The 57352-nt window shown below is 64.5% G+C and carries 51 protein-coding genes (1 of these 51 cut by a window edge); 26 read left to right on the plus strand and 25 right to left on the minus strand.

Translation table 11 applies throughout. The annotated features are described in order from the left end of the window. The first annotated feature begins 154 nt into the window (after window positions 1–154). From J7573_RS19255 to J7573_RS19290, 8 genes are all read left to right on the plus strand, one after another. Complete coding sequence (locus tag J7573_RS19255) at window positions 155–4165, plus strand: bifunctional nitrate reductase/sulfite reductase flavoprotein subunit alpha (protein WP_294338862.1); 4011 nt, start codon at window positions 155–157, stop codon at window positions 4163–4165. Window positions 4166–4469: 304 nt separating this feature from the next. Further along, on the plus strand, window positions 4470–7019 hold the full coding sequence (gene nirB, locus J7573_RS19260) for a nitrite reductase large subunit NirB (protein WP_294338864.1): 2550 nt from the start codon (window positions 4470–4472) through the stop codon (window positions 7017–7019). Continuing rightward, the gene (nirD, locus tag J7573_RS19265; protein WP_294338865.1) at window positions 7019–7381 is read left to right on the plus strand and encodes a nitrite reductase small subunit NirD; all 363 of its coding nucleotides are present in this window, start codon (window positions 7019–7021) and stop codon (window positions 7379–7381) included. Before nirB ends, nirD begins: the two co-directional genes overlap by 1 nt. Window positions 7382–7504: 123 nt before the next feature. Next, window positions 7505–8437, plus strand: coding sequence for a pca operon transcription factor PcaQ (gene pcaQ, locus J7573_RS19270; protein ID WP_294338867.1), 933 nt, complete (start codon window positions 7505–7507; stop codon window positions 8435–8437). Window positions 8438–8654: 217 nt separating this feature from the next. After that, window positions 8655–9410: an FKBP-type peptidyl-prolyl cis-trans isomerase gene (locus tag J7573_RS19275; protein WP_027918134.1), complete on the plus strand. Its 756-nt coding sequence runs from the start codon at window positions 8655–8657 to the stop codon at window positions 9408–9410. Window positions 9411–9690: 280 nt separating this feature from the next. Continuing rightward, window positions 9691–10131 carry a YkvA family protein gene (locus J7573_RS19280; protein WP_294338869.1) on the plus strand — a complete coding sequence of 147 codons (441 nt, stop codon included), beginning with the start codon at window positions 9691–9693 and terminating at the stop codon, window positions 10129–10131. A gap of 101 nt (window positions 10132–10232) precedes the next feature. After that, window positions 10233–10571 (plus strand): helix-turn-helix transcriptional regulator, encoded by a 339-nt coding sequence (locus tag J7573_RS19285; protein ID WP_294338870.1) that lies wholly within the window; start codon window positions 10233–10235, stop codon window positions 10569–10571. Continuing rightward, window positions 10568–10936 carry a hypothetical protein gene (locus tag J7573_RS19290; RefSeq protein WP_060509068.1) on the plus strand — a complete coding sequence of 123 codons (369 nt, stop codon included), beginning with the start codon at window positions 10568–10570 and terminating at the stop codon, window positions 10934–10936. Before J7573_RS19285 ends, J7573_RS19290 begins: the two co-directional genes overlap by 4 nt. On the opposite strand, the gene J7573_RS19295 is transcribed toward J7573_RS19290, so the two are convergent. Then, window positions 10918–11973 carry an EAL domain-containing protein gene (locus J7573_RS19295; protein ID WP_294338875.1) on the minus strand — a complete coding sequence of 352 codons (1056 nt, stop codon included), beginning with the start codon at window positions 11971–11973 and terminating at the stop codon, window positions 10918–10920. The genes J7573_RS19290 and J7573_RS19295 overlap by 19 nt on opposite strands. A 114-nt stretch (window positions 11974–12087) precedes the next feature. Then, on the minus strand, window positions 12088–14169 hold the full coding sequence (locus tag J7573_RS19300; protein WP_294338878.1) for a carboxy terminal-processing peptidase: 2082 nt from the start codon (window positions 14167–14169) through the stop codon (window positions 12088–12090). Window positions 14170–14312: 143 nt separating this feature from the next. Here J7573_RS19300 and J7573_RS19305 point away from each other — a divergent pair, with 143 nt between their 5' ends. Beyond that, complete coding sequence (locus J7573_RS19305; protein ID WP_294338881.1) at window positions 14313–15275, plus strand: NAD(P)H-quinone oxidoreductase; 963 nt, start codon at window positions 14313–14315, stop codon at window positions 15273–15275. A gap of 122 nt (window positions 15276–15397) precedes the next feature. Here the strand turns inward: J7573_RS19305 and J7573_RS19310 are convergent, their stop codons facing one another. The 6 genes from J7573_RS19310 to J7573_RS19335 form a co-directional block, all read right to left on the minus strand. Then, complete coding sequence (locus J7573_RS19310) at window positions 15398–16051, minus strand: HAD family hydrolase (protein WP_294338882.1); 654 nt, start codon at window positions 16049–16051, stop codon at window positions 15398–15400. 14 nt (window positions 16052–16065) lie between these two features. Beyond that, on the minus strand, window positions 16066–17055 hold the full coding sequence (locus tag J7573_RS19315) for an ABC transporter ATP-binding protein (protein ID WP_294338885.1): 990 nt from the start codon (window positions 17053–17055) through the stop codon (window positions 16066–16068). 1 nt (window position 17056) lies between these two features. Further along, window positions 17057–17851 (minus strand): ABC transporter permease, encoded by a 795-nt coding sequence (locus J7573_RS19320; RefSeq protein WP_294338887.1) that lies wholly within the window; start codon window positions 17849–17851, stop codon window positions 17057–17059. Continuing rightward, complete coding sequence (locus J7573_RS19325; RefSeq protein ID WP_294338889.1) at window positions 17841–18680, minus strand: ABC transporter permease subunit; 840 nt, start codon at window positions 18678–18680, stop codon at window positions 17841–17843. The genes J7573_RS19320 and J7573_RS19325 overlap by 11 nt, the downstream gene beginning before the upstream one ends. After that, entirely contained in the window at window positions 18677–19483 is an 807-nt protein-coding gene (locus J7573_RS19330) for an alkaline phosphatase family protein (RefSeq protein WP_294338891.1), read from the minus strand. The genes J7573_RS19325 and J7573_RS19330 overlap by 4 nt, the downstream gene beginning before the upstream one ends. A gap of 146 nt (window positions 19484–19629) precedes the next feature. Next, entirely contained in the window at window positions 19630–20694 is a 1065-nt protein-coding gene (locus J7573_RS19335) for an ABC transporter substrate-binding protein (protein ID WP_294338894.1), read from the minus strand. 317 nt (window positions 20695–21011) lie between these two features. On the opposite strand from J7573_RS19335, the gene J7573_RS19340 reads away from it, so the two are divergent. Next, a complete protein-coding gene (locus tag J7573_RS19340) occupies window positions 21012–21725 on the plus strand; it encodes a UTRA domain-containing protein (RefSeq protein ID WP_294338896.1) in 714 nt (237 codons plus the stop codon). 100 nt (window positions 21726–21825) lie between these two features. Here the strand turns inward: J7573_RS19340 and J7573_RS19345 are convergent, their stop codons facing one another. From J7573_RS19345 to minC, 7 genes are all read right to left on the minus strand, one after another. After that, window positions 21826–23979 carry a mechanosensitive ion channel family protein gene (locus J7573_RS19345; RefSeq protein ID WP_294338899.1) on the minus strand — a complete coding sequence of 718 codons (2154 nt, stop codon included), beginning with the start codon at window positions 23977–23979 and terminating at the stop codon, window positions 21826–21828. Window positions 23980–24023: 44 nt separating this feature from the next. After that, window positions 24024–24191, minus strand: a complete 168-nt coding sequence (locus tag J7573_RS19350) for a hypothetical protein (protein ID WP_165837385.1) — start codon at window positions 24189–24191, stop codon at window positions 24024–24026. A gap of 203 nt (window positions 24192–24394) precedes the next feature. Further along, entirely contained in the window at window positions 24395–25684 is a 1290-nt protein-coding gene (locus J7573_RS19355; protein WP_294338903.1) for a M18 family aminopeptidase, read from the minus strand. Window positions 25685–25853: 169 nt separating this feature from the next. Continuing rightward, on the minus strand, window positions 25854–26489 hold the full coding sequence (locus J7573_RS19360) for an RluA family pseudouridine synthase (RefSeq protein ID WP_294338906.1): 636 nt from the start codon (window positions 26487–26489) through the stop codon (window positions 25854–25856). An 84-nt stretch (window positions 26490–26573) separates the two neighbouring features. Beyond that, complete coding sequence (gene minE, locus J7573_RS19365) at window positions 26574–26828, minus strand: cell division topological specificity factor MinE (RefSeq protein WP_003252572.1); 255 nt, start codon at window positions 26826–26828, stop codon at window positions 26574–26576. A 3-nt stretch (window positions 26829–26831) separates the two neighbouring features. Continuing rightward, complete coding sequence (gene minD, locus J7573_RS19370) at window positions 26832–27644, minus strand: septum site-determining protein MinD (RefSeq protein ID WP_054893840.1); 813 nt, start codon at window positions 27642–27644, stop codon at window positions 26832–26834. A gap of 99 nt (window positions 27645–27743) precedes the next feature. Beyond that, a complete protein-coding gene (gene minC, locus J7573_RS19375) occupies window positions 27744–28511 on the minus strand; it encodes a septum site-determining protein MinC (protein WP_294338991.1) in 768 nt (255 codons plus the stop codon). A gap of 111 nt (window positions 28512–28622) precedes the next feature. Here minC and J7573_RS19380 point away from each other — a divergent pair, with 111 nt between their 5' ends. After that, window positions 28623–29558, plus strand: a complete 936-nt coding sequence (locus J7573_RS19380) for a lipid A biosynthesis lauroyl acyltransferase (protein WP_159409265.1) — start codon at window positions 28623–28625, stop codon at window positions 29556–29558. Window positions 29559–29686: 128 nt separating this feature from the next. Further along, the gene (locus J7573_RS19385) at window positions 29687–30835 is read left to right on the plus strand and encodes a patatin-like phospholipase family protein (protein WP_294338993.1); all 1149 of its coding nucleotides are present in this window, start codon (window positions 29687–29689) and stop codon (window positions 30833–30835) included. 115 nt (window positions 30836–30950) lie between these two features. Here the strand turns inward: J7573_RS19385 and J7573_RS19390 are convergent, their stop codons facing one another. Both J7573_RS19390 and J7573_RS19395 read right to left on the minus strand, forming a co-directional pair. Further along, the gene (locus J7573_RS19390; RefSeq protein ID WP_294338994.1) at window positions 30951–31778 is read right to left on the minus strand and encodes a VacJ family lipoprotein; all 828 of its coding nucleotides are present in this window, start codon (window positions 31776–31778) and stop codon (window positions 30951–30953) included. Next, window positions 31771–33069: a serine/threonine protein kinase gene (locus J7573_RS19395; RefSeq protein WP_294338996.1), complete on the minus strand. Its 1299-nt coding sequence runs from the start codon at window positions 33067–33069 to the stop codon at window positions 31771–31773. The genes J7573_RS19390 and J7573_RS19395 overlap by 8 nt, the downstream gene beginning before the upstream one ends. A gap of 189 nt (window positions 33070–33258) precedes the next feature. Between J7573_RS19395 and J7573_RS19400 the strand changes: the two genes are divergently transcribed. Then, window positions 33259–33627, plus strand: a complete 369-nt coding sequence (locus J7573_RS19400) for a hypothetical protein (RefSeq protein WP_294338998.1) — start codon at window positions 33259–33261, stop codon at window positions 33625–33627. A 127-nt stretch (window positions 33628–33754) separates the two neighbouring features. On the opposite strand, the gene J7573_RS19405 is transcribed toward J7573_RS19400, so the two are convergent. Continuing rightward, the gene (locus J7573_RS19405; protein ID WP_294339000.1) at window positions 33755–35320 is read right to left on the minus strand and encodes a beta (1-6) glucans synthase; all 1566 of its coding nucleotides are present in this window, start codon (window positions 35318–35320) and stop codon (window positions 33755–33757) included. Between the two features lie 197 nt (window positions 35321–35517). On the opposite strand from J7573_RS19405, the gene J7573_RS19410 reads away from it, so the two are divergent. The 3 genes from J7573_RS19410 to J7573_RS19420 all read left to right on the plus strand — a co-directional run bounded on the left by J7573_RS19410 (window position 35518) and on the right by J7573_RS19420 (window position 38595). Next, on the plus strand, window positions 35518–36378 hold the full coding sequence (locus tag J7573_RS19410) for a glycine betaine ABC transporter substrate-binding protein (RefSeq protein WP_294339002.1): 861 nt from the start codon (window positions 35518–35520) through the stop codon (window positions 36376–36378). A 244-nt stretch (window positions 36379–36622) separates the two neighbouring features. Further along, entirely contained in the window at window positions 36623–36934 is a 312-nt protein-coding gene (locus J7573_RS19415; RefSeq protein WP_110639578.1) for a DUF485 domain-containing protein, read from the plus strand. Beyond that, window positions 36931–38595, plus strand: a complete 1665-nt coding sequence (locus tag J7573_RS19420) for a cation acetate symporter (protein ID WP_294339005.1) — start codon at window positions 36931–36933, stop codon at window positions 38593–38595. Before J7573_RS19415 ends, J7573_RS19420 begins: the two co-directional genes overlap by 4 nt. Window positions 38596–38649: 54 nt before the next feature. Here the strand turns inward: J7573_RS19420 and J7573_RS19425 are convergent, their stop codons facing one another. Further along, the gene (locus J7573_RS19425) at window positions 38650–38802 is read right to left on the minus strand and encodes a DUF3309 family protein (protein ID WP_012271016.1); all 153 of its coding nucleotides are present in this window, start codon (window positions 38800–38802) and stop codon (window positions 38650–38652) included. 312 nt (window positions 38803–39114) lie between these two features. Between J7573_RS19425 and J7573_RS19430 the strand changes: the two genes are divergently transcribed. Further along, window positions 39115–39924: an SDR family oxidoreductase gene (locus tag J7573_RS19430; protein WP_294339033.1), complete on the plus strand. Its 810-nt coding sequence runs from the start codon at window positions 39115–39117 to the stop codon at window positions 39922–39924. 128 nt (window positions 39925–40052) lie between these two features. Beyond that, window positions 40053–40235 carry a carbon storage regulator CsrA gene (gene csrA / locus J7573_RS19435; protein WP_294339036.1) on the plus strand — a complete coding sequence of 61 codons (183 nt, stop codon included), beginning with the start codon at window positions 40053–40055 and terminating at the stop codon, window positions 40233–40235. Between the two features lie 153 nt (window positions 40236–40388). Here the strand turns inward: csrA and J7573_RS19440 are convergent, their stop codons facing one another. From J7573_RS19440 to mnmC, 5 genes are all read right to left on the minus strand, one after another. Next, window positions 40389–40616 (minus strand): YheU family protein, encoded by a 228-nt coding sequence (locus J7573_RS19440; protein WP_003252629.1) that lies wholly within the window; start codon window positions 40614–40616, stop codon window positions 40389–40391. A 55-nt stretch (window positions 40617–40671) separates the two neighbouring features. Beyond that, window positions 40672–41856 (minus strand): osmoprotectant NAGGN system M42 family peptidase, encoded by a 1185-nt coding sequence (locus J7573_RS19445; RefSeq protein ID WP_110639583.1) that lies wholly within the window; start codon window positions 41854–41856, stop codon window positions 40672–40674. Between the two features lie 108 nt (window positions 41857–41964). Beyond that, window positions 41965–43710 carry an N-acetylglutaminylglutamine synthetase gene (ngg, locus tag J7573_RS19450; RefSeq protein WP_294339049.1) on the minus strand — a complete coding sequence of 582 codons (1746 nt, stop codon included), beginning with the start codon at window positions 43708–43710 and terminating at the stop codon, window positions 41965–41967. A 3-nt stretch (window positions 43711–43713) separates the two neighbouring features. After that, window positions 43714–45501, minus strand: a complete 1788-nt coding sequence (locus J7573_RS19455) for an N-acetylglutaminylglutamine amidotransferase (protein ID WP_294339051.1) — start codon at window positions 45499–45501, stop codon at window positions 43714–43716. Between the two features lie 239 nt (window positions 45502–45740). Continuing rightward, complete coding sequence (mnmC, locus tag J7573_RS19460; protein WP_294339053.1) at window positions 45741–47708, minus strand: bifunctional tRNA (5-methylaminomethyl-2-thiouridine)(34)-methyltransferase MnmD/FAD-dependent 5-carboxymethylaminomethyl-2-thiouridine(34) oxidoreductase MnmC; 1968 nt, start codon at window positions 47706–47708, stop codon at window positions 45741–45743. Window positions 47709–47814: 106 nt separating this feature from the next. On the opposite strand from mnmC, the gene pap reads away from it, so the two are divergent. Then, window positions 47815–49308, plus strand: a complete 1494-nt coding sequence (pap, locus tag J7573_RS19465; RefSeq protein ID WP_294339056.1) for a polyphosphate:AMP phosphotransferase — start codon at window positions 47815–47817, stop codon at window positions 49306–49308. Window positions 49309–49425: 117 nt separating this feature from the next. Beyond that, entirely contained in the window at window positions 49426–50379 is a 954-nt protein-coding gene (locus J7573_RS19470; protein WP_294339058.1) for a DMT family transporter, read from the plus strand. Window positions 50380–50505: 126 nt separating this feature from the next. Here the strand turns inward: J7573_RS19470 and J7573_RS19475 are convergent, their stop codons facing one another. After that, a complete protein-coding gene (locus J7573_RS19475) occupies window positions 50506–51900 on the minus strand; it encodes a class II fumarate hydratase (RefSeq protein WP_294339060.1) in 1395 nt (464 codons plus the stop codon). Between the two features lie 154 nt (window positions 51901–52054). Between J7573_RS19475 and J7573_RS19480 the strand changes: the two genes are divergently transcribed. The 6 genes from J7573_RS19480 to J7573_RS19505 form a co-directional block, all read left to right on the plus strand. Then, window positions 52055–52579 (plus strand): DUF2059 domain-containing protein, encoded by a 525-nt coding sequence (locus tag J7573_RS19480; protein ID WP_294339063.1) that lies wholly within the window; start codon window positions 52055–52057, stop codon window positions 52577–52579. Window positions 52580–52589: 10 nt separating this feature from the next. Continuing rightward, window positions 52590–52886 carry a BolA family protein gene (locus J7573_RS19485; protein WP_294339064.1) on the plus strand — a complete coding sequence of 99 codons (297 nt, stop codon included), beginning with the start codon at window positions 52590–52592 and terminating at the stop codon, window positions 52884–52886. A gap of 219 nt (window positions 52887–53105) precedes the next feature. Beyond that, entirely contained in the window at window positions 53106–54038 is a 933-nt protein-coding gene (locus tag J7573_RS19490; protein WP_294339066.1) for a rhodanese-related sulfurtransferase, read from the plus strand. 3 nt (window positions 54039–54041) lie between these two features. Then, window positions 54042–54674: a DsbA family protein gene (locus J7573_RS19495; RefSeq protein WP_159409282.1), complete on the plus strand. Its 633-nt coding sequence runs from the start codon at window positions 54042–54044 to the stop codon at window positions 54672–54674. Further along, window positions 54667–56499, plus strand: coding sequence for an ABC transporter ATP-binding protein (locus J7573_RS19500; protein WP_294339071.1), 1833 nt, complete (start codon window positions 54667–54669; stop codon window positions 56497–56499). Before J7573_RS19495 ends, J7573_RS19500 begins: the two co-directional genes overlap by 8 nt. Before the next feature lie 128 nt (window positions 56500–56627). Further along, window positions 56628–57352 carry the 5' end (the start) of an EAL domain-containing protein gene (locus tag J7573_RS19505; RefSeq protein ID WP_294339073.1) on the plus strand. Its footprint extends 1732 nt past the window's final position, so the window shows 725 of its 2457 coding nt (coding positions 1–725); its start codon is at window positions 56628–56630; its stop codon lies off the right edge, out of view.

Raw genomic sequence — 57352 nt, forward strand, 5'->3', positions numbered from 1 at the left:
GTACAGCTGGCCCACAAATTGCTGACTGACTGCTATCCAGGGCTATCAACGTCGACAGCCCCAACACCCACGACAAAGGCGCCGTGTTGCCCCGCTTGCCATGCAAGCCCGGGCAGCCGGCGCCTTTTTGCGTTCCTGAAAGGGGAGACCGCCCATGACCACCCGCGAAGTACGCAGCGTCTGCCCCTACTGTGGCGTTGGTTGCGGCATCGTCATGAGCATCAAGGACGGCAAGGTCAGCAAGACCAGCGGCGACAAGCAGCACCCGAGCAACTTCGGCCGCCTGTGCACCAAGGGCCTCACCGCGCATCTGCCCCTGACCGCCGCCGGGCGCATGGAGGACGCCTACCTGCGCCAGCAACGCAGTCAGCAGCCGGCGCGCAGCAACCTGGACCAGGCCATTGCCCAGGCCGGCGAGCGCCTGCGCGGCATCATCGACCAGCACGGTGCGGACGCCGTGGCGCTGTATGTGTCCGGGCAGATGTCGCTGGAAGCCCAGTACCTGGCCAACAAGCTGGCCAAGGGTTTTATCCGCACCCGGCATATCGAGTCCAACTCGCGGCTGTGCATGGCCAGTGCCGGCAGTGGCTACAAGCTGTCGCTCGGCGCCGACGGCCCGCCCGGCAGCTACCAGGATTTCGACCGCGCCGAGGTGTTCCTGGTGATCGGCGCGAACATGGCCGACTGCCACCCGATCCTGTTCCTGCGCCTGCTCGACCGGGTCAAAGCCGGCGCCAGACTGATCGTCGTCGACCCACGGCGCACCGCCACGGCCGACAAGGCCGACCTGTTCTTGCAGGTGCGCCCCGGCACTGACATGGCCCTGCTCAACGGCCTGCTGTATCTGCTGCACCACAACGGCCACACCGACCCATCCTTCATCGCCCGTCACACCGAAGGTTGGGACGAACTGCCGGCCTTCCTCGACGATTACACCCCGGAGCGCGTGGCCGCCATTACCGGTTTGAGTGAAGCCGACATCCGCCAGGCAGCGGAATGGATCGGCACTGCCGGGGAGTGGATGAGCTGCTGGACCATGGGCCTCAACCAGAGTGTCCACGGCACCTGGCACAGCAACGCCCTGTGCAACCTGCACCTGGCCACCGGCGCCATCTGCCGCCCCGGCAGCGGGCCGTTTTCCCTGACCGGTCAGCCCAATGCCATGGGTGGCCGCGAGATGGGCTACATGGGCCCGGGCCTGCCGGGCCAGCGTTCGGCGCTGGTGGCGGCTGACCGTACCTTCGTCGAGGAACAATGGCGCCTGCAACCGGGCAGCCTGCGCAGCGAAGGCGGTGAGGGCACGATCGCGCTGTTCGAGCAGATGAAGGCCGGGGAAGTGAAAGCCTGCTGGGTGATCTGTAGCAACCCGGTGGCCAGTGTGGCTAACCGTCAACAAGTGATCGATGGCCTGCGCCAGGCAGAGCTGGTGATCACCCAGGACGCCTTTCTCGACACCGAGACCAACCGCTACGCCGATATCCTCCTGCCCGCCGCACTGTGGGCAGAAGCCGAGGGCGTGATGATCAACAGCGAACGCAACCTGACGCTGATGCCACATGCGGTCCAGGCCCCGGGCCAAAGCCTGGCGGATTGGCAGATCATCGCCCGGGTCGCCTGCGCCATGGGCTACGCCGAGGCCTTCGATTACCCCGACGCCGAGGCGGTGTACGACGAGATCCGGCGCTTCTGGAACCCGGCAACCGGCTACGACCTGCGCGGCATCGGTTATGAACAATTGCGCCAAGGCCCACGGCAATGGCCCTGCGCGCCGGGTCGCGAAAATGACCGCAGTCCGCTGCGTTACCTGAACGACGGCAGCAGCCAACCCCTGTTGCGCGATGCCGAGGGCCATGCGCCTGCCCTGGCGTTCCCCACCGCCAGCGGCAAGGCGCGCTTCTTCGCCCGGCCCTGGCTATCGGCGCCCGAGCTGCCAGATGCCGACTACCCGCTGGTGCTCAACACCGGCCGCGTGCAGCACCAGTGGCACACCCTGACCAAGACCGGCAAGGTGCCGGCGTTGAACAAGCTGGAGCCTGGGCCCTTCGTTGAAATCCACCCTGATGATGCTGCCCGCCTGGGCATCGCCGACAAGGATCAGGTTGCCATTCGCTCACGTCGCGGCCAGGCCGTGTTGCCGGCGCGCATCAGCGACCGGGTCATGCCCGGCAACTGCTTTGCGCCATTCCACTGGAATGACCTGATCGGCGAGCAGTTGGCGATCAATGCCGTCACCTGCGATGCCGTCGACCCGCTGTCGCTGCAGCCGGCGTTCAAACATTGCGCGGTGGCGCTGGAACGGGTCGCCGGCGAGCGCATCGATGCCCTTGAACTGAACACTGCGATTCCGGAGCCTGCCCGCATGCCGACCGCGACCCTGTCCCGCCTGCTTGGCCTGGACACTCTGCCAGCTCCGGTGCTGGCCGATGACGAGCGTCACTACCTGCAGGGCTTCCTGCTTGGCCTCGACCAGGCGCGTGCCGAGGGCGTACCCAGCCTGCCGGCCAGCGCGCCGTTGGCTGCTTCGCGGCGGCTGTTCGTCGATGGTTTGCTGGCGGGGTTGTTTGCGCAGCCAGCCGTCGCCCCGGCCATTGCCGCGCCGCGCCACCAGGTGCTGTGGGCTTCGCAGACGGGCAATGGCGAGGCGCTTGCCGAGCGTTGTGCCGCGCACCTGCGCGGCGCGGGTCTGGAGGTACAGCTCAGCTGCATGGAGGCGGTCAGCCCCAGCCAGCTGCAAGGCGCCGCCAGTGTGGTGCTGATCACCAGCACCTTTGGCGACGGTGACGCGCCTGACAGCGCCACGGCGTTCTGGCAGGCGCTGCAAGGCGAGCAGGGCGCCTGCTGCGCGCAATTGCCATACGCCGTGCTGGCCTTGGGTGACTCCAGCTACGACCAGTTCTGTGGCTTTGGCCGCAAGCTCGACCAGCGCCTGGCCGAACTGGGAGGACGCCGCTTGCTGCAGCGGGTCGATTGCGAACCGGATTTCGATGAGGCCTTCACCGGTTGGCTCGAAGCCCTGCTGCCGGAGCTCGGCAGCGCAAGCTCACCAGCACCGCTCAGTGAACCTGCGCCAGTCGCGAGCTACAGCAGGCAGCAACCGTGGTCGGCCCCGCTGCTGGATAATCACCTGCTCAACGGCCCGGGCGCCAGCAAGGAAACCCGCCAGCTGGTATTCGACCTGTCGGGCAGCGGCTTCACCTATGCTGCTGGCGATGCCTTGGGCGTCTGGCCGCGCAACTGCCCGGCACTGGTCGAGGAGCTGCTGGCGCTGATGCGCCTCGATGGCCAGGTGTTGGTGGCGTTGAAGGGGCAGCCGGTGATGCCACTGGCCGAGGCCCTGGAAGCGCACTTGGAAATCGCCAAGGTCACCCCGCAGCAACTGCAGATGTTCAGCACGCATGCCGCCGACCTGCAGCGCCTGCTGCAACCCGAGTGCAAGGCCGAACTACAGGACTGGCTATGGGGGCGGCAGTTGGTCGACGTGCTGCGGGCGTTCCCTCAGCAGTTGCCGCTGGCCACCTGGCTCGAGCTGCTCAAGCCGCTGCAGCCGCGCCTGTATTCGATCAGTTCCAGCCCGCTGGCTCATCCCGATCAGGTTCATCTAACCGTTTCCACCGTGCGCTACGGCGTGCGCAAGGGCGTGTGCTCCACCTTCCTCGCCGATCGGGCGCAGGCGCTGAAGGTGTCGATCTATCCGCAGGTCTCGAAGCACTTCCGCCTGCCTGAGGACGACACGGTGCCAGTGATCATGGTCGGGCCCGGCACCGGCATCGCGCCGTTCCGGGCCTTCCTCGAAGAACGTGAGGCACGGGGTGCCAAAGGCGGTAACTGGCTGTTCTTCGGCGAGCAGTATGCGGCCACGGATTTCTATTATCAGGACCAGCTCGAGGCCTGGCAGGCGAGCGGGCATCTGCGCCTGGACACGGCGTTCTCGCGGGACCAGGCCGAGAAGTTCTATGTGCAGCAGCGCATGCTCGAACAGGGCGCGCAGTTGTGGCAGTGGTTGGAGGCGGGGGCGTACTTCTATGTGTGCGGTGATGCGCAGCGCATGGCCAAGGATGTGGATGCGGCGTTGCGTGAGGTCATAGCCGTGCACGGGGGTGTGGATGCCGATGCTTATGTCGAAGCGTTGAGCAAGGCCAAGCGGTATCGGCGGGATGTGTATTGATGTGCTCCAGGATGGTGAGTAGTGCACTTGAAATGTGCATTGGTTGTGCCGGCTTCTTCGCGGGCAAGCCCGCTCCCACAGGTACTGTGCAGTGCTTGAGGGCAGTGGAGGCCCTTGTGGGAGCGGGTTTACCCGCGAAGAGGGCCTTACAGGAAACAGGATTGGCACAGTCCCTGCTTTATCCCTGATACAACAAAGCCCACTGATCAACGGCGATCAACCTGGGCCACCCACCGTGATGAATACAGGCAAAGGCGCCTGGAGCTTCGGCTCCAGGCGCTTTTTTTTGATCGAGGATCGGCTTATGAAGGCAACAGCGAGCGGGCAACGAGAGCGACTGGTCATCGTCGGCAACGGCATGGTCGGCCACCATTGTGTGGAGCAACTGGTCGAACGCGGCGCCCTCGAGCGCTTCGAGCTGCATGTGTTCGGTGAGGAGCGCCAACGTGCCTACGACCGCGTACACCTGTCGGAGTATTTTGCCGGCAGCTGTGCCGAGACCCTGGCCCTGTGTGGGCAGGATTACTACGGCAACAGCGGCGTGCACCTGCACCTGGGCGAAGCGGTGCTGGAAATCGACCGTGAACGCTGCGAGGTGGTGACTGCCGAAGGCCGCTACGGCTATGACCATTTGGTCCTGGCCACGGGTTCCTACCCGTTCGTGCCGCCGATCGAAGGCTCCAGCGGCAACGCTCGCCTGGTCTACCGCACCCTCGACGACCTCGATGCCATTCGCGCCGCTGCCGGCCAGGCGCGCCGTGGCGTGGTGGTCGGTGGCGGCCTGCTCGGCCTGGAAGCCGCCAACGCTTTGAAGTCCCTCGGCCTGGAAGCGCACGTGGTGGAGTTCGCCCCACGGCTGATGCCGGTGCAGCTGGACGGTGAGGGCGGCGCCGCGCTCAAGGCACAGATCGAAGCGTTGGGTGTGGGCGTGCACCTGTCGCGCGCCACCCAGTCGATCAGCGCAGGTGTTGCCTACCGCTACCGCATGAATTTCGACGGCGGCGAACACCTGGAAACCGACCTGATCGTGTTCTCTGCCGGTATCCGCCCACAGGATGCCCTCGGTCGAGCCTGCGGCCTGGAGATCGCTGCGCGGGGTGGCGTGGTGATCGACAACCACTGCCGCAGCAGCGACCCACGCATCTTCGCCATCGGCGAATGCGCCTCGTGGAATGGCAGCGTGTTCGGCCTGGTCGCCCCGGGCTACAGCATGGCGCGCAATCTGGCTGCGCTGCTGACGGGCGAAGCTGCCAACGCATTCACCGGTGCCGACATGTCGACCAAGCTCAAGCTGCTGGGCGTGGATGTCGGCTCCATCGGCGATGCCCACGGGGCCACGCCGGGTTCGCGCAGCTACCGCTTCATCGACGAGGCCAGCAGCGCCTACCGCCGGCTGGTGGTGGATGCCAGCGGCAAGCACGTGCTTGGCGCCGTGCTGGTGGGCGACAACAGCTACTACGACACCTTGCTGCAGTACGCCCAGAACGGCATTACCCTGCCGGCCGACCCGGCAGCGCTGATCCTGCCGCAGAGTGGCGGTGCGCCTGCGCTCGGTGCCGACGCGCTGCCTGACAGCGCGACCATCTGTTCATGCCACAACGTCAGCAAGGGGGCAGTGTGTGCGGCCATCGACAGCGGTTGCGGCGACCTGGCCGCGGTCAAGAGCTGCACCAAGGCCGGCACCGGCTGTGGCGGTTGCGCGGCGCTGCTCAAGCAGGTGTTCGAGCACGAACTCACCGCCCGTGGCGTGACCGTCGACAAAAGCCTGTGCGAACACTTTGCCTATACCCGTCAGGAGCTCTACGGGCTGGTACGGGTCGAGGGCATTCGCACCTTCAACGAATTGCTCGAACGCCACGGCAAGGGCTATGTCGGCTGCGACATCTGCAAGCCAGCGGTGGGCTCGATCCTCGCCTCGTGCTGGAACCAGCCGATCATGGACCCGGCGCTGGTGCCGCTGCAGGACACCAACGACACCTTCATGGCCAACATGCAGAAGAACGGCACCTACTCGGTGGTGCCGCGCATCCCGGGTGGCGAGATCACCCCTGACAAGCTGATCGTGATCGGCCAGGTGGCGAAAAAGTACGACCTCTACACCAAGATCACCGGCGGCCAGCGCATCGACCTGTTCGGCGCCCAGCTGCACGAGCTGCCGCTGATCTGGGGCGAGCTGATCGCAGCCGGCTTCGAGACCGGCCACGCCTACGGCAAGTCGACGCGCACGGTGAAGTCGTGCGTGGGCAGCACCTGGTGCCGCTACGGCGTGCAGGACAGCGTCGCCATGGCCCTGCGCCTGGAAGACCGCTACAAGGGCCTGCGCAGCCCGCACAAGCTCAAGTTCGCCGTCTCCGGCTGCACCCGCGAGTGCGCCGAGGCGCAGAGCAAGGACATCGGCGTGATCGCCACCGACAAGGGCTGGAACCTGTATATCTGCGGCAACGGCGGCATGCGCCCGCGCCACGCCGAACTGTTCGCCACTGACCTGGACGACGAAACCCTGGTGCGCCTGATCGACCGCGTGCTGATGTTCTACATCCGCACCGCCGACAAGCTGCAGCGCACCTCGGTCTGGCGTGAAAGCCTGGAAGGCGGCCTGGACTACCTCAAGCAGGTGATCCTCGACGACAGCCTGGGCCTGGCGGCCGAGCTGGAGGCGCAGATGCAGCATGTGGTCGACCAGTATGAATGCGAATGGGCCAATGCCCTCAACGACCCCGAGAAGCTCAAGCGCTTCCGCACCTTCGTCAACGACAAGCGCGCCGACCCGGACGTGCACTTCGTGCGCGAGCGCGAACAACGCCGGCCGGCTGCACCGCTGCACCTGATTCCAACCGTCGAGGAGGCTGTCTGATGAACCATTCCAATGCTGCTGTGAAAGCCCAAGAGGCCTGGCGGGCGGTGTGCCAGGCCGATGATCTGGTGGCCGACTCTGGCGTGGTGGTGTGGCTTGAGGGCGCGCAGGTGGCATTGTTCTACCTGCCCGAACTGGAGCAGAGCCTGTACGCGGTGGACAACCGTGATCCGCGGTCGGGGGCCAATATCATCGGGCGTGGGCTGGTGGGTAGCCTGCAGGGGGAACTGGTGGTGGCGGCGCCGTTGTACAAGCAGCACTTCAGCCTGCAGAGCGGGGCATGCCTGGAAGATGCCGGGCAGCGGCTGCGGGTGTGGCCGGTTCGGTTGAATGGCTCGGCGGTGGAGCTGGCGGTGGCCTGATAGATCGCAGGGGGGCGCTATGCGCCCCTTTCGCGACACGAGGCCGCTCCTGCCCCGGGCAGTTGTGCCGCTTGCAGCGCGACCCGGATACGCCGCAGGTAGCGATGCGGTAAGCTTGCCGGCATGAACCTCGACACCCGTATCAAGTACCGCCACTTGCTGTGCTTTCTGGAGATTGCCCGGCAGGGCAGCCTGGCCAGGGCGGCGGACATTCTGGCGATCAGCCAGCCGGCGATTTCCAAGACCCTCAAGGAACTCGAAGACCTGCTCGAGGCGCGCCTGTTCGAGCGCAGCCGCCAGGGCGTCGAGCTGACCCCGGCTGGCACGCGCTTCATGCGCTACGCCGGGCCTAGCGTGCAGGCGCTGCGTGATGGGGTCAGCAGCCTGCGTGGCGAAGCGCGGGCACCGTCGCAGGTGCGCATTGGCGTGCTGTCGACGGTCGAGGGGCTGCTGATGCCCGAGGTGTTATGCCGCCTGCATCAGCGCCACGAGGCGCTGGTGATCAGCGTGGTCACCGGGGTCAGTGCGCAGTTGCTCGGGCAACTGCGCTTGGGTGAGCTGGAACTGGTGGTTGGGCGCATGACCGACAGCCCACAGATCCAGGGGTTGTCGTTCGAGCACCTGTACAGCGAGTCCATGGCGCTGGTGGTGCGCCCTGGCCATCCCTTGCTTTCCAGTGCACTGGTGGAGCGGCAGCGGGTCGGCCAGTATCCGTTGGTGCTGCCACCGCCGGGTACCACCATCCGCCAGCATGCTGACAGCCTGTTCGTGCAGTGCGGCATCCAGATGCCGGCGCAGCGGCTGGAGACCTTGTCGTTGGCATTGAGCCGTCGTTACCTGCTGGGTAGCGATGCGCTGTGGGTGGCGCCGCGTGACGCAGTGCTGCTGGATCTGCGCCGGGGTGAGCTGGCCGAACTGGATCTCGGTGTGCGTGAGCCGGGCGGTTCGGTGGGCATCTGCCGGAATGCGGCATTGCCACTGAGCCTGCCGGGGCAGTGGGTGTGCGAGGTGCTGCGCGAGCTCGCTGAGCAGTACCGGGAAGGCACCTATCCCTGATCAGAACTGCCAGAAATAAAAAGCCACAAAAACCAGGAAAACCCGGCACAAAGGGTCAATACTGGCCAATGGCTGTAAAGCTTCCATGAAGAAGCCTTTACCTACTGAACTTCCTTACGAAAACCCGCTCTTATGCCGGTAGCCATTGGTGATGGCCGCCTGATAAGCTCGCGGCTTTACCCTGATTGCCCTTATGGCGCATGAACAAGGAAATAGCATGAAACAGCATCGTCTGGCGGCTGCGGTTGCCCTGGTAGGCCTGGTACTGGCTGGCTGTGATCAACAAGCCAGCAGCCCCGAGCTGAAGACTCCGGCACAGAAAGCCTCCTACGGTATCGGCCTGAACATGGGCAAGAGCCTGGCTCAGGAAGGCATGGAAGACCTTGATTCGAAAGCGGTCGCCCTCGGCATCGAAGACGCTGTCGGCAAGAAGGAGCAACGCATCAAGGACGAAGAGCTGGTAGAGGCCTTCACCGCGCTGCAGAAGCGCGCCGAAGAGCGCCTGGCCAAGGCCAGCGAAGAAGCCGCCAGCGCCGGCAAGAAATTCCTCGAAGAAAACGCCAAGAAGCCTGGCGTGGTCACCACCGCCTCGGGCCTGCAGTACGAGGTCGTGAAGAAGGCCGACGGTCCGCAGCCGAAGCCGACCGACGTGGTCACCGTTCACTACGAAGGCAAGCTGATCGATGGCAAGGTGTTCGACAGCTCGGTCGAGCGCGGCAGCCCGATCGACCTGCCAGTCAGCGGTGTGATCCCAGGCTGGGTCGAAGGCCTGCAGCTGATGCACGTTGGCGAGAAGTACAAGCTGTTCATCCCGGCTGAACTGGCCTACGGCGCACAGAGCCCGAGCCCGCTGATCCCGGCCAACTCGGTCCTGGTGTTCGACCTGGAACTGATCGCCATCAAGGACCCGGCCCAGCTGCAGGGTGGCGAAGCGCCGGAAGCTGAAGCCCCGGCCGAAGCACCCGCCAAGTAATATCGGCTGGTACCTGCACAACGCCCCGTCCTGACGGGGCGTTGTCGTTTGTGGGGGATCGTTGGGCGAACCTCGTGCGGCTGGCATTGTCCGACCTAGGGCAGTGTGAAGAAGCCGCAAGCGTCCTGACGCAAATCGTTTGCGGATCTGAAACGACTGTGTAAAAAACGCCCGATCTGACCGGGGCCCTTGCCTTGTGGGCGCCTGCCGTCACAAACTTCGCCCTGTTCACAAGGTTATCCACAATAAATGTGGATAACCTTTCCCTGCTGGAGGCTCCATGAGCGCACCCTGGAATTTCGCCCGTTTCCTGCCCCTGGCCGAGCGCCTGCTCAGCCGTGGCCGGTTGCCGGCCTTGCTGTTCGCAGTGGCCCGCAAAGGCCCGCGCATCGGCCAGTTGCGCGACGATGTCAAGCTGCTGCAGTCGCTGTGCCTGGCCTGGTGGCGCGGCGAGTACCGTGCCGTCAGCCCCAAGGCACTGGTGACCATCGTCGCCGGCTTGCTGTACTTCGTCAGCCCCATCGACGCCATCCCCGACTGGATCCTGGGCGTCGGTTTTCTCGATGACATCGCCGTGCTCGGCTGGGTATTGAAGACCGTGGCCGATGAGTTGGCACGCTTCAAAGCCTGGCGCGACAGCCAGGCGCCTGAGCGCCTGCGGGTGGTCGAACGCCTGCCCGATACCCCCGAAGCGCTGCGCCTGGAGCGCAATACGCACTGAAATTGAGCAAGTCCCCACAGACTCCCGCGCTTGGTAATATAATTGGCATAAGCGTTATGCCTACGGATTACATGCGGTAATCCTTACGTAAGGGGGTTGTAATGGGTATTCAGGTCATTAGCCGGGACGGTCAGCCCGAGTACGCCGTCGTGCCCTGGGAGCAGTATCAGGCGCTGCTCAAGGCAGCCGGGCAGGCACCCGCCGAGGTGGCTGCCGAATCAGCGCAACAGAGCGCCCCGGCAGCCAGCCTGCCCGCGTTCAGTGAAGTGGCACAGCTGCGCCAGGCCAAAGGTATCGCCCCTGAGCAGTTGGCGCGTAATGTCGGGGTCAGCCCGGCTTACCTGGCCATGATCGAGTCGGGCGAGCGCCAGCCGGATGCTGCGATCCGCCGTGCCCTGGCCTGGCACCTGGGGGTGGCCGGCTGGAGCGAACCATCATGAGTCAGGTCAGGATCAGCCGACAGCATTGGCAAAACCTGCTGGACGAGCTTGACCTGGCCCGCCGTCAACGCCACCTGCTCACCTACCGTGCGCTGATCGAGCGCCTGCAGTTGCCCAGCCCGGCCATGCAGACCCTCACCGCTGCGCTGGAGTACCTGGCGGTGCTCGATGCCCGTGCCGAGCAGCCGCTGCGCAGTTCGCTGGTCATCAGCCAGGGGGCCAGCCGTTTGCCGCGCACCGGCTTTTTCGAATGCGTGGAGCGCCTGGGGCGCTTCTCCGGGCCGGTGGATGGCATGGAGGCTGCTTCCTGGCATGCCTCCGAAGTAGTTCGGGTGTTTGAGTACAGCTATCCCGAGCACGCCTGAGGGTTATGCATTGCCTGTACTGGCCTCTTCGCGGGCACGCCCGCTCCCACAGGCTCATCACAGCTTCGAAATCCATGGTGTTCCTGTGGGAGCGGGCGTGCCCGCGAAGAGGCCAGTACAGGCAGTGCATCTCGATGGATCACGCCGCAGGGGTTGCCATCGGCATCCAGTACATCCAGTTCCTTCAGGGCACCATTGCGGCCAAACAGTTCCATGACCTGGCCAAGCGTGGCATTCAGCCCTACCGTCGGTTGCTCGACCAGAGCCACGGGCAACACCTGCGCCAGTAGCTGCTGACTCTCCCGCACCCCCAATTCCTGCGGCCGCCCCAGCAGGTACCCCTGCACCAGGTCCACACCCATCTCGGTCAATACCGCCAGCTCTTCCGGCAGTTCGATCCCTTCGGCTATCACCTGCGCCTTCGACGCCCGGGCAATCTGCAGGATGGAGCCGACGAACTCGCGCTTGAGCGGATCGCGGTGGATGCCATCGATGAAGTGGCGGTCGATCTTCACGTACTCGGGACGCAGCTCCGACCACAGGCGCAGGCTCGAATAGCCCGCGCCGAGGTCGTCCAGGGCGATGGAAAAGCCCATGTCGCGGTAGTGGTGCAAGGCATTGGACAGCAGCTGGAAATCGTCGGTAGGGGTCTGCTCGGTGAGTTCGATCACCACCCGGCTGGGTGCCAGCCCCACGTGCTCGAGCAGCTTGAGGGTACGCCCGGAAGGGTAGTGCGGTTCCAGCAACGATTCGGGCGAGATGTTGAGGAACAGCTTGCCGTCCAGCCCCTGCTCGCTGAAGCGTCGGCAGGCACTTTCCCGGCACGCGGCCTCCAGCTCGGTCAGCTGACCGGCCTGGCGGGCAATGGCGAACAGGTTCAATGGCGAATGCAGCGGGCTGTTGGACGGGCCACGGCTCAAGGCTTCATGGCCGAAGACACGCCGCTCGCTGAGGCTGACGATCGGTTGGAACAGGCTGTGAATGCTGCGCTGAGCCAGAATTGCGCTCAAGGCAGTGAGCTGTTCGGCGACGGTCATGACGGTATCCTGAAAATGAAAGGGCCGGGCATTTGCATGCCCGGCCCCTCTATTTCACGACAGTGCGATGACTGTTTGATGACGGGTCACATTAATCTGCCATCATCGGTCGGATTACTTCTTGGCCATCTTGGCGCTTTCGCTCAGGTAGTCGATGAGGATGCGACCGGTCTCGGCCAGGTAGGCGTCGTCTTCCGGCTTGGTCTTGTCATCTTCGTCCGGCAGGGCGTCCTCGTCGACTTTCTTCAGTTCCTTGAGCGGCTCCTCGCCCTTGGCCTTGCGACGGATGTTCTCCATGGCCAGCTGCTTGGCTTCGACGTCATCGTGGCGGGCACGGCGCTCCTGCTCGTTGAGGCTGACGGTTTTCTCGTCCATCAGCTTCTGGGTCAGGGCCAGGCGATCACGGATGTAGGTGAACTCGGCATCCTTGGCGCTGCGTGCGTCATGCTTGGCCTTGAGGTCGGCCAGGAACGGCTTGAACGGGTCGACTGCCGGCTTCACCACCGGGCGGATGGTGTCCCACGGCATGGCCTCAGGCAGGGCGCTTTCGCCGATTTCCTTGGTGTCGATGATCGACGGGTAGTCGATGTCCGGGAGCACGCCCTGGTGCTGGGTGCTCTGCCCGGAAACCCGGTAGAACTTGGCCAGGGTCAGCTTCAGCTCGCCATGGTTGAGGGGCTGGATGGTCTGCACGGTGCCTTTGCCGAAGGTCTGGCCACCGATGATCAACGCACGGTGATAGTCCTGCATGGCGCCCGCGAAAATCTCCGAAGCCGAGGCCGACAGGCGGTTGACCAGCAGCGCCATCGGGCCTTTGTAGAAGGCGCCCGGGTTTTCGTCCTCGAGCACATCGACGCGGCCGTCGCTGTTGCGAACCAGCACGGTCGGGCCTTTCTCGATGAACAGGCTGGTCAGCTCGGTGGCTTCCTGCAGGGAGCCGCCGCCGTTGTTGCGCAGGTCGATGACCACGCCGTCGACTTTTTCCTTCTGCAACTCGGTGAGCAGTTTCTTCACGTCGCGCGTGGTGCTCTTGTACTCAGGGTCACCGGCACGGTAGGCCTTGAAGTCCAGGTAGAAGGCCGGGATTTCGATGATGCCGAGCTTGTAGTCACGCCCGTCCTGCTTGAGCTTGAGCACCGACTTCTTCGCCGCCTGCTCTTCGAGCTTCACGGCTTCGCGGGTGATCGAGACGATCTTGCTGGTCTGGTCGCTGGGTGCGTTGCTGGCCGGGATGACTTCCAGGCGCACCACCGAGCCTTTCGGGCCACGGATTAGCTTGACCACTTCGTCCAGGCGCCAGCCGACCACGTCGACCATTTCCTTGTTGCCCTGGGCGACGCCGATGATCTTGTCCGCCGGTGCCACCTGCTTGGTCTTGGCCGCCGGGCCTGCCGGCACCAGGCGCACGATCTTGACCTGGTCGTTGTCGCTCTGCAGCACCGCGCCGATGCCTTCGAGCGACAGGCTCATGTTGATGTCGAAGTTCTCGGCGTTGTCCGGCGACAGGTAGTTGGTGTGCGGGTCGTAGGACTGGGCGAAGGTATTGATGTAAGCCTGGAAGATGTCCTCGGCACGGGTCTGGTCCAGGCGCGCCAGCTGGTTCTTGTAGCGCTTGGTCAGGGTTTCCTGGATCTGCTTCGGCTCTTTGCCAGCGATCTTCTGGCGCAGCACCTCGTCCTTGACGCGCTTGCGCCACAGGTCGTCGAGCGCGGCCTGGTCCTTCTCCCACGGGGCATCCTTGCGGTCGATCAGCAAGGTTTCGTGGGTGGTGAAGTCCATCTTGTCGACGCCCTTGGCCAGTTCGCCCAGGGCGAAGTCCAGGCGCTGCTTGACGCGGTCGAGGTAGCGCTTGTAGATGGTGAAGCCGGGGTCGAGGTTGCCGCTCTTGAGGAAGTCGTCGAACTGCGTCTTCCACTTGTCGAATTCGGCGATGTCGGCAGCGGTGAAGTAGCTGCGGGCCGGGTCGAGCAGCTTGATGTAGCTGTCGTAGATGATCACCGAGCGGGCGTCATCGAGCGGTGGCTTGCTGTAATGGTGACGCTTGAGCAGCTCCACCACGTTGAGGCTGGCGACGATTTCGTCGCGGTCCGGCTGCAGGCTGTCCCACTTGTTGGCGGCCGCCGCATTGCCGCCGAGCGTGAGGCTACCCAGGCCAACCATGAGGGCGAGGGCGGTGCTTGGGAGGAAATGCTTCATGCTGATTCGACGTGGAGGCAATTGATCACGCATAGTAGGCCGTCTTTTCCGTTCGCCGGTTCCATCGGAGCCGGACAAATACTGCAAAAAGCCTGGGGAGCGGGCTCCTCAGGCTCAGTCTGTGATTCAACTATGGAGGCACTGTGAAGGCATTGCAAGGCGTTGACGGACATGTGGCCTGGGTCGAGGCCGAACGCCCGGCCTGTGACGCGGGCCAAGTGCGCATTCGCGTGGCCGCTGCGGGGCTGAACCGCGCCGATCTGCTGCAGATGAAGGGCCTGTATCCACCGCCGCCAGGCGCCAGCCCGTACATGGGCCTGGAGTGCGCCGGGGTGATCGAGGAAGTCGGTGCCGGCGCTGATTGGCGCGTGGGTGACCGCGTCTGCGCGCTGCTGGCCAGCGGTGCCATGGCCGAGGAAGTGGTGGTCGATGCCCGCCATGTATTGCCCGTGCCAGAAGGCTTGAGCCTGCACGAAGCGGCGGCGCTGCCGGAAGTGTATGCCACGGCGTGGCTGAACATCTTCCAGCTGGGTAATGTGAAGGCTGGTGAAAAGGTGCTGGTCCATGCTGGCGCCAGTGGTGTGGGCTCGGCGGCGATCCAGCTGTGCAAGGCGTTTGGCAGCCCGGTTTGGGTCAGTGTCGGTTCCCAGGACCGCCTGGACTACTGTGAGGCGCTGGGCGCTGCGGGGGGCGTGGTGCGTAACCAGAACCTCGACGCGCTGGAAGGCTTCGGGCCGTTCGATGTGATTCTGGACCCGGTGGGAGCCAGCTACGGCGAGCTCAACCTGAAGCTGCTGGCCCGTGACGGGCGTTGGGTGATCATCGGCCTGATGGGCGGGCGCAAGTTCGAGCTGGACCTGGCCCAGGTACTGGGCAAACGCCTGGAGATTACCGGCTCGACCCTGCGCAACCGCGATGACGGCTTCAAGGCCGAGCTGCTGCGCGAACTGCAGCAGCAGGTGTGGCCGCTGTTTGCCGAAGGGCGCCTGTCGCCGCAATTGGTCGATACCTACCCGGTGGAGTTTGCCCAGGCGGCGTATGCCGAGCTTGAGAGCAACCAGGTGTCCGGCAAGCTGGTGATGGTCATCGACCCGAGCCTGGCTTAAGCAGGCCAGGCCTCTTCGCGGGTGAACCCGCTCCCACAGGGATCGCACAGTTTTCGAACCTGTGGTGATCCCTGTGGGAGCGGGCTTGCCCGCGAAGAGGCCGGTGCAGCCTACACAAACCTTCAGGTCCAGCTCAGGATCGGCCAGCCATTGATCTGGGCATGCTCGCGCAACACCGCATCCGGGTTCACCACATGCGGATGATCCACCTTCAACAACAGCGGCAGGTCATTGCGCGAATCGGAATAGAAACTCGCGCCTTCCAGATTCTCCTGTTCCTGATCCAGCCATTCCAGCAAACGGGTGATCTTGCCCTCGCGGTAGGTCAGCACCCCATGGGTCTTGCCGGTATACACCCCGTTCACCGCTTCCAGCTCGATCGCCAGGTACTCATCCACCCCCAGCCGGGCTGCAATCGGCCCGACCAGGTGCGTGCCTGAGGCAGAAATGATCAGGATCCGGTCACCGCGCTGGCGATGCTCGGCAATGCAGCGGCAGGCGTCGCCGTAGATGATCGGCTCGATCACCTCCTCGACCCACGGTTCCACCAGATGCTCGACTTCCTCCAGCGTGCGCCCGGCAATCGGCTCCAGGCTGAAGGCCATGTAATCCTCCATCTGCAGGTGGCCCTTGCCGTAAGCTTCCATCAGTTCATGGTCGCGGCGCAGGAACTCCTTGCCATCGACCCAGCCCAGCCGGGCCATCTGTTCACTCCACAGCGACGCGCAGTCGCCGTGGATCAGGGTTTCGTCCAGATCGAAAATTGCCAGTGCCATCTTGTTGATTCTCCTTAGGCCACTTCGCGCAGCGCCGTGGGGTCGATCGACAGGGAAACCCGCTGGCCGTCGGCATGCAGGTCCTCGGGCGAACGGTTGAGCACGTCGACCACCAACTCCACCTCGCGCACTTTTACGCGGTAGCGGATGACGTTGCCGAGCAGGCTGTGACTGCGTACCTCGGCGTCCAGTTCACCGTTGACGCCCAGGGTGATCGACTCCGGGCGGATTGCCAGGCGGCCGGCCACCGGGCGTTGCAGCAGGCGGCTGGCGCTGTCGGCGTCGAGCAGGTTGTAGTTGCCGATGAAGCCGGCGGCGAACAGGTCCACCGGTGCGGTGTAGAGGGTTTCGGCATCGCCGCTCTGGACGATGCGCCCCTGGTTCATCAGGAAGATGCGGTCGGACATCGTCAGCGCCTCCTCCTGGTCATGGGTGACGAAAATGGTGGTCAGCCCCAGCTCGCGCTGGATCGCGCGGATCTGCTCACGCAGGTGCTTGCGAATGCGCGCATCCAGCGCCGACAGCGGCTCGTCGAGCAGCAGCAGGCGGGGGCGGGTGACCAGCGAACGGGCCAGGGCCACGCGCTGGCACTGGCCGCCGGACAGCTGATGCGGGTAGCGCCCGGCGAAGTTGCCCAGCTCCACCAGGTCCAATGCCTCACGCACACGCTGCTGGCTTTCTTCGGCCTTGACCTTCTGCATGCGCAGGCCGAAGGCAACGTTCTGCTCCACGGTCATGTTGGGGAACAGCGCATAGCTCTGGAACACCATGCCGATGCCGCGCTTTTGCGGGCTTACCGGCACGATGTCGTGGCCGTCGAGGAGAATCTTGCCACCGTCCACCGGGGTCAGGCCGGCGATGCAGCGCAGCAGGGTGGACTTGCCGCAGCCGGAGGGGCCGAGCAGGGTGACGAACTCGCCGCGTTCGATCTGGCAGTCGATGTGCTCGAACACCGGGCTGCCGGCGTAGCTTTTTTGCAGGTTCTGTACGCTGACGAAGCTCATGTCAGGTTTTGTCCTTGTTCAGGCGGTTGGCGACCCAGGTCAGCACCAGCACGAAGGCGAAATACGAGATCACCAGCGCGCTGTTGAAGTGGCCACTGCTGTTGCGCATGTTGTTCAGGTAAACCTGCAGGGTCTCGTAGCGGGTGCCGACCAGCAGGTTGGCGAACACGAACTCACCGAACAGGAACGAGAACGACAGCAGCAACGCCACCATCAGGCCCTTGCGCAGGTTCGGCAATACCACCAGCAGGGCGGCCTGCCAGGTGCTGGCGCCGAGCAGTTGGGCAGCGTCCATCAGGTCGCGCAGGTTGATCGCCTGCAGGTTGTTGGTGATCGCCCGGTACATGAACGGCAAGGCGATGGTGAAGTAGCAGCCGATCAGGATCCACGGCGTGCCGACCATCGCCATCGGGCCGCTGCCATAGAGCTGCAGCAGGCCCACCGACGACACCACCGGCGGTACCGCGAACGGCAGCAGGATGAGGATGTTCATCAGGGCGTCGAGTTTCGGGAAGTGGTAGTGCACCACGAACAGCAGCGGCAGGATCAGCACCACCGACAGCAGCAGTGCGCCCACGCACACCAGCAGCGACTGGCCGAACGCGGCCAGAAAGCGCGGCTCGCTCCACAGCGCGACGTACCACTTGAGCGTCAGGCCGCTGGGCAGCAGGCTTGCCGACCAGCTGGTGGCCAGCGAGTAGAGCAGAGTGCCGGCCAGCGGAAGCAGCAGGATCAGGAAGAGCAGGTACACCACCAGCCGATGGTAGAGCCCGGCGGAGGTTTTTTCAGCGCGCATGGTAGCTCCTCTTGAGCAGCCATTGATGAACCATCGTGACCAGTGTCATCAGCCCCACCAGCACCATCGCCAGGGCGCTGGCCAGGTTCGGGTCGAGGCTGATGTCGCCGGCCACCAGGCCGGCGATGCGGATCGGCAGCACGTTGAAGTTGCCGGTGGTCAGGGCATACACGGTGGCGTAGGCGCCGAGGGCGTTGGCCAGCAGGATGACGAAGGTGCCGAGCAGCGCCGGGGTCAGCACCGGCAGGCCGATGTGCCGCCAGAACTGCCAGTGGCTGGCGCCGAGCAGCGCGGCCGACTCGCGCCAGTCTTCGCGCAGGGCGTCGAAGGCGGGGTAGAGCAGCAGCACGCCGAGCGGGATCTGGAAGTAGGTGTACACCAGGATCAGGCCGCTCTTGGAGTAGATGCTGAAGTCCTCCAGCAGGCCGATCTGTTTCAGCAGCAGGGTCAGCGCACCGTTGAAGCCGAGCAGGATGATGAAGGCGAAGGCCAGCGGCACCCCGGCAAAGTTGCTGGTCATGTTGGCGAAGGCGCTGACGAAGTCGCGCAGCTTCGAGTCGACCTGGCGTAGCGAATAGGCGCCAAGGGTGGCGATGACGATGCCGAACAGGCTCGACCAGAAGCTGATCTCCAGGCTGCGTTGCAGCGCCTGCAGGTAGAACTTCGAGGCGAACACCTTGCTGAAGTTTTCCACGCCCCAGCCGGCTTCCGATTGCAGGCTGTTGATCGCCACCCAGGCCAGCGGGGCGATCTGGAAAATCACGAAGAACACGGCGAACGGTAGCAGGCAGAGCAACGCCAGGTAGCGGCCACGGTTGCCGGCCTTCACTTGAGTAGCTCCCGGCACACGGTCTTGTCATGCGCGGCGCCGAGCAGCTCGCAGATGGTCCCGCACAGTTCGGTCTGCAGCGGTTTGGCGGCCGGGTCGAGGCTGAAGGCGTCGCCGAACACGAACAGCGGCACTTCACGTTCCTCGGCCAGCAGGCCGTTGTGCGAGCGGTCGTTGTTCATGCCGTGGTCGGCGGTGACCAGTACCTGGTAACCCTCTTCGAGCCAGCCTGGCAGGTAGTCGGACAGCAGGATGTCGGCGCTGCGCGCGGCATTGCGGTACTGGCTGCTGTCCAGGCCATGGCGGTGACCGATATCGTCGATGCTCATCGGGTGCACCAGGAGGAAATTCGGCGCATGGCGGCGACGCAGGTACTCGCCGTCGGCCAGCAAGTGCGAGTCGGGATAGCGGTCGTCCCAGTAGAACAGGCCGTGCTGGATCGGCAGCTTCGGCGCGTGCGTGTGGCGGTCGCGCTGTGGGTCGAAGGGCGAGCGGTTGTACAGCTCGCTCATCCAGTGATAGGCCGCCGCCGCAGTGCCCAGGTTGGCTTCGCGGGCGTAGTGGAACACGCTGCGCTGGTTGGACAGGCGGTTGACGTTGTTGTGCACGATGCCGCTGTCGATCGGTGCCACGCCGGTGAGGATGCACTCGTACAGCGGCCGTGACAGCGACGGCAGTTCGCATTCCATGCGGTACAGCGCGGCGCGGTCGGCCTCGACATAGGCATGGAGGTGGCCCATGGCGTGGTGGGCGACCTGGTAGTTGAGGCCGTCGAGCAGGACCAGGATGACGTTGTGTTGCATGATTGCTCCAGTCTTGAACCGCATTGGCTTCTTCGCGGGCAAGCCCGCTCCCACAAGGGCTGCGCGAACCGTGAGGTGTGCGCCGTACCTGTGGGAGCGGGCGTGCCCGCGAAAGGGCCGGATCAGGCACTACAAAAGCTAGCCCCTTACTCCATCTCGATGATCACTTGCTCCTGCCACTTCTGCGGCAGTGCCTTGGAGGTGGCTTCCCAGGCCGCGGCATCCTTGATCGGCTGCGCTGCCTTGTACTGCTCGTTCGGCAGCAGCTTGGCCTGCACATCCTCCGGCAGCTTCAGGTGCTCGGCACGGATCGGCCGCGCATGCCCCTTGGCCAGGTTGATCTGCCCGGCGTCGCTGAAAATGTACTCACGCGCAAACTTCGCCGCGTTCGGGTGCTTGGCGTACTTGTTGATGATGGTGGTATAGCCGGAGATCACCGTACCGTCCGACGGGATCAGCACTTCGAAGCGCTTGGGGTCGATCTGCTCGCGGTAGCTCAGGCCGTTGAAGTCCCACACCACACCGACCTCGACCTCGCCTTTCTCGATGGTCTGGATGGTCGGGTTGGCCAGCGACAGGCGCTTCTGCTGGGCCAGCTTGGTGAACAGCTGCATGCCAGGCTCGATGTTCTTCTCGTCACCTTTGTAGGCGATGGCCGCAGCCAGCACGCCGTTGGCAGCCTGGGCGGCGGTACTGACGTCACCGATGGCGACCTTGTACTTGCCTTTTTCCAGGTCGTGCCAGCTGGTCGGGCGATCGCCTTCCTTGACCAGGTCCTTGTTGATGATGAAGGCGATGGTGCCGGTATAGGCCAGCGCCCAGTGGCCGTCCTTGTCCTTGGCCCATTCAGGTACCTGGTCCCAGGTGCTTGGCTTGTACGGCTGGGTCACGCCCTTGCTGGCGGCGATCGGGCCGAAGGCGGCACCGACGTCGCCGATGTCGGCGCTGGCGTTGTCCTTCTCGGCTTCGAACTTGGCGATTTCCTGGGCCGAGCTCATGTCGGTGTCGCTGTGCTTGAGGCCGTACTTGCTGGCCAGGTCTTCCCAGGTGCCTTTCCAGTTGGCCCAGGCATCGGGCATGCCTACGCTGTTGACGGTGCCTTCCTTGCGGGCGGCGTCTTCCAGGGCCTTGAGGTCGGGGCCGGCGGCCATCGCCGAGGTGCACAGGGTAATGGCCGAGCCGAGCAGTGACGCCATGAACAACTTTTTCATCCGAAGCTCCTTGGGTGGGTGCCTTTAGCGATCGTTGTTATGAGTGAAGCTGTTTTTGCTGACCGTTGGTCTAGGTCAGCAAAGCTTGAGCCAAGGTAGGCCGCTTGCGTGACAGTTTGATGTAAGGCAGAACCTGCGCAGGCCTTGAAGCTACAGCGTAGACCACGCAAGAGCCCAGGTTTTGCTGGCTTGGCGCGTTTCTGGCAGTGCTTGGCCAAGGCCTTTGTCACAGGATGTTCATCAGCCCTGCCTAGGCTTGCTCTATTCTCCAAAGGCCCCGTCTTGGGGCTGGACTAGTCCAGATAGGTAACCTTTTGATGCAGTCGACGCCACCGCGCGCGGTAACAGCCATCTGCCATGCCCTGCAGGAGCAGATCGAGCACGGCTTGCTGGCGCCGGGCGGCAAATTGCCGGCCGAACGCAAGCTCAGCGAAGTGTTCGCCACCACGCGCATCACCTTGCGCGAAGCGTTGGTGCAGCTGGAAGCCCAAGGGCTGATCTACCGCGAAGAACGGCGCGGCTGGTTTGTCGCACCGCAGCGCCTGACCTACGACCTGATCGAGCGTAGCCACTTTCATGCGATGGTGCGGGACCAGGGGCGGGAGGCCAGCACCGAGCTGCTTTCGGCGCGCCTGCAGCCGGCCTCGGCGGCCATTTGCGCACGGCTGCAACTGCCGGCGCTATCCAGCGTGGTGCGGATCTGCCGATTGCGGCGCATCGATGGGCGGGCGGTGCTGTATGCCGAGCACTACCTGAACCCGAAGTATTTTCCTGGCATCCTCGACCAGGACCTGGCGCAGTCGCTGACCGAGATCTACGGGCGGGTGTATGGCATCCAGTACGGGCAGGTGTGCTTCGAGATTCTGCCGACTGCCTTGCCAGTCGACGCGGCGGGCGCGCTGAAGGTATCGGCCGGCAGCCCGGGCCTGCATATCACCCGGGTCAACAGCGACCAGCATGGGCATCTGATCGACTGTGACCTGGAATATTGGCGGCACGATGCCATCCGCATCCGCGCCCAGGCGGGCTGAGGTGTTGGATTCTTCGCGGGCTTGCCCGCTCCCACAGGTAACGCGCAGGTTTCAATACCCGTGATCACCCTGTGGGAGCGGGCGAGCCCGCGAAAGGGCCTTAGCTGGAAGAACCGGATTGCGCCATTTGGCCACCTCCGGCAGTCACCACCTGCACCGACAGGCGCGGCGTGGCCAGGTCCAGCCCGGCTTCATCAAGCTGGCGCTTCAAGGCCAGGTTGAACGCCCGCGACACTTCCCACTGCTTGATGGGTGCGGTCTTGAACCGTGCCCGCAGGATCGCCGAGCCTGACTCGAAACTCTCCACCCCCTGCAGCTCCAGCGGTGACCAGATGTTGCGGCGCATCAGCGGGTCATTGCGCAGCTTTTGCCCCACTTCGCGGATCAGCGTGATCGCCTGGTCGATGTTCATGCTGTGCGGGATGGCCACGCGGAAGATCGCGTAGCCAAACTCGCGTGAGTAGTTCTTGATGCTCTTGATCTCGCTGAACGGGATGGTGTGCACGATGCCGTCGATGTCACGCAGGCGCACGGTACGAATGGTCAGGCCTTCGACCGTGCCCAGGTGGCCACCGACATCGACGTAGTCGTCGATTGCCAGCGAGTCTTCGATGATGATGAACAAGCCGGTGATCAGGTCGGCCACCAGCGACTGTGCGCCAAAACCGATGGCCAGGCCGATCACACCGGCACCGGCCAGCAGCGGCGTGACGTTCATGCCCATGTTGGCCAGGGCGACGATCACCGCAATGATGAAGATCACCACGAACAGCACATTGCGGATCAGCGGCATCATGGTCTGCGCGCGGGCGTTGGCCAGGCCCCGGCGCGACCGCACCAGGGCATGGTGCACCGCCGTGTCGGCGAGAATCCACACCAGCCAGGCGACGATCAGCGTGCCGGCAAGGCCCAGCAGGCGCACGCTCACGTCATGGCCGTCGCCCTGGGCGAAGCCGATCATCGACAGGCCCCACACGCGTAACCCCAGCTCGATGAACACCAGCCAGATGAACAGGTGTACCAGCAGGTAGCCGAAGTTGCGCAGGCGCTCGGCGTACACCGCCTGGCGCTTGTTGGCGCGTTTGGGGTTGGCGGCATGGCGGCGCACCAGGCCGTTGAGCACCATGCACACCACCACCAGCACGGTGCACATCAGCGATTGGCGCAGGGCGGTGCTGGTGTCGCCGGCGGAAATGAAGGTGGCGAACAGCGAGACCGCCACCAGGATCAGCGCCGGCACGAACCAGAAGCTGCCAAGGATCTCGATGGTATCGCTGAGGGTGCGCCGGGTCAGGCGCCGGGCCAGCGGCTGGTTGCGGATCAGGTGGGCGATCGGCCGGCGGAAACGCAGGATGAACAGGCCGGACGACAGCGCCGCGATGACGTTGGCCAGTGTCGCCAGGGCATGGGCCAGGTGGGTACCCAGGGCGACCAGCATGCGCGGGTCGCTCATGGCCTCGCCAAAGGCGGCGAAGCTGCCGATCAGCCACAGCGGGCGGAAGGCCTGGTGGCGCAGGATGTGCAGGGCGCGGTGGCGATGGGGGCCGTCGAGCAGCGAGAAGGCGATCACGCAGATGGCCGAGAAGCAGGTACCGACCACCAGTGCATAGGCCAGCACCATGGCCAGCGATTTGCCCAGCGACGGGGGCAGGGCGAAGCTCAGGTACACGGTGAAGATCAGTGCAACCAGCCACGGCCCCAGCTTGCGCAGGGCAAAGCGCACCAGGTCCCAGGTACGGGGGTGTTGCGGCAGTTCCTCGGTCAGGCCGAAACGCACCCGCACGCGGTGACCGACCCAGTTGAAGGCATAGGCCAGCAGGCTCCACACCGCAATGACCGCAGCAAAGCCGAACAGGATGGCCGGCCACTGATGCACCGGCACGATCAGCTCGGTGAGCTCGGCCTGGGCCTGTTCGATTTCCTGCGACCAGCGGTAGAACGGGCTGGAGTCACCGCTGAATTGCTTTTCGAGGTCGTTGAGGGCACCGCCGATAAGGCCCAGGACCCCCTGTTCGACGGTGGGTTGCGATTGCTTGGTGGCGTCGCGCAGCTTCTTCAGGTCGGCCAGTAGCTTGGCGCGTTGCTGGTCGTTTTCGAGGTTCTTGATCACCTCGTCCAGCGATTTGCCCAGTGGTTCGGTGGCTTCGGGCTGGGCGGGGGTGCTGGAGCCCAGCAGGCTGGGCAAGCCCGCCGCCTGGAGCGGGGACATGAAGAGGAACAGCAGCAGGGCTAGGCAACGCAGGAAGGCTGGCACCGGGAAATCTACCTCAGGTCAAACGATTGACCGAGTGTAGAGGTTTATGTCGGCAGTTTCTCCAGGATCGTCCAGCAGGTGAGGCCAAAGATGCCCAGCGTGCCGATCCACATCATCAGCACGCCGATATTGCGCTCGCGCATACTGAAACCGATGGTCAGCAACATCAGGAACAGGAATACCGGCACGAACAGTGAGAGGAAGGGAGACATGGACAGCGGTCCTTCTGCTTGGGGGCCATACAACAAGCATAGCGGGTTAGGCAGAAGGGGGATTGATCCTGGGCAGTTGTTTGCAGGCCGGGCCCTTTCGCGGGCAAGCCCGCTCCCACAGGAAGTGCACAAATCTTGAGCATTGTGATTTCCCTGTGGGAGCGGGCTTGCCCGCGAAGAGGCCGGACCTGCCTAGATCAATCTCAAGGCAGCTCGCGGCTGCGGTAGAACGCCGACAATACCTTCACCAGGTGCGCCAGGTCATGGCTGCCGCACAGCTCGCGGATCGAATGCATGGCAAAGGTCGGCAAGCCGATATCCACCGTGCGCACGCCAAGATGGCTAGCCGCAATCGGCCCGATGGTCGAACCACAGCCCATGTCGCTGCGCACCACGAAGCTCTGCACCGGCACTTCCTCGGCCATGCACAGGTGGCGGAAGAACCCGGCGGTTTCGCTGTTGGTGGCATAGCGCTGGTTGTTGTTGACCTTGATCACCGGCCCGGCGTTGAGTTTGGGCCCGTGGTTGCCGTCGTGCTTGTCGGCGTAGTTGGGGTGTACGCCGTGGGCGTTGTCGGCCGAGACCATCAGCGAGCGCTGGATGGTGCGCACGTAGGCGTCGCCGTCCGGCAGCAGGCGTTGCAGGGTCTGTTCGAGCATCGGGCCATCGGCGCCGCAGGCCGAGCAGCTGCCGACTTCTTCGTGGTCATTGCACACCAGCACGCAGGTCTCGTCGCTGTCGGCAGTCAGTAGCGCCTGCAGGCCGGCATAGCACGACAGCAGGTTGTCCAGGCGGGCGCCAGCGATGAAGTCGCCGTTCAGGCCGATCAGCGCGGCGTCCTGGGTGTCGTAGAAGCTCAGCTCGTAATCCAGCACCACGTCGGCGTTGAGGTCGTGCTCGCGGGCCAGTTGCTCGGTGAGCACGGCACGGAAGTCGATGCGCTCGTCACCGGCCACCTGGGCCAGCACCGGCGGCAGCTCGTTCTGCGGGTTGATCTGCCAGCCTTCGTTGGCGGTACGGTTCAGATGGATCGCCAGGTTGGGGATGATCGCGATCGGCAGCTTGAAGTCGATCAGCTGGCTTTCGACCTTGCCGTCACGGCGGAAGGTGACGCGCCCGGCCAGCGACAGGTCGCGGTCGAACCACGGTGCCAGCAGCGCGCCGCCGTAGACTTCCACGCCCAGTTGCAGGAAGCCCTGGCGCTGCAGTTCGGGCTGCGGCTTGACCCGCAGGCACGGGCTGTCGGTGTGTGCGCCGACCATGCGGATGCCGTTCAGCAGCGGTGGCTGCTTGCCCAGCTTGATGGCGATGATCGAGGAGTCGTTGCGGGTAACGTAGTAGCGGCCACCGGGCACCGTGGCCCAGCTGTCACGCTCGTCCAGACGCTGGTAGCCGGCCGCCTCCAGGCGCTGGGCCAGGCTGGCGGTGGCATGGAAGGGCGTCGGGGAGGCCTTGAGGAATTCGATCAGGCCGGTATTCAGTGCTTCGCGCATAACTCACTCCAGACAGCAGTGGCGCGAGTTTAGCCTATTGAGTCGACAATTTGTGTCGGCCTCTTCGCGGCTAAAGCCGCTCCCACAGGTATTGCACAGCCCTTCAGAGCAGTGCGCTCCCTGTGGGAGCGGCTTTAGCCGCGAAGAGGCCGGTACAGGCCCTGCAAGATCAGAAGGGTGCCGGGCACTCGAACCTCAAGCGCTCCCCGGAGACCGGGTGGGTGAAGCTCAGCATCGAGGCATGCAGGCACAGCCGTTCATGGGCTGCCAGCGCCTCCGGGTTGGCATACAGGCGGTCGCCCAGCAACGGATGGCCGATCGATAGCATGTGCACGCGCAGCTGGTGCGAACGCCCGGTGATCGGCGTCAGCTCGACCCGGCAGTGATCCCCGCAACGCTCGACGATGCGCCAGAAGGTCAGCGCATGCTTGCCCTGCTCATGGTCCACCACGTGCCGAGGCTTGGTCGGTGGATCGTAGCGCAAGGGCAGGTCGATGCTGCCGCTGTCCAGCGCCGGCTGGCCCCAGCACAACGCGGTGTAGGCCTTTTCGGTCTCGCGGTCGTGAAACTGGCGCGACAGCTCGCGGTGGCTGTCGGCATCGCGGGCCAGCAGGATGATGCCGGAGGTTTCCCAGTCCAGGCGGTGCACGATCAGCGCGTCCGGGTAGCCGTTTTCCTGCAGGCGAGTGATCAGGCAGTCCTTGTTGTCCTCGGCACGGCCGGGTACCGACAGCAGCAGCGTCGGTTTGTTGATCACCAGGATGGCGGCGTCTTCATGGAGGATCTGGATGTTCGACAGCGGCATTGCGGGTTCTCTATGAAAATGACAAAAACCACTGGGGCTGCAATGCAGCCCCAGTGGTTTTTGCCTGTGCCTGAAGCGACCGGATCAGCGATCAGGCAAGGTGATGTTCAGTTCCAGAATCGAGCAGCTGCCCTGGTTTTCCAGCTCGATGTGCACATCATCGTTGCCGATGTTCACATACTTGCGGATCACTTCCAGCAGTTCTTTCTGCAGCGCCGGCAGGTAGTCCGGTTCGCTGCGCTGGCCGCGCTCATGCGCCACGATGATCTGTAGACGCTCTTTCGCTACCGACGCGCTGGTCTGTTTCTGTCTGCCACGAAAGAAGTCAAAAAGGTTCATGGTTTACTTGCCTCCAAACAGGCGCGCGAAGAATCCTTGCTTCGGCACTTCGATGAAACGCAGGGGTTTCTCTTTGCCCAGGAGGCGGTCGACCGTGTCGCTGTACGCCTGGCCGGCATCGCTCTGGTCGTCGAGGATGACCGGGATGCCCTGGTTGGAGGCCTTGAGCACGGCCTGCGACTCAGGGATCACACCCTTGAGCTTGATCGCCAGGATCTCTTCGACGTCGGCGATGCTGAGCATTTCGCCCTTTTCGACGCGCTCCGGGTGGTAACGGGTGATCAGCAGGTGTTCCTTGATCGGCTCTTCGCCATTCTCGGAGCGGCGCGACTTGCTCGACAGGATGCCCAGCATGCGGTCCGAGTCACGTACCGAGGACACTTCGGGGTTGGTCACGACAATGGCTTCGTCGGCGAAGTACATCGCCAGGTGCGCGCCTTTCTCGATACCGGCCGGGGAGTCGCAGATGACGTAATCGAACTGTTCTTTCAGCTCCATCAGCACCTTTTCGACGCCTTCCTGGGTCAGCGCGTCCTTGTCGCGGGTCTGGCTGGCGGCCAGCACGAACAGGTTCTCGAGGCGCTTGTCCTTGATCAGGGCCTGCTGCAGGTTGGCTTCGCCGTTGACCACGTTGACGAAGTCGTACACCACGCGGCGCTCGCAGCCCATGATCAGGTCGAGGTTACGCAGGCCCACGTCGAAGTCGACGATGACAGTCTTGTGGCCGCGCAGTGCGAGGCCGGTGCCGATGGCGGCGCTGGTGGTGGTCTTGCCCACACCCCCCTTGCCGGAAGTAACGACGAGAATCTTGGCCAAGGTGTTTCACCCCTAAATAAGTCGGGACACGTGTCCCAGCAAAATGCAAAAAACGGCAACAGATGAAAAAGTTGCTCTAAAAATGACGGCAAGTATCCGTTAAAGACGGGTGATGTTCAACACGTCACCGGACAGGCTGACTTGCACGCCGGCACCCCACAGCGGGTCGCGGCGCAGGTCTTCGCACACCTTGTACTGGCCGGCGATCGAGACCATTTCGGCGGTCATCTGCTGGCAGAAGATACGCGCCTTGGTATTGCCTTTGATCCCGGCCAGGGCGCGGCCGCGCATGGCGCCGTACACATGGATGTTGCCATCGGCGAGAAGTTCCGCACCCGGGCTGACCGAAGCGGTGACGATCAGGTCGCCACCCTGGGCGTAGATCTGTTGGCCGCCGCGCACAGGTGAGGTGATGATGCGGGTAGGGCGCACTTCTGGCTCGGCTGGCGCTGGAGCCGGGGCCGGCTCAGGCACGGGCTCGACCTTCTTCACCTCGGGTTCGGGCTCCAGCGGCCGCTCGCGGGCGCCGGACGGTGGCAGCACCGGCAGGTCGATGGCGATCGCCGCAGCGATGTCTTCGATGCGGTTGGCGCGGATCGCCAGGGTTCGCAGGCCATGGTGGCGGCAGATACGCATCAGCCCGGGCAGGTCGATTGCCCCTTCGTCGGCCGGCAGCTTGTCCAGCGCCAGCACCAGCGGCGTGTTGCTGAAGAAATTCGGGGCCTGGGCCACTTTCGCCGCCAGCTGGCGGTCGAGGGCTTCCAGGTCGTTACGCCCCAGTTCCAGCACAGTGATGGCGAGCATGCTGCCCTTGAGCTGGAACACGGAGGCGGTGTCGGATGTGTGGTTTGGGCTCATGGTCTGCATAGACGGCTTGTTGCGAAAAAAGTGCCCTGACTTATAGCGATAAGACCGGTTGGCCGCAACCGGTGCCGATCCGTTGTAGAATGCTCGGCCTTTGTCTTGCCGGAAGCTTCAATGGAACGCCCGCGTTTTCGACCCTATTTCCTCCACCCGCGATTCTGGGGCCTGTGGCTGGGCCTGGGCCTGCTGTGGCTGGTGGTGCAGTTGCCCTACCGTGCCCTGCTGTGGCTCGGCGGTGCCCTGGGCGCGCTGATGTACCGCGTGGCCGGTGAGCGCCGGCGCATTGCCGCACGCAACCTCGAGCTGTGCTTCCCGGAACTGTCCGACGACGAACGGCGGCGTCTGCTCAAGGCCAACTTCGCCTCCACCGGTATCGCCTTCTTCGAAATGGCCATGAGCTGGTGGTGGCCCAAGGCGCGCCTGGCGCGCCTGGCCCACATCGAAGGCCTCGAGCACCTGCAGGCGGCGCAGCAGGCCGGGCAGGGCGCCATCCTGATGGCAGTGCACTTCACCACCCTGGAGATCGGTGCCGCGTTGCTTGGCCAGGCGCATACCATCGACGGCATGTACCGCGAGCACGGCAACCCGCTGTTCGACTTCATCCAGCGCAGCGGCCGTGAGCGGCACAACCTCGATTCGCTGGCCGTGGAGCGTGATGACGTGCGTGGCATGCTCAAGCTGCTGCGCTCGGGCCGGGCGATCTGGTACGCACCGGACCAGGACTACGGCGCCAAGCAGAGCATTTTCGTGCCGTTGTTCGGTATCCCGGCGGCCACGGTCACCGCGACCACCAAGTTCGCCCGCCTGGGCAAGGCGCAGGTGATTCCGTTCACCCAGAAGCGCCTGGAGGACGGCAGCGGCTATCGTCTGGTGATCCACCCGCCGCTGGAGAACTTCCCCGGTGAGAGCGAAGAAGCCGATTGCCTGCGTATCAACCAGTGGGTCGAGGGTGTGCTGCGCGAATGCCCGGAGCAGTACCTGTGGGCGCATCGGCGCTTCAAGTCGCGGCCCGAGGGTGCGCCGCGGCTGTACGACAAGAAAAAACGCTGAATCTTGTGTTGACTGTGCCGGCCTCTTCGCGGGCACGCCCGCTCCCACAGGGACTGCATAACCTGTGGGAGCGGGCATGCCCGCGAAGAGGACAGGCCTGAAAGCACATCAACCCCAGGAAGGAATCCATGGCGCCACCCCCGGTAACCGGTCTCATCCTTTCTGGCGGCGGCGCCCGCGCGGCTTATCAGGTCGGGGTGCTCGCCGGCATCGCTGAACTGCTGCCGCCTGGCGCGCACAACCCGTTCCCGGTCATCGTCGGCACCTCGGCCGGTGCCATCAACGCCGTGACCCTGGCCAGTGGCGCCACCCGCTTCAACGACGCCGTGCAGCGCCTCACCACGTTCTGGCAGAACTTCCGCAGCCGCCTGGTCATCCGCAGCGACTGGCCCGGCGTGGTGCGCCAGGCCAGCCGCTTCGTCGGCCACAACCTGCTGGGCCTGGGCGGCCAGGTGCCGGTTGCCTTGCTCGACAGCAGCCCTTTGCGTGGCCTGTTGCAGTCCCACCTGGACCTGGATGGCATCGGCCATGCCATCGCCGCCGAGCAATTGCGGGCAGTTGCCGTGACCGCATTCGGCTATGAAAGCGGCCAGGCGGTAACCTTCTATCAGGGTCGCGGCACCATCGACGCCTGGCTGCGCCACCGCCGCATCGGTGTGCCCACGCCGTTGACCATCGATCACCTGCTGGCCAGCGCCGCAATCCCGCTGCTGTTCGCCCCGGTGCGCCTGGGCGACGAGTACTACGGTGACGGTGCGGTGCGCCAGTCGGCACCCATCAGCCCGGCCCTTCACCTGGGCGCCAGCCGGGTGCTGGTGGTCGGGGTCAGTGGCAACCCGCAGCGCCCGGCGGCGCCGTTGCCGACCCAGCGCGTGTTCAGCGGCCAGCAGCCGAGCCTGGCGCAGATCGGCGGGCACATGCTCAACAGCACCTTCATCGACAGCCTCGAGGACGATATCGAGCTGCTGCAGCGGCTCAATCACCTCAGCCGGCTGTTGCCGGCGCACCTGGATGCACGGCGCCTGGGGCTGGCGCCGATCGAGGTGCTGGTGGTCGCGCCGAGCCAACCGCTGGACGAGATCGCCGCGCGGCACCGGCGCGAGTTGCCGGCAGCATTGCGCCTGTTCCTGCGCGGTCCGGGGGCGACCCGGACCAGCGGGGCAGGGGTATTGAGCTATCTGTTGTTCGAGGCCAGCTACTGCAGTGAACTGATCGAGCTGGGGCGGCGCGATGCCCTGGCCAAGAAGCGCGAGCTGTGCCAGTTCCTGGGGATTTGATGTTGCCTGTACTGGCCTCTTCGCGGCTAAAGCCGCTCCCACAGGTAGTGTGCAGGTCTCAGGCCTGAGGTGATCCCTGTGGGAGCAGCTTTAGCCGCGAAGAGGCCAGGCCTGCTTACTCGGCGATCTGCAGCTTGCGCGCCTGGGTATACACGTACCGCACCTTCTCATACTCGAACGGCGAGTTGAGCTGCCCATAGCGGAATTTGGTGGTGTAGCGCTTGTCCACCACGCGCAAGGCGAAGATCTCAGGGTGATTCTCGCTGGCCTCGGCCACGTTCAGGTAATTGACCGCCTGCTCGCCGGCATAGTCCACCACCAGCCCGGTGGTGTCGCGCAGGTTCGATGGGCCGAGCACCGGTAGCATCAGGTAGGGCCCCTCCGGCACGCCATAGAAGCCCAGGGTCTGGCCAAAGTCCTCGCTCTGGCGCGGCAGGCCCATGCTGGTTGCCGGGTCCCACAAGCCCCCCACGCCGATGATGGTGTTGAACATCAGCCGCGCGGTGATCTCCGCCGAGCGCTTGGCCTTGAGCTGCAGCACGCTGTTGAACAGGTTCGGCACGTCACCCAGGTTGTTGAAGAAGTTGCTGACCCCGGTGCGCACGAAGCTGGGCGTGACGTGCTGGTAGCCACTGACCAGCGGCAACAGCACCCATTGGTCCAGGCGGTAGTTGAAGTGGTAGATGCGCCGGTTCATCGATTCCAGCGGGTCGTACACGTTCAGTGCTTCGAGGGTCGAGCGTTCGAACTCGCGCTGGTCGAGCCCGGGGTTGAATTTCAGTTCGCGCAGCGGGTCGATGAAGCCGTCGGCCTCCGGTGTCAGCGGCGCCTGGGTAACTTGCGGGTCGGCTTCGACCACGCTGGTCCGTGGCGCGGTTTCCGCGGCCAAGGCATTGCCGGCGACGACGAGCAGCGCGGTGGCGAGGAGGAATGGGTTAGCCACGGAAGAACTCCAGCATGGCGTCGCTGTTGACGCGGTAATTGAGGTTGCCGCAATGGCCGCCATGGGGGTAAAGGGTCAGCCGGTCGCCGAACACCTTGCGCAGGAAACCGATATCGCCGGGGCCGAGGATGACGTCGTCGGCATTGTGCATCACGGCGATCTTGTCGCTGTTGTGCAGGTAGTCTTCCAGGGCATACAGGCTGACCTGGTTGACCAGTTGCAGGATGCTGTTGCCATCGGTGCGGGCGCGCCACATCGGGATCACCTGCTCGGTCATGTAGCAGTCGAAGTCGCACTGCAGGGCCCGTTTGAAGAACGGTGTCAGGCTGCTGCCCTCGGTGATCGGGAACTTCGGCGGGATGATCAGGCCGCGGCGGTTGATCAGGTCGGAGGTGAAGGCGATGTCGGCCGCCGAGAAGCGGAACGAAGTGCCGATGAGCATGGCCATCTGCTCGTTGGACAGGTGCTGTTTCGACTGCTGGAAGTCGTACAGCAGGGCATCGTTGAGGTCGATATAACCCTTGTCCTGGAAGTAGCGGGTGAGCTTTTCGAGCATCAGCTCATAGAAGGTGGTGCTGCGGTCGATGCCCTTGACCTGGGTCTGTACCAGCTTGTCGAGGTTGTTGATCGAGGTGTACAGGTTGACCGGCGGGTTGAGCAGCAGCACGCGCTTGAAATTGAAGCTGCGACGGGTTTCGTCGAGGTGGCTGACGAAGGCGGCGTCCAGCGCGCCCAGGCTGTAGCCGGTGAGGTAGTACTCGCTGACCGGCAGGCGCGGGTGCTGGGCACGCACGGCCTGCATCACCCGGTACATGTCTTCGGCGTCTTCCCGGCTGACCCCGGGGGTGGCGAAGCGCGAGGCGGCGCTCATGAAGTCGTAGCTGGTTGGCGATGACAGCTGCACCACGTGGTAGCCAGCCTGGTAGAACAGCTTCTTGAGGTATTCGTTGATGCTGCTGGAGTAGGGCGCACCGGTACCGGCGATGAGGAAGATCAGCGGCGCCTCGTGGTCCTGGCGTGCCAGGCGGTACTTGAGCTTCTTCACTGCCCAGAAGTTGTCGGGCAGGGAGAACTCGCGCTCGGGGCGCAGGTTCAGGCTGTAGTCGGACTGGTCGATGTCATCGTCGCTGGGCAGCGTCGGGCGTTGCTCCGGTGGCGTGGTGACGATGGTCGCCTCGAACGGGTTGGTCAAGGGGTAGCCGTAGCTGGCGGCGTCGATATCCCGCGCCGAAGCGGCCGCAGCCATGAGCAGGCCGCCAAGAAGGGCGGCGAGGCGCCAAGATCGAAGCATGTATTCCCCCAGAAGGATCAAGGTCGTGCAGTATGCAGGCTAGGACCACGGTTGCCTGGGCAAAGTTGCCGAGTGCGCTGGCCTTTGGTGTGCTTGTTATCTGCAACATAGCTGCAGGGTTGTGATTTTGCCTTACAACAGGGCTTGGGCGATCATGGATGATTTCGATTACCGCTATTGGAGAATGGGATGTCTCGCTCGCTGCCGGCCGCTCTACTGCTGATGTTTCTGGCCATCTGGCTCGCGGCCAGTTATGGCGTGCGCTATGGCTTGATGGAAGATGGGCAGTGGGTCGGGCTGTGCGCGGTGCCGGGCGACCACTGGCAGTGCCAGGTGCGTGCACTGCTGGGGTTGGGTATTCACTTTCAGGTGATGGCCTTGGCCGGGTTGGCGCTGGCATTGATCGCGCAACTGGTCACGGGGCGCACAGGGTGGTGGTTGGCGGTGTTGGCGCTGGTGTTCGGCATTCCTGCTCTGGTGCTGTATACCGCCAGCATCGCAGTGTTCGTGGTGGTGCTGGCGGGGTTGCGCCTGGTTCGAAAACCGCGTCGGGGCTGACAGGGGCTGCTGTGCAGCCCATCGCCGGCAAGCGCGGCTCCCACAAATACTGCACAAGTCTGCGGGCTTGCGCGGTCGGTGTAGGAGCTGGCTTGCCTGCGATGGGCCGCGCAGCGGCCCCAAGACCTCAAGCCTTGCGCAACCGCAGGCTTCTCCACAGGGCTGCGGTCATCAGCACACTGACCACCGCCCACCCCAAAGCCTGCTGATTCTCCAGCCCTTCCCGATACAACTGCGGCAACACCCCAGCCCCAACTATAAAGGCCAGCAACGCCACCTCCGCTCGCCGAGCCGCCACCGGCTTCAGCAGGTACACCACCGCCGGCAATGTCAGCGCCACGCTCGGGAAGCTCCGGTAGCGCGGGTCGAACACCATCGCCAGCATGCTCACCGCCGCCGCAAAACCGGCTGCCAGCAGCAACCACCCTGCACGTGCCTGCAGCCAGGCGAACAGCCGTTCACGCCAGCCTGCGCGACGCACCAGGGCCAGTGCGGCATGGGCCAGCACCAGCAGGTTCAACCCGGCCAGCACCACCGCCCACACCCATTCCCCGGCAAACCGCGCATGGGTGCGCATCAACTCGCCCCACAATCCCAGGCAGCCCGCGCCAAATGCGGCCAACAGCGGCAACAGCAGGGCCGCCAGCGGTGTGGCAGGGCGCCCGGCCATCAGCAGCGTGACCGCCATCAACACCACGCTCGCCAGCAACCACTGCGGCCAGTAATGCAGGTTGCTGACCGGCCCTTCGAGCACGCCCTTGTCCTGCCGGTCGGCATCGTACAGCCCCCAATAGCCCCCCACAGCGCCCTCGCTGGCACGCTTCCATGGCTGGTCGAACGCTTCGATCAGGTTGTAGTGCCAGCCATTGGCCTCGGCCATGCTGACGAAACCACGAATGAAACGCGCCTCGTTGGCCCGGCTGGGTACGGCGGTCTCGCGCTGGCGGCCTTCGCTGGGCCAGCCGGTTTCGCCGATGAAGATGTCCTTGGGCGCGAAACGGTTGCCGAACACCTGGCGCACCTCGGCGACATGGGCCAGGGCATCGTCGATGCCGCGCGGCTCGTCTTCCCAGTAGGGCAGCAGGTGGATGGTCAGGAAGTCCACGGCTGGCGCCACCTGCGGGTGCTGCAACCAGAACTCCCAGACATCGGCATAGGTCACCGGCACCTTGACCTGGCTTTTCACCGTGTTGATCAGCGCAGCCAGCTGCTCGCCGGTCACCTCCTTGCGCAACAGCGCCTCGTTGCCGACGATCACTGCGCTGACCACGTCCGGGTTGGCATTGGCGGCGGCGATCAGCGCGTCCACCTCCTTGCCGGTGTCGACCGGGTTGGCGTTGACCCAGGCCCCGAGCATCACTTTCAGCCCATGCTTGCGTGCCAGCGCCGGGATTGCCTCAAGGCCGGTCATCGAATAGGTGCGGATGCACTGGAATCGCTCGGCCAGCAACGCCAGGTCGGCGTCCATGCGCGCCGGGCGCAGGCGAAAAGGCTGGTCGAAGGGCGACTGGTCCTTGTCGAACGGCGTGTACGACGCGCACTGCAGTTTATGCGTGGGGCTGGCGGCGTCGGGCAGCAGGACTGGCTTGCCCAGCCCGTACCAGAGCGCCCCCAGGCCAAGCAGGGCAAGCAGGCAGGCGAGCAGGTACAACGGCAGCAGCAGGCGGGAAGCATCAGGCATCGGGCGGTCCATCGTCAGGCGCAAAACGTTAGATAGTAGCCCGGCGCCAAACCTTTGGCATGCAAGGATCGCGCAGGGCGGCGTAAGTCGACGCCGCTAATGGCACAGTGCTGTCGCATATGGGGCAGGTACAGGTCGCAGTGGGAGCAGGTCGACCTTTGTTGCAGGAAGATGATGCAATCTCCAAGACCTGACGAGGGGATGCTTTGATGGCAACTATTACAAGAATGCGCCGTTTCCTGGGGGTGGGCACCGCCCTGGTATTGGCCATGGGCACTGCACAGGCCATGGCCAAAGAAGTCAGCATTGGTTACGTGGATGGTTGGGCCGACAGTGTGGCGACCACCAACGTGGCCGCAGAAGTGATCAAGCAGAAACTCGGCTATGACGTGAAGCTGCAGGCCGTGGCCACTGGCATCATGTGGCAGGGGGTCGCCACCGGCAAGCTCGACGCCATGCTTTCGGCCTGGCTGCCGGTGACCCATGGTGAATACTGGGCCAAGAACAAGGACAACGTGGTCGACTACGGCCCGAACTTCAAGGATGCCAAGATCGGCCTGATCGTCCCCGAATACGTCAAGGATGTCAGCATCGCCGACCTGAAGAACGACAGCAGCTTCAAGCAGAAGATCGTCGGTATCGATGCCGGCTCCGGGGTGATGCTCAAGACCGACCAGGCGATCAAGGACTATGACCTGACCGGCTACAAGCTGCAGGCAAGCTCCGGTGCGGCGATGACCGCCGAGCTGGGCCGCGCGTACGCCAAGCAGCAGTCGATTGCCGTGACCGGCTGGGTGCCGCACTGGATGTTCGCCAAGTGGAAGCTGAAGTTCCTCGAAGACCCGAAAGGGGTGTATGGCGCGGCCGAGACCGTGAATAGCATCGGCAGCAAGGAACTGGGCACCAAGGCGCCGGAAGTGGCGGAGTTCCTGAAGAAATTCCAGTGGCAGTCCAAGGACGAGATCGGCGAGGTGATGCTGGCGATCCAGGAAGGCGCCAAGCCTGAGGCTGCGGCCAAGGATTGGGTGGCCAAGCACCCGGACCGGGTGAAGGAGTGGACGGGCAAGTGATCACCCGTTAGGGCCAGTTTTGCTTCTTCGCGGGGCAAGCCCGCTCCCACAGGTACTGCACAGGCCTTGAGCCCTGTGGCGAACCTGTGGGAGCGTGCTTGCCCCGCGAAAGGGCCGTCACTTTGTTACGCATTCGGTAAAACACCGTTGCATCTAAGACTAAGGTCGTCTGGTTGGCGTCCAGCAGCTGCATAAAGTAAGGGTGTGGGTTCCATCCCCTACCTGTGCTGCTAGGACAAAAACAATGAACGACAGCATTTACCTCTCGATACAAAACAGCCCGCGCTTCAAGGAGCTGGTCAGCAAACGTGAACGGTTCGCCTGGATTCTCTCGGCGATCATGCTCGGCCTCTACTGCGCCTTCATCCTCCTGATCGCCTACGGTCCTCAGATTCTGGGCACCAAGCTCAGCCCTGACTCGTCGATTACCTGGGGCATTCCCCTGGGCGTCGGCCTGATCGTTTCGGCATTCGTCCTGACCGCCATCTACGTGCGCCGCGCCAACGGCGAGTTCGATGAGCTGAACAAGGCCATCCTGAAGGAGGCGCAACAATGATTCGCCACGCCAAAGCCCTGGCCGTACTGGCCTGCGGAGCCTTTGCACCCGCCGTGTGGGCCGCCGATGCCCTGACCGGCGAGGTGCAGAAACAACCGCTGAACGTTCCGGCAATCGCCATGTTCGTGGCCTTCGTCGCCTTCACCCTCGGCATCACCTACTGGGCCTCCAAGCGCAACAAGTCGGCGGCGGACTACTACGCCGCCGGTGGCAAGATCACCGGCTTCCAGAACGGCCTGGCGATTGCTGGCGACTACATGTCGGCGGCCTCGTTCCTGGGTATTTCCGCCCTGGTGTTCACCTCTGGCTACGATGGCCTGATCTACTCGATCGGCTTCCTGGTCGGCTGGCCGATCATCCTCTTCCTGATTGCCGAACGCCTGCGCAACCTCGGCAAGTACACCTTTGCCGACGTCGCCTCGTACCGCCTCGGGCAAAAGGAAATCCGCACCCTGTCGGCCTCTGGATCGCTGGTGGTGGTGGCGTTCTACCTGATCGCGCAGATGGTCGGCGCGGGCAAGCTGATCGAGCTGCTGTTCGGCCTCGACTACCACGTCGCGGTGATCCTGGTGGGTATCCTGATGTGCCTGTACGTGCTGTTCGGCGGCATGCTGGCCACCACCTGGGTACAGATCATCAAGGCCGTGCTGCTGCTGTCCGGTGCCAGCTTCATGGCGCTGATGGTGATGAAACACGTCGGCTTCGACTTCAACACGCTGTTCTCCGAAGCGATCAAGGTGCACGCCAAGGGCGAGGCGATCATGAGCCCGGGTGGCCTGGTCAAGGACCCGATCTCGGCATTCTCGCTGGGCCTGGCGCTGATGTTCGGTACCGCTGGCCTGCCGCACATCCTGATGCGCTTCTTCACCGTCAGTGACGCCAAGGAAGCGCGCAAGAGCGTGCTGTACGCCACCGGCTTCATCGGCTACTTCTACATCCTGACCTTCATCATCGGCTTCGGCGCGATCCTGCTGGTCAGCACCAACCCGGAATTCAAGGACGCCGCTGGCGCCCTGATCGGCGGCAACAACATGGCGGCGGTGCACCTGGCCGATGCCGTGGGTGGCAGCGTGTTCCTCGGCTTTATTTCCGCCGTGGCCTTCGCCACCATCCTGGCGGTGGTCGCCGGCCTGACCCTGGCCGGTGCCTCGGCGGTCTCCCATGACCTGTATGCCAGCGTCTGGCGCAAGGGCAAGGCCAACGACAAGGATGAAATCCGCGTGTCGAAGATCACCACCGTCGCCCTCGGCGTGCTGGCGATCGGCCTGGGCATCCTGTTCGAGAAGCAGAACATCGCCTTCATGGTCGGCCTGGCGTTCTCCATCGCTGCCAGCTGCAACTTCCCGGTACTGCTGCTCTCGATGTACTGGAAGAAGCTGACTACCCGCGGCGCCATGATCGGCGGCTGGCTGGGCCTGGTGAGCGCGGTGACGCTGATGATCCTCGGCCCGACCATCTGGGTGCAGATCCTCGGTCACGAAAAAGCCATCTACCCGTACGAATACCCGGCGCTGTTCTCGATGGCCATTGCCTTCGTCAGCATCTGGTTCTTCTCGGTCACCGACAAGTCCAAGGCGGCCGACGACGAGCGTGCGCTGTTCTACCCGCAGTTCGTCCGTTCGCAGACTGGTCTGGGGGCTTCTGGCGCGGTTTCGCACTGATACCCTTCGGCAATTGAAAAACCGCGCCTTGGCGCGGTTTTTCGTTTTCTGTTGCTAGATCATGCCTAGCAGCAATAGCACCAGCAGAATCACCAGCACCACGCCGACGATGCCGGACGGGCCATAGCCCCAGCTGCGCGAATGCGGGAAGACCGGTAAGCCACCAATCAGCAGAAGGATCAGGATGATGATGAGGATCGTGGTCATGACGGAGTCCTTGCGTGGTTGAGGGTCAAGGGCCTCGGACTGCTGGCCTCTTGTAAATTCGGACTGCTGCCGCTTGTGAAAGATTCCATCTGTGTGCTGCCTGCACCGGCCTCTTCGCGGCTAAAGCCGCTCCCACAGGTACTGTGCAGGTCTCAAGCCTGAGGTGAACCCTGTGGGAGCGGCTTTAGCCGCGAAGAGGTCGGTACTGACCACACAGTCATGCCCGCTCATTCACTATCCTGATGAATCCTGCCTCTGGCCAAGGCCTTGATTAGACTCGTTGCACAACCTGTCAGAACAAGGCGTGCCACCATGCAAAACCGCATCATGATCACTGGCGCCGGCTCCGGCCTCGGCCGCGAGATCGCCCTGCGCTGGGCGCGCGAGGGCTGGCGCCTGGCGTTGGCCGATGTCAACGAAGCGGGCCTGCGCGAAACCCTGGCGCTGGTGCGGGCCGCAGGCGGCGAGGGGTTCGTCCAGCGTTGCGACGTGCGCGACTACAGCCAGCTCACCGCCCTGGCCCAGGCCTGCGAAGAAAAATTCGGCGGCATCGATGTGATCGTCAACAACGCGGGGGTCGCCTCGGGCGGCTTTTTCGCCGAGCTGTCACTGGAAGACTGGGACTGGCAGATCGCAGTCAACCTGATGGGCGTGGTCAAGGGCTGCAAGGCGTTCCTGCCACAGCTCGAGCGCAGCAAGGGGCGCATTATCAATGTCGCCTCCATGGCGGCGCTGATGCAGGGCCCGGGGATGAGCAACTACAACGTGGCCAAGGCCGGGGTGCTGGCGTTGTCGGAAAGCCTGCTGGTGGAATTGCGCCAGCTTGAAGTGGCGGTGCACTGTGTGTGCCCGTCGTTCTTCCAGACCAACCTGCTCGACTCGTTCCGCGGGCCGAACCCGGCGATGAAGGCCCAGGTCGGCAAACTGCTGGAGGGCTCGCCGATCAGTGCGGCGGATATCGCCGCCTACATCCACCAGCAGGTTGCGGCGGGCGAGTTCCTGATCCTGCCCCATGAGGCCGGGCGCCAGGCCTGGCAGCTCAAGCGCCAGGCGCCGGAGCGGCTGTACGACGAGATGGCGGACATGGCGGTCAAGATGCGGGCCAAGGCGCAAGCGCGCTGATCGTAGGAGATGTCTGTAGGAGAAATTACCAGCCCTTGTAGTCTCGGTCTGAATTGCCGGCGAAGTATTGTCCAGACGAATATCCCCAAGCATTCTGCGGTTTTTTCCTGTTGCGAGAGGACCGGAGCATGTTGGTGATCGGGCGTGAAGTCGGCGAAGTCATCACCATTGGTGACGATATTCGGATCAAGGTGGTGGAGTCGCGTAATGGCATGGTGCGCTTTGGCGTGGAAGCACCGCGCAAGGTGGCGGTGCACCGGGCCGAAGTCTATCGGCGGATCAAGGCAGCGCAGGTGTGCAAGGCTGATTGACCTGCACCGGCCATTGTGGGAGCGGCCTTGCGTCGCGAAAGGGCTGCAGAGCAGCCCCAGAATTCTCGGCGTCGTCGCTGATATCCTGGGGCCGCTTTGCGGCCCTTTCGCGACGCAAGGCCGCTCCCACAGAATCCGCGACAAGGCCCGATGTCAGTCGAGCAGCTCGCGGGGCACATCATGCTTGGCCAGCAACTGGCACTGCTGGCTCTCCAGGTCGAACAGGATGAACGCCTGGCCCTTGGCCAATGCCTGGCGCACCCGCAGCACGCGGGTTTCCAGCGGAGTGTCGTCGCCGTTGTCGGTGCCGTCGCGGGTGACGAAGTCCTCGATCAGGCGGGTCAGGGTTTCGGCTTGCAGTTGGTCGTAGGGGATCAGCATGGGCAGCGCACAGTCGTGTTCAGGAATCCCTGCATGCTACGCGATTCCATGGCCATCAGCTTTTGTTTCCTACCAGGCTGTCCACCGCTGGCACCCGGGTGTCGCTCTCCATCTGCGCATCGTGCTCCAGCTGGTGACTGAAGCGCTCGAGCGAGGCATTGGCCGGTTGCGAGTCGCTGGCGAACACCGGTGGGCTGAGCAGGTAGGCCGAAAGCAGGCGACTGAGCGCGGCCAGGCTGTCGATATGGGTGCGCTCGTAGCCATGGGTGGCATCGCAACCGAACGCCACCAGCGCGGTGCGGATGTCATGTCCGGCCGTCACGGCCGAGTGCGCATCGCTGAAGTAGTAACGGAACAGGTCGCGGCGCACTGGTACGTCCTGATCACCGGCCAGCTTCAGCAGGTGGCGTGACAGGTGGTAATCGTACGGCCCGGAAGAGTCCTGCATGGCCACGCTCACCGCATGTTCGCTGGAGGCCTGGCCAGGGGCGACCGGCGCGATGTCGATGCCGACGAACTCGCTGACGTCCCAGGGCAGGGCGGCGGCGGCGCCAGAGCCGGTTTCTTCGGTGATGGTGAACAGCGGGTGGCAGTCGATCAGTGGCTGGCGGCCGCTTTCCACCACCGCCTTGAGTGCGGCCAGCAGGGCCGCCACGCCGGCCTTGTCGTCCAGGTGGCGGGCGCTGATATGGCCGCTCTCGGTGAATTCCGGCAGTGGGTCGAAGGCGACGAAGTCACCGATGGCAATGCCCAGCGCTTCACAATCGGCGCGGGTGGTGCAGTAGGCATCCAGACGCACCTCGACATGTTCCCAACTGATCGGCATCTGGTCGATCGCGGTGTTGAAGGCGTGCCCGCTGGCCATCAGCGGCAGCACGCTGCCGCGGAACACGCCGGTATCGGTGAACACGCTGACCCGGCTGCCCTCGGCGAAGCGGCTCGACCAGCAGCCCACCGGGGCCAGGGCCAGGCGGCCATTGTCCTGCAACTGGCGCACGCTGGCGCCGATGGTGTCGAGGTGGGCCGAAACGGCGCGGTCGGGCGAACTCTGCCGGCCCTTGAGGGTGGCGCGGATGGTGCCGCGGCGGGTCAGTTCGAAGGGGATGCCCAGTTCGTCGAGGCGTTCGGCCACGTAGCGCACGATGGTGTCGGTGAAGCCGGTCGGGCTGGGGATGGCGAGCATCTCCAGCAGGACGCGCTTCATGTAGTCGAGGTCGGGTTCGGGGAGTCGTTCGGTCATGGGTACTCCTTGGTTCCTGTGTTGGGGCCTTCGCGGGCACGCCCGCTCCCACAGGTACTGCACCGCCCTTGTGGGAGCGGGCGTGCCCGCGAAGGCCTCAACACTGATTCATGCCAAAGCCCGGCTATGCGGGAACAGCAGGTCGACAAACCGCTCAGCCGTCGGCTGTGGTTCATGGTTGGCCAGGCCGGCCCGTTCGTTGGCTTCGATGATCACGTAATCCGGCTGCTCGGCATCGCGGACCATGAAGTCCAGGCCCACCACCGGAATCTCCAGCGCCCGCGCCGCGCGCACCGCGGCATCGGCCAGCACCGGGTGCAGGCGCTCGGTGACGTCTTCCAGGGTGCCACCGGTATGCAGGTTGGCCGTGCGCCGCACCGCCAGGCGCTGGCCGGCCGGCAGCACAGCGTCGTAGCCCAGGCCCGCGCCGTGCAGGGTGCGCTCGGTCTCGTCGTCCAGCGGGATACGGCTTTCGCCACCGGTCGCCGCCTGGCGCCGACGGCTTTGCGCCTCGATCAGCTGGCGGATGTTGTGCTTGCCGTCACCGATCACCTGGGCCGGGTGGCGAATCGCTGCTGCCACTACCTCAAAGCCGATCACCAGGATGCGCAGGTCGCTGCCGGCATGGAAGCTCTCCAGCAGCACGCGGCTGTCGAAGCGGCGGGCGTTTTCCACGGCCTGGGTCACGTCCTCGATGCGGGTGAGATTGACCGCCACGCCCTGGCCCTGTTCGCCGTCCACCGGCTTGACCACCACCGCGCCATGCTCGTCGAGAAACGCCAGGTTGTCGTCGGCATTGCCGGCCAGTTGCTGCGCCGGCACCTGCAGCCCGGCGTTGTGCAGGGCATGCTGGGTCAGACGCTTGTCCTGGCACAGAGTCATGGTCACCGCGCTGGTCAGGTCGCTCAGCGATTCGCGGCAGCGAATACGGCGGCCGCCGAGACTGAGGGTGAACAGGCCGCCAGCGGCATCGTCGACTTGCACCTCGATGCCACGGCGCAAGGCTTCGTCGACAATGATGCGGGCGTAGGGGTTCAGGCCCGCTTCCGGGCCGGGGCCGAGGAACAGCTGCTGGTTGATGCCGTTCCTGCGCTTGACCGCGAAGGTCGGCAGGTTGCGGAACCCGAGCTTCTCGTACAGGCGCTTGGCCTGGCGGTTGTCGTGCAACACCGACAGGTCCAGATACGCCAGGCCACGGCTCATGAAGTGCTCGACCAGGTGACGCACCAGCACTTCGCCGACGCCCGGGCGGGTGCACTGCGGGTCCACGGCCAGGCACCAGAGGCTGCTGCCGTGTTCGGGGTCGTCGAACGCCTTGCTGTGGTTCAGGCCCATCACGCTGCCGATCACCGCGCCGCTGTCTTCATCCTCGGCCAGCCAGTACACCGGGCCACCGAGGTGGCGCGGGGTGACCAGCTCGGGGTCGACCGGCAGCATGCCGCGTGCCTGGTACAAGGTGTTGATCGCCTGCCAGTCGCCGGGGTTCTGCGCCCGGCGCACGCGGAAGCCGCGGAACACCCGCTGCGCCGGTCGGTAGTCGGTGAACCACAGGCGCAGGGTGTCGGAGGGGTCGAGGAACAGCTGCTGCGGCGCCTGGGCCAGCAGCTGCTGCGGGGCGGCCACGTACAGGGCGATGTCGCGCTCGCCGGGGCGTTCGTCCTGCAGCGCGGCGGCCAGGCTGGCGGCGTCCGGGTAGGTGTGGCCGATCAGCAGGCGCCCCCAGCCACAGTGCAAGGCCCGCGGCTGGTCGTGGGGCTCGCTGCCGTCGCCGGCCAGGCGAGCCTGCAGGCGCTCGTAGGACGGCGCCTGGCCGCGCAGTAGGCGCTGACCGTAAGCGATTTCGTGGGCTTTCATCGGTCAGATTCCTTGTTCGCTGAGCCACAGGTTCAGGGCCGCCAGCTGCCACAGCTTGGAGCCGCGTAGCGGGGTGAGCTGGCCGTGCGGGTTGCTCAGCAGGCGGTCGAGCATCGCCGGGTTGAACAGGCCGCGGTCCTGGCTCGGGTCGGTCAGCAGGTCACGCACCCAGCCCAGGGTCGCGCCTTCCAGGTGCTTGAGGCCGGGCACCGGGAAGTAGCCCTTCTTGCGGTCGATCACCTCGTGCGGGATCACCCGCCGTGCGGCCTGCTTGAGCACCTGCTTGCCACCGTCGGGCAGCTTGAAGCGGGCAGGAATGCGCGCCGACAGCTCGACCAGGCGGTAGTCGAGGAACGGCGTGCGCGCCTCCAGGCCCCAGGCCATGGTCATGTTGTCGACCCGTTTGACCGGGTCGTCGACCAGCATCACCGTGCTGTCCAGGCGCAAGGCCTTGTCCACGGCATCGGCTGCGCCGGGGCGGGCGAAGTGCTCGCGGACGAAATCGCCAGCGGCATCGGTTTCCAGCAGCCAAGGGGCCTGGACCGTGTCGCGATACTCGTCGTGGCTGCGGTCGAAGAAGGCGCCGCGGTAGGCGGCGAAGGCATCGTCGGCGCCGTCCACCTTCGGGTACCAGTGGTAGCCGGCGAACAGCTCGTCGGCGCCCTGGCCGCTCTGCACGCCCTTGCAATGCTTGGCCACCTCCCGCGACAGCAGGTAGAAGGCGATGCAGTCGTGGCTGACCATCGGCTCGCTCATGGCGCGGAAGGCGGCCGGCAACTGCTCGATGATCTCCTGTTCGGCGATGCGCAGCTGGTGGTGGCGGGTGCCGTAATGCTTGGCGATCAGGTCGGAATACTGGAACTCGTCACCGCGTTCGCCGCCGGCATCCTCGAAACCGATGGAGAAGGTCGACAGGTCGTCCACGCCGACCTCGCGCAGCAGGCCGACCAGCAGGCTGGAGTCGACACCGCCAGACAGCAGCACACCCACGTCCACGGCGGCGCGTTGGCGGATCGCCACGGCATCGCGGGTGGCGTCGAGCACGCGGGTGGTCCAGCCTTCCAGGTCGAGGTCGCGCTCGTCCGGGTTGGGGTCGTACTTCAGCTGCCACCAGGTCTGGCGCTCGACTTCACCGTGACGGTCGATGCGCATCCAGGTGCCGGGTTCGAGCTTCTGCACATTGGCCAGCAGCGTGCGCGGTGCAGGCACCACAGCATGGAAGTTGAGGTAGTGGTTGAGCGCCACCGGGTCGATCATCGGGTCGATGTCGCCACCCTTGAGCAGCGCCGGCAGGGTCGAGGCGAAGCGCAGGCGCTCGCCGTTGCGCGACAGGTACAGTGGCTTGACGCCGAGGCGGTCGCGGGCCAGGAACAGGCGCTGGCTGTCGCGCTCCCAGATGGCCAGGGCGAACATGCCATTGAGCTTGGGCAGCAAGGCGGCGCCCCAGGCGTGGTAGCCCTTGAGCAACACTTCGGTGTCGCCTTCGGACCAGAAGCTGTAACCCAGGCCCTGAAGCTCCTGGCGCAGTTCGGGGAAGTTGTAGATGGCGCCGTTGAAGGCCAGCGACAGGCCCAGGGTATTGTCGAGCATCGGCTGTGCCGAACCGTCGGACAGGTCCATGATCTTCAGCCGGCGGTGGCCGAGGGCGATCGGGCCCTGGCTATGGAAGCCCCAGGCGTCGGGGCCGCGGGGCGCCAGGTGATGGGTGATGCGCTCTACCGCAGCCAGGTCGGCTGGGCGAGGGGCTTGGTCGATAGGGGTGAAACGCAACTCTCCTGCTAATCCGCACATAGGTCCTTACCGGTTTTTCCGTTGGGGAATGAGTGCCCCGGATTAGGGCACCCTGTAAGGAACTGACCTGTGTGGTTTGTGGGAGTTTTAGATCAATCTGTTATAACGATCGGTATCTGTCTGTGCTGGCCCCTTCGCAGGACAGCCCGCTCCCACAAGTACAGCGCAGGTTCTGATGCTAGCGCCGCACCTGTGGGAGCGGGCTTGTCCCGCGAAGGGCTGCGCAGCAGCCCAATCTGTCACTTCCCGCGAATCAGCTTGCGCAGCATGAAACGGTTCGGGTGGCAGGCCTCGGCCACCGCCCGTGGCAACGGCAACGGTTCACCACTGGCCCAGGCGGCAATCAGCTCGCCACTCAACGGCGCTGTGATCAGTCCCCGCGAGCCATGCCCACTGTTCACATACAGCCCGTCCAGCCACGGGCACGCCACCTCCGGCACCTGCCGCGCATCCTTGCCGAGCACGGCATAAGCCTCGGCAAACAACGCCGGGTCGGCTACCGGCCCGACAATCGGCAGGTAGTCGGGGCTGGTACAACGAAACGCTGCGCGGCCCTGCAACTGCTCGGCGTCGAGTGCCTGTGCACCCAGGCGCGAGGCCAGGTCGGTGGAAATCTCGTCCAGCAATGCCAGGTTGCCCTGATGCTCGGCGACCGTCGGCGTCAGGTCGTCGTTGTGGAAATCGAAACTGGCGCCCAAGGTGTGCTCTCCCTCCCGAGGCGGTGCGACGTAGCCATCGGCACAGACCACGGTGCGCAATGCTCGGCTGGCGTCGGTGGCCGTCAGGCGGGTGATCTGCCCGCGAATGCGCTTGAGCGGTAGCTGTGCACAGGGCTCGAAGCGGTGCACATCGGCAGCCCCGGCCAGCACCACCAGCGGCGCACTGGCCAGCAAACACTCGCCATCCCAGGCCTGCCACCGGCCGTCGGCCTTACGCAGTTCGACCACGTTCTGATGCAACTGAACGCGTATGCCTGGGTGCTGCAGCTGTGCCTGGCACAGGGCGGGAGGGTGCACCCAGCCACCTTCCGGGTAGTAAAGACCGCCCGCCGGCAGCGCCACCCCGGCAATTGCCTCGGCTTCGGCCTGCGTCAGTGCACGCAGCAGGCTTCCGTCGAAGGCCTCGGCCAGCTTGGCCTGGCGTTCGCCTTCCTTGCTGTCGAAGGCCAGCTGCAGCACGCCGCAAGCGTCCCAATCACGGCCACGCTGCAACCGTTCGAGCTGGCGCCGGGTGAAGCCGAAGCCGGACAGGATCATCTGCGACAGGGCGGTGCCATGGGCGGACAACTTCAGGTACAGCACGCCCTGCGGATTGCCCGAAGCCTCCTGCGCGGGGGCCGCGTGCCGCTCCAGTACCGTCACCTGCCAGCCGCGTGCGGCCAGGCTGGCGGCACTGGCGCTGCCCGCAAGGCCGGCGCCGATCACCAGTGCCTGGCGCGGGCCCGCCACGGGGGCAGGGCGGGCGTACCAGGGCGCGGCGATGGCCGCTGACGAATGCCCGGTGTATTCGCCACTCATCACTTCCCACTTCTTGCCGATGCCTGGGATCTTCTTCATGGTGAAGCCGGCATCGATCAACCCGCGGCGAACCCAGCCGGTAGTGGTGAAGGTGCCCAAAGCGGTACCGGCATGCGCCAGCCTTGCCAGTTGCGCGAACAGCTCGGGGGTCCACATGTCGGGGTTCTTCGCCGGCGCGAAGCCGTCGAGGAACCACACGTCGATCCGCGCGTCGAGCTGTGGCAGTTGCTCCAGCACGTCACCGATCAGCAGGGTCAGGGTGACCCGGCCATTGTCGAAGCTGAACTGCTGGAAGCCCGGGTGTACCGCCACGTACTGCGCCAGGAACGGTTCGGTATAGGCCGCCATCTCGGGCCACAGGCGCACGGCGCGGGCCATGTCGTCATGGCCGAGCGGGTACTTCTCGACACTGATGAAGTGCAGGCGCGCATCGCCATGGGCCTGTTCGGCGAACAGCTGCCAGGCGCAGAAGAAGTTCATGCCGGTGCCGAAGCCGGTCTCGCCGATCACCAGGCAGCCATGTGGCGCCAGGTCGGCGAAGCGCTGCGCCAGGCGGGTCTGCTCGAGGAACACATAGCGGGTTTCGTCGGTGCCTTCATTCTTGGAGAAGTAGACGTCGTCGTATTGCCGCGAGTGGGGGCGGCCCTGGTCGTCCCAGTCGATCTGGGCATGCTGGAGGAGGGTGGACATGGTTGGCTCGGTTGCAGCGGATGTGCGGATTTTATGTCATCTGCCCGGTTTGCACAGGCACTATGCAAATCCGCTAGTCTTGCTTATCCAATGAAGGAGCCAGTGCATGTTCGAATCCGCGGAAATCGGTCACAGCATCGACAAGGAAACCTACGACGCAGAAGTCCCCGCCCTGCGCGAGGCGCTGCTGGAGGCCCAGTACGAACTCAAGCAGCAGGCGCGTTTCCCGGTGATCGTGCTGATCAATGGCGTCGAAGGCGCCGGCAAGGGCGAAACGGTCAAGCTGCTCAACGAGTGGATGGACCCGCGCATGATCGACGTGCTCACCTTCGACCAGCAGACCGACGAGGAACTGGCCCGGCCACCGGCCTGGCGCTACTGGCGGGCGCTGCCGCCCAAAGGGCGGATGGGCGTGTTCTTCGGCAACTGGTACAGCCAGATGCTCCAGGGCCGGGTGCACGGCGTGTTCAAGGACGCTGTGCTCGACCAGGCGATCACCGGTGCCGAACGGCTCGAGCAGATGCTCTGCGACGAAGGCGCACTGATCATCAAGTTCTGGTTCCACCTGTCCAAGAAGCAGATGAAGGCACGCCTGAAGTCGCTCAAGGACGACCCGCTGCACAGCTGGAAGATCAGCCCGCTGGACTGGCAGCAATCGGAAACCTACGACCGTTTCGTGCGCTTCGGCGAGCGCGTGCTACGCCGCACCAGCCGCGATTATGCGCCGTGGCATATCGTCGAAGGGGTCGACCCGAACTACCGCAGCCTGGCGGTGGGGCGCATCCTGCTGGAGAGCCTGCAGGCGGCGCTGGCCAACAACCCCAAGGGCAAGCACCAGGGCAACGTCGCCCCGCTGGGCCAGAGCATCGACAAGCGCAGCCTGCTTGGCGCCCTGGACATGACCTTGCGCCTGGACAAGGGCGACTATCAGGAGCAGCTGGTCACCGAGCAGGCCCGCCTGGCCGGCCTGCTGCGTGACAAGCGCATGCGCCGGCATGCCCTGGTGGCGGTGTTCGAGGGCAATGACGCCGCGGGCAAGGGCGGTGCCATCCGCCGTGTGGCGGCAGCGCTGGACCCGCGCCAGTACCGCATCGTGCCGATTGCCGCGCCCACTGAAGAAGAGCGTGCACAGCCTTACCTGTGGCGGTTCTGGCGGCACATCCCGGCGCGCGGCAAATTCACCATCTTCGACCGTTCCTGGTATGGCCGGGTGCTGGTGGAGCGGGTGGAGGGCTTTTGCAGCCCGGCCGACTGGATGCGCGCCTACAGCGAAATCAACGATTTTGAAGAGCAACTGGTGAATGCCGGCGTGGTGGTGGTCAAGTTCTGGCTGGCGATCGACCAGCAGACCCAGCTGGAGCGTTTTGAAGAGCGCGAGCAGATCCCGTTCAAACGCTACAAGATCACCGAAGACGACTGGCGCAACCGCGAAAAGTGGGACGACTACACCCAGGCCGTGGGCGACATGGTCGACCGTACCAGCAGCGAGATCGCACCCTGGACGCTGGTCGAAGCCAACGACAAGCGCTGGGCACGGGTGAAGGTGCTGCGCACGATCAACCAAGCCCTGGAAGCGGCCTTCGCCAAGGACAAGAAATAGCCAGGCATGCCGCGAGGGAATGACCCGATGAATTTATTTCCCGGCATTTTCCTCCGGCGCGGTGCGCCAAGCCCTTAGAATTCGGTTACCCCCACCAAGGGCTAATTCGAGGACTGTATGCACACAACTTCCGGCCGTTGGGGCTACGGCCTGTTCCTGGCACTGCTGACCGCGCTGCTCTGGGGCATCCTGCCGATCAAACTCAAGCAGGTGCTGCAGGTGGTCGACCCGATGACCGTCACCTGGTACCGCCTGCTGGTCTCCGGCGGCCTGCTGTTCGCCTGGCTGGCGGCCCAGCGGCGCCTGCCTTCGCTGCGCAAGCTGGCGCCCAAGGGCAGGGCCCTGGTGGTGGTGGCGGTGTTCGGCCTGATGGGCAACTACGTGTTGTACCTGATCGGCCTGAACCTGCTGAGCCCCGGCACCGCCCAGCTGGTGGTGCAGATTGGCCCGGTGCTGTTGCTGGTGGCCAGCGTGTTCGTGTTCAAGGAGCGCTTCAGCCTGGGGCAGGGCATTGGCCTGCTGGTGCTGCTGGGCGGTTTTGGCCTGTTCTTCAACCAACGCCTGGAAGAGCTGCTGACTTCGCTGGGCACCTACACCACGGGGGTCCTGACCGTTCTGCTGGCCACCAGCATCTGGGTGTTCTATGCCTTGAGCCAGAAGCAACTGCTGACGGTGTGGCATTCGCAGCAGGTGATGATGGTCATCTACCTGAGCTGCGCGGCGCTGCTGACGCCCTGGGTGCATCCGCTGGAGGCGCTGCAATTGACGCCGGTGCAGGGTTGGCTGCTGCTGGCCTGCTGCCTGAACACCCTGGTGGCGTATGGCGCGTTCGCCGAGGCGCTGGCGCATTGGGAGGCGTCGCGGGTGAGTGCCACGCTGGCGCTGACGCCGCTGGTGACCTTTGTCGCGGTGGCGTTGGCGGCCGTGGTGTGGCCGGAGTATGTGCAGGCCGAGGATATCAATACCCTGGGCTATTTAGGGGCGGTGACGGTGGTGGCGGGGTCGACTCTGGTCGCCCTGGGGCCTTCGCTGGTGGCCGGCTGGAAGGCCAGAAGGGCACGCCTGGCATAGGATTGCGCGCTCTTTGTGGGAGCGGGCGTGCCCGCGAAGAATACACCGCGGTGGATGGCACGGGCTTCGCCCGTGTTCGCGGGCGAGCCCGCTCCCACAGGGATCGCGTAAAGCCTGTTGGCAGAGTCAGCCCTTGCCGCCGGGGGCCAGCATGTTCTCCGGCCTCACCCACTGGTCGAACTGTTCATTGGTCAGGTACTTCAACTCCAGCGCCGCTTCGCGCAAGGTCTTGCCCTCGCTGTAGGCCTTCTTGGCAATCTCCGCCGCCTTGTCATACCCGATGTGCGGGTTCAACGCCGTCACCAGCATCAGCCCGCGCTCCAGGTGCGCCGCCATCTGCTCCGCATCCGGCTCGATCCCGGCCACACAATGCTGCTGGAAGTTGCGGCAGCCATCGGCCAGCAGCTCGATCGACTGCAGCAGGTTGTGGATGATCACCGGCTTGAACACGTTCAGTTGCAGGTGCCCCTGGCTGGCGGCAAAGCCGATCGCCGCGTCATTGCCCAGTACCTGGCAGGCCAGCATCGACAGGGCCTCGCATTGGGTCGGGTTGACCTTGCCCGGCATGATCGAGCTGCCCGGCTCGTTGGCCGGCAGGCGGACTTCAGCCAGCCCCGCGCGCGGGCCGGAGCCGAGCAGGCGCAGGTCGTTGGCGATCTTCATCAGTGCCACCGCCAGGGTCTTCAGTGCACCGGCCAGGCTGGTCAGCGGCTCATGGCCGGCGAGGGCGGCGAACTTGTTGGGGGCGGTGATGAAGGGCAGGCCGGAGAGCGCCGCCAGCTCGGCGGCCACGGCTTCGGCAAAGCCATGCGGGGCGTTCAGCCCGGTGCCCACGGCCGTACCGCCCTGGGCCAGCTCGCACACCGCCGGCAAGGTGGCGCGGATGGCGCGCTGGGCGTAGTCGAGCTGGGCGACGAAGGCCGACACCTCCTGGCCGAAGGTGATCGGCGTGGCGTCCATCATGTGCGTGCGGCCAGTCTTGACCAGCTTGCTGTGGCGCGCCGACAGCTCGGCCAGCCCCGCCGAAAGCTCGGCAATCGCCGGCAGCAACTGATGGTGCACCGCCTGGGCGGCGGCGATGTGCATGGCGGTGGGGAAGCAGTCGTTGGAGCTCTGCGAGCGGTTGACGTGATCGTTGGGGTGCACCGGCGCCTTGCCACCGCGGCCCTTGCCGGCCAGCTCGTTGGCGCGCCCGGCGATCACCTCGTTGACGTTCATGTTGCTCTGGGTGCCGCTGCCGGTCTGCCACACCACCAGCGGGAACTGGTCGTCATGTTCGCCATCGAGCACTTCGTCGGCGGCCTGTTCGATCAGCCGGGCGATGTCGGCGGGCAGGTCGCCGTTGCGGTCGTTGACCCGCGCGGCGGCTTTCTTGATGAGTGCCAGGGCGTGCAGCACCGCGAGCGGCATGCGTTCCTTGCCGATGGCAAAGTTGATCAGCGAGCGCTGGGTCTGAGCGCCCCAGTAGGCGTCCTCAGGAACTTCGACCGGGCCCAGGCTGTCTGTCTCGATACGGCTCATGCTGCGTTCACTCCTTTGTCAGTCAGAATCAGCAGTTTAGGCCCTCATGCGATCGAGCGGTTCATTCGCTCGTCGTGCCACTTGAGCGCTGCGCCCCGACGGGAGCAGAATGCTCTACTCTGAGGTACCGCCTCCCCCTCCTGAAGGAAATGCAATGACCCGTCTCCGTGTCCTCTGTGCTGCCGTCGCCCTGGCCTGTGCCAGCGGCCAGGTACTCGCTGCCACCGCCAGCCACAATGCTGCCGCCGAGAAATTCCTGACCCTGGCCAATGCCGACAAGCTGGGCACCCCGGTGTACATGCAGGTCCAGCAGATGTTCGCCCAGCGTTTCGCCCAGACCAAGGCCCCGGCCTCCAAGCAGCCGGTGCTCGAGAGCTACCAGGCCAAGGCCAACGCCGCGCTGGACAACGCCATCGGCTGGAACAAGCTGAAGCCGAAGATGGTCGACCTGTACACCCAGACCTTCACCGAGCAGGAGCTCAAGGACCTGGTCAAGTTCTACGAGTCGCCGCTGGGCAAGAAAGTCCTGCGTGAAATGCCCAAGGTCACCCAGCAGTCGGCCCAGCTGACCCAGAACAGCCTGGAACCGGCCGTGCCGGTGGTCAACAAGCTGCTCGACGACATGACCAAGGAGCTGGACCCTAACGCAGGCAAGGCCGCCGCCCCGGCCAAGAAGTGAGTAACACCCGATGAGCATGCAGCAACGCATCGAGCAGCAACTGGCCGCGCTGGCCCCGCAACACCTTGAAGTGCTCAACGAAAGCCACATGCACAGCCGTGGCCAGGAAACCCACTACAAGGCGGTGATCGTCAGCGAGCAGTTTGCCGGGCTCAACAGCGTCAAGCGCCACCAGAAGGTCTACGCCACCATGGGTGAGCTGATGGGCGAGATCCACGCCCTGGCGATCCACACCTACACGTCCGAAGAATGGGCCAAGGTGGGCGTGGCGCCGGCTTCGCCAGTGTGTGCTGGCGGCGGGCACTGAATCCTTTCCGTCGTTCTGGTACAATCCGCAACATCCCAAGGGGGCCGCTGTGCGGCCCATCGCCGGCAAGCCCGGCTCCCACAGGTACAGCGCATTCCTGGAATGTTGTGCTGACCCTGTGGGAGCCGGGCTTGCCGGCGATGGGCTGCGCAGCAGCCCCTTGTTTTTTGTCAAACCCGGTCCGCCCCTTACGAGGGCAACCACTGGAGAGTCTGTTACATGTCCCAAGCTATCGTCGTGGCGGCGCTGTACAAGTTCGTCACCCTGGAAGACTACGTCGAACTGCGTGAGCCGCTGCTCAAGGCCATGCTCGACAACGGCGTCAAAGGCACCTTGCTGCTGGCCCACGAAGGCATCAACGGCACCGTTTCGGCCACCCGCGAAGGCATCGACGGCCTGCTCGCCTGGCTGCGCAACGACCCGCGCCTGGTGGATGTCGATCACAAAGAGTCCTACTGCGACGAGCAGCCGTTCTACCGCACCAAGGTCAAGCTCAAGAAAGAGATCGTCACCCTCGGCGTGCCGGGTGTCGACCCGAACCAGGCCGTCGGCACCTATGTCGAGCCCAAGGACTGGAACGCCCTGATCAGCGACCCGGAAGTGCTGCTGATCGACACCCGCAACGACTACGAAGTGGCCATCGGTACCTTCAAGGGCGCCATCGACCCGAAGACCGAGACCTTCCGCGAGTTCCCCGAGTACATCAAGGCCAACTTCGACCCGAGCAAGCACAAGAAGGTCGCCATGTTCTGCACCGGTGGCATCCGTTGCGAAAAAGCTTCCAGCTACATGCTCGGTGAAGGCTTCGAGGAGGTCTATCATCTTAAGGGTGGTGTCCTGAAATACTTCGAGGAAGTGCCTCAGGATGAAAGCCTCTGGGACGGCGACTGCTTCGTCTTCGACAACCGCGTCACGGTGCGCCATGACCTGAGCGAAGGCGAGTACGACCAGTGCCATGCCTGCCGCCACCCGGTCGATGCCAAGGACCGCGAGTCCGAGCACTATTCGCCAGGCGTGAGCTGCCCGCACTGCTGGGACACCCTGAGCGAGAAGACCCGGCGCAGCGCCATCGACCGGCAGAAGCAGATCGAGCTGGCCAAGGCCCGCAACCAGCCGCACCCGATTGGTTACAACTACAAAGCCGAGGCTTGAGCCATGACCGCCCGCCTGATCTATGTGATGGACCCGATGTGCTCCTGGTGCTGGGGGTTCGCGCCAGTGGCTGCGGCGCTGATCGCACAGGCCGCCGAGGCGGGCGTCAGCACGCGGCTGGTGCCGGGTGGCCTGCGCAGTGGCGGCAGCGCGCTGGACGGCTCGACCCGCAAGTACATCCTCGAACACTGGCAGGCGGTGGCCGAAGCCACCGGGCAGCCGTTCCGTTTCGAAGGCGCCATGCCTGACGGCTTCGTCTACGACACCGAACCGGCCTGCCGCGCCCTGGTCACTGCCCGCGAGCTGGACGCCGAGCGTGTCTGGCCGCTGCTGGCGCTGATCCAGCGCTCGTTCTACGAACAGGGCGTGGATGTCACCCGCGCCCCGCAACTGGTCGAGCTGGCCGAACAGGCCGGCTTCGACCGCGAGCGCTTCGCCCAGCAGTTCGCCAGCCACGACATCCGCGCTGCCACCAGCGCTGACTTCAGCTGGGTGCAAGACCTTGGCATCGCCGGCTTCCCGACCCTGCTGGCCGAGCGCAATGGCCAACTGGCATTGCTGACCAACGGCTACCAGCCGCTGGACAGCCTGCAGCCCCTGCTTGGCCGCTGGCTGCAGCAGGCCGTCTGTGCTTGATCTGCCAGGGTCGCCAGACCCTGTGCCAGGGAAGCCCGCTGCTGTGTCTGATCGCCTGAGCTGGGCGGAAATCCGCCGCCTGGCCCTGCATCACAAGAAAAACCTCTGGACCGCCAACCTGGTAGCCGTACTGGCGGCCTGTTGCAGCGTGCCGATTCCGCTGCTGCTGCCGTTGCTGGTCGACGAAGTGCTGCTGGGGCACGGCGATGCCGCATTGAAGTGGATGAACCACCTGCTGCCGAGCAACTGGCAAGTGGCGGCCGGCTACATCGGCCTGATGCTGGCGGCCACGCTGTGCCTGCGCCTGGCGGCACTGGCTTTCAACGTGGTGCAGGCCAAGCTGTTCGCCGGCTTGGCCAAGGACATCGTCTACCGCCTGCGCATTCGCCTGATCGAGCGCCTCAAGCGTATCTCGCTCAAGGAGTACGAAAGCCTCGGCAGCGGCACGGTGACCACGCACCTGGTCACCGACCTGGACACCCTCGACAAGTTCGTCGGCGAGACCCTCAGCCGCTTCCTGGTGGCCATGCTGACCCTCACCGGTACGGCGGCAATCCTGATCTGGATGCACTGGAAGCTGGCATTGCTGATCCTGTTGTTCAACCCACTGGTGATCTACTTCACCGTGCAGCTGGGCAAGCGCGTCAAGCACCTGAAGAAACTCGAGAACGACAGCACCTCGCGCTTCACCCAGGCGTTGTCGGAAACCCTGGATGCCATTCAGGAAATCCGTGCCGGCAACCGCCAGGGCTACTTCCTCGGCCGCCTCGGCCTGCGTGCCCGTGAAGTGCGCGACTATGCCGTGGAATCGCAATGGAAGAGCGATGCCAGTGGCCGCGCCAGTGGCCTGCTGTTCCAGTTCGGTATCGATATTTTCCGCGCTGCGGCGATGCTGACCGTGCTGTTCTCCGACCTGTCGATCGGCCAGATGCTGGCGGTGTTCAGCTACCTGTGGTTCATGATCGGCCCGGTGGAGCAGCTGCTCAACCTGCAATATGCCTACTACGCCGCCGGCGGCGCGCTGAGCCGGCTCAACGAACTGCTATCGCGGGCCGACGAGCCGCAGTACCCGGCTGCCAGCGACCCGTTCGCTGGCCGCGAGACGGTCGGTATCGAGGTGCGCGACCTGCGCTTCGCCTATGCCGATGAGCCGGTGCTGGACCAGTTGAACCTTTCCATTGCCCCCGGTGAGAAGGTGGCCATCGTCGGTGCCAGCGGTGGCGGCAAGAGCACCCTGGTGCAGTTGCTGCTGGGGCTGTACAGCGCGCAGGCCGGGACCATCCGCTTTGGCGGTGCGAGCCTGCAGGAAATCGGCCTTGAGACCTTGCGCGAGAACGTCGCGGTGGTGCTGCAGCACCCCTCGCTGTTCAACGACAGTGTGCGCGCCAACCTGACCATGGGGCGCGAATGCACTGACGAGGCCTGCTGGCAGGCACTGCGTATCGCCCAGCTGGACGCCACCATCGCCGCCTTGCCGCAAGGGCTGGACAGCGTGGTCGGTCGCTCGGGGGTGCGCCTGTCCGGTGGGCAGCGTCAGCGCCTGGCGATTGCCCGCATGGTCCTGGCCGAGCCCAAGGTGGTCATTCTCGATGAGGCCACTTCGGCGCTGGATGCCGCCACCGAGTACAACCTGCACCAGGCACTGGCGCGCTTCCTCAGTGGCCGGACCACGCTGATCATTGCGCACCGGCTGTCGGCGGTGAAACAGGCCGACCGCGTGCTGGTATTCGACGGCGGGCATGTGGCCGAGGATGGCGACCACCAGCAGCTGATTGCCGAGGGTGGGCTGTATGCCAAGTTGTATGGGCATCTGCAGCAGACCTGACAATGTTCAGCAAAAGCCTATCGGCCGTTTCCTTACCCTAAAATTCCCCTCCGCTCAGATGGCAAATGGCCTACGCTGTGCTTGTCTGGGTTGATTCAAAGTCTTATCTGCTCTGCGACAGGGACTAAATGAAGGGAAATCGCACTCAAGAAGCGCCAAGGTTGGTAGGTATCATCTGGCCCTTCATCGCCGTTGTCGTATTCCAGGTATTGCTGGGCAGCCTCAGCCTTTATGCATTGTCGGCGGTCCGTGCCTACGTGGCCGGTGAAAGCCTTTGGTCCAAGGCGCAGAAAGACGCCATCTACTACCTCAACCTGTATGCCGATGACCGTGACGAGCGTACCTATCAGCGCTATCGCCAGGCCATTACCGTGCCCCAGGGCGACCACGAACTGCGCGAGCTGCTCGATCAGGCCAGCCCGGACCTGGAAGGCGCCCGCCAGGCCGTGCTGCAAGGTGGCAACCACCCGGACGATGTCGACCGGATCATCTGGTTCTACCGCAATTTCCGCCAGGTCAGCTACATGCAGACGGCGATCGACTACTGGAACATCGGCGATGACTACCTGATCAAGCTCGATGTGCTGGCCAGCGAAATGCACGCAAGTGTCACCGCAGGCCAGGTCGACGCCGCCCAGCTCAAGGATTGGAAGAGCCGCATCGTCGCGATCAACGAAGGTGTCACGCCCGCAGCCAAGGCCTTCAGTGATGCCTTGGGTGAGGGCTCACGAATGCTGCTGCGGGTGCTGCTGGTCACCAACCTGCTGACCGCACTGTTCCTCATTACCATTGCCTGGCGCCGCTCGAGCAAGCTGCTGGCCCAGCGCCAGGCGTTCGCCAGTGCCCTGCGGGA

Origin of the sequence: Pseudomonas sp. (genome assembly GCF_017744435.1) — a bacterium.
Classification (GTDB): domain Bacteria; phylum Pseudomonadota; class Gammaproteobacteria; order Pseudomonadales; family Pseudomonadaceae; genus Aquipseudomonas.

Bases quoted from the DNA above. Each gene is read 5' to 3' on its own strand.
- J7573_RS19255 (WP_294338862.1), top strand. From the start codon at position 155: ATGACCACCCGCGAAGTACGCAGCGTCTGCCCCTACTGTGGCGTTGGT.
- nirB (WP_294338864.1), top strand. From the start codon at position 4,470: ATGAAGGCAACAGCGAGCGGGCAACGAGAGCGACTGGTCATCGTCGGC.
- nirD (WP_294338865.1), top strand. From the start codon at position 7,019: ATGAACCATTCCAATGCTGCTGTGAAAGCCCAAGAGGCCTGGCGGGCG.
- pcaQ (WP_294338867.1), top strand. From the start codon at position 7,505: ATGAACCTCGACACCCGTATCAAGTACCGCCACTTGCTGTGCTTTCTG.
- J7573_RS19275 (WP_027918134.1), top strand. From the start codon at position 8,655: ATGAAACAGCATCGTCTGGCGGCTGCGGTTGCCCTGGTAGGCCTGGTA.
- J7573_RS19280 (WP_294338869.1), top strand. From the start codon at position 9,691: ATGAGCGCACCCTGGAATTTCGCCCGTTTCCTGCCCCTGGCCGAGCGC.
- J7573_RS19285 (WP_294338870.1), top strand. From the start codon at position 10,233: ATGGGTATTCAGGTCATTAGCCGGGACGGTCAGCCCGAGTACGCCGTC.
- J7573_RS19290 (WP_060509068.1), top strand. From the start codon at position 10,568: ATGAGTCAGGTCAGGATCAGCCGACAGCATTGGCAAAACCTGCTGGAC.
- J7573_RS19295 (WP_294338875.1), bottom strand. From the start codon at position 11,973: ATGACCGTCGCCGAACAGCTCACTGCCTTGAGCGCAATTCTGGCTCAG.
- J7573_RS19300 (WP_294338878.1), bottom strand. From the start codon at position 14,169: ATGAAGCATTTCCTCCCAAGCACCGCCCTCGCCCTCATGGTTGGCCTG.
- J7573_RS19310 (WP_294338882.1), bottom strand. From the start codon at position 16,051: ATGGCACTGGCAATTTTCGATCTGGACGAAACCCTGATCCACGGCGAC.
- J7573_RS19315 (WP_294338885.1), bottom strand. From the start codon at position 17,055: ATGAGCTTCGTCAGCGTACAGAACCTGCAAAAAAGCTACGCCGGCAGC.
- J7573_RS19320 (WP_294338887.1), bottom strand. From the start codon at position 17,851: ATGCGCGCTGAAAAAACCTCCGCCGGGCTCTACCATCGGCTGGTGGTG.
- J7573_RS19330 (WP_294338891.1), bottom strand. From the start codon at position 19,483: ATGCAACACAACGTCATCCTGGTCCTGCTCGACGGCCTCAACTACCAG.
- J7573_RS19335 (WP_294338894.1), bottom strand. From the start codon at position 20,694: ATGAAAAAGTTGTTCATGGCGTCACTGCTCGGCTCGGCCATTACCCTG.
- J7573_RS19340 (WP_294338896.1), top strand. From the start codon at position 21,012: ATGCAGTCGACGCCACCGCGCGCGGTAACAGCCATCTGCCATGCCCTG.
- J7573_RS19350 (WP_165837385.1), bottom strand. From the start codon at position 24,191: ATGTCTCCCTTCCTCTCACTGTTCGTGCCGGTATTCCTGTTCCTGATG.
- J7573_RS19355 (WP_294338903.1), bottom strand. From the start codon at position 25,684: ATGCGCGAAGCACTGAATACCGGCCTGATCGAATTCCTCAAGGCCTCC.
- J7573_RS19360 (WP_294338906.1), bottom strand. From the start codon at position 26,489: ATGCCGCTGTCGAACATCCAGATCCTCCATGAAGACGCCGCCATCCTG.
- minE (WP_003252572.1), bottom strand. From the start codon at position 26,828: ATGAACCTTTTTGACTTCTTTCGTGGCAGACAGAAACAGACCAGCGCG.
- minC (WP_294338991.1), bottom strand. From the start codon at position 28,511: ATGCAGACCATGAGCCCAAACCACACATCCGACACCGCCTCCGTGTTC.
- J7573_RS19380 (WP_159409265.1), top strand. From the start codon at position 28,623: ATGGAACGCCCGCGTTTTCGACCCTATTTCCTCCACCCGCGATTCTGG.
- J7573_RS19385 (WP_294338993.1), top strand. From the start codon at position 29,687: ATGGCGCCACCCCCGGTAACCGGTCTCATCCTTTCTGGCGGCGGCGCC.
- J7573_RS19395 (WP_294338996.1), bottom strand. From the start codon at position 33,069: ATGCTTCGATCTTGGCGCCTCGCCGCCCTTCTTGGCGGCCTGCTCATG.
- J7573_RS19400 (WP_294338998.1), top strand. From the start codon at position 33,259: ATGTCTCGCTCGCTGCCGGCCGCTCTACTGCTGATGTTTCTGGCCATC.
- J7573_RS19405 (WP_294339000.1), bottom strand. From the start codon at position 35,320: ATGGACCGCCCGATGCCTGATGCTTCCCGCCTGCTGCTGCCGTTGTAC.
- J7573_RS19410 (WP_294339002.1), top strand. From the start codon at position 35,518: ATGGCAACTATTACAAGAATGCGCCGTTTCCTGGGGGTGGGCACCGCC.
- J7573_RS19415 (WP_110639578.1), top strand. From the start codon at position 36,623: ATGAACGACAGCATTTACCTCTCGATACAAAACAGCCCGCGCTTCAAG.
- J7573_RS19420 (WP_294339005.1), top strand. From the start codon at position 36,931: ATGATTCGCCACGCCAAAGCCCTGGCCGTACTGGCCTGCGGAGCCTTT.
- J7573_RS19425 (WP_012271016.1), bottom strand. From the start codon at position 38,802: ATGACCACGATCCTCATCATCATCCTGATCCTTCTGCTGATTGGTGGC.
- J7573_RS19430 (WP_294339033.1), top strand. From the start codon at position 39,115: ATGCAAAACCGCATCATGATCACTGGCGCCGGCTCCGGCCTCGGCCGC.
- csrA (WP_294339036.1), top strand. From the start codon at position 40,053: ATGTTGGTGATCGGGCGTGAAGTCGGCGAAGTCATCACCATTGGTGAC.
- J7573_RS19440 (WP_003252629.1), bottom strand. From the start codon at position 40,616: ATGCTGATCCCCTACGACCAACTGCAAGCCGAAACCCTGACCCGCCTG.
- J7573_RS19445 (WP_110639583.1), bottom strand. From the start codon at position 41,856: ATGACCGAACGACTCCCCGAACCCGACCTCGACTACATGAAGCGCGTC.
- ngg (WP_294339049.1), bottom strand. From the start codon at position 43,710: ATGAAAGCCCACGAAATCGCTTACGGTCAGCGCCTACTGCGCGGCCAG.
- J7573_RS19455 (WP_294339051.1), bottom strand. From the start codon at position 45,501: ATGTGCGGATTAGCAGGAGAGTTGCGTTTCACCCCTATCGACCAAGCC.
- mnmC (WP_294339053.1), bottom strand. From the start codon at position 47,708: ATGTCCACCCTCCTCCAGCATGCCCAGATCGACTGGGACGACCAGGGC.
- pap (WP_294339056.1), top strand. From the start codon at position 47,815: ATGTTCGAATCCGCGGAAATCGGTCACAGCATCGACAAGGAAACCTAC.
- J7573_RS19470 (WP_294339058.1), top strand. From the start codon at position 49,426: ATGCACACAACTTCCGGCCGTTGGGGCTACGGCCTGTTCCTGGCACTG.
- J7573_RS19475 (WP_294339060.1), bottom strand. From the start codon at position 51,900: ATGAGCCGTATCGAGACAGACAGCCTGGGCCCGGTCGAAGTTCCTGAG.
- J7573_RS19480 (WP_294339063.1), top strand. From the start codon at position 52,055: ATGACCCGTCTCCGTGTCCTCTGTGCTGCCGTCGCCCTGGCCTGTGCC.
- J7573_RS19485 (WP_294339064.1), top strand. From the start codon at position 52,590: ATGAGCATGCAGCAACGCATCGAGCAGCAACTGGCCGCGCTGGCCCCG.
- J7573_RS19490 (WP_294339066.1), top strand. From the start codon at position 53,106: ATGTCCCAAGCTATCGTCGTGGCGGCGCTGTACAAGTTCGTCACCCTG.
- J7573_RS19495 (WP_159409282.1), top strand. From the start codon at position 54,042: ATGACCGCCCGCCTGATCTATGTGATGGACCCGATGTGCTCCTGGTGC.